This is a genomic window from Mangrovibacterium marinum (assembly GCF_003046625.1).
GTDB lineage: Bacteria > Bacteroidota > Bacteroidia > Bacteroidales > Prolixibacteraceae > Mangrovibacterium > Mangrovibacterium marinum.
Genome location: NZ_QAAD01000020.1, coordinates 1 through 57,671 on the forward strand (window position 1 = coordinate 1; position 57,671 = coordinate 57,671).

Here is a 57,671-nt window from a genome sequence, read left to right on the forward strand (position 1 = left end):
TTCCGAACAGAGAAGTTAAGCCCGCCAGCGCCGATGGTACTGCCTTATGGTGGGAGAGTAGGTCGTCGCCATCTTTACCAAACCCGTTGTTCCTGGGAGCAACGGGTTTTTTTATGCCCGGAAAGTTGCAGCGTAAGTTTTGGATTAACTTTCAAAATTGGTCGATAACGCCGTTGTCGGTTCGAATTGTTCCGGAGATGGTAAGGAAAAGAATCAAAAGCCCATTTTGATGGGCTCTGGAGTGAATTATTTTAGCGATCGGAAGATCGCCCAGCCTGCTAGCAATCCTGCAGAATTTGCGAGTAAATCGAGAATGGAGAATGACCGGCCAATAGGAAGAGCGAACTGAAGCAATTCAATCAGTAAGCTACACAACAGAAGCAAAAACAATATGAAAGCAGCATTGAATCGACGTTTGTATAAACTCAGTGTCAGTAAAACTAAAACTGACCAGCCCAGGTAAAGGGTAAAGTGCACTATTTTGTCAAGCTGCGGAATAGGGCTTGTTTTGGGAAGCTCATTCGATGGCATAAGGCATAATACCCAAATGAGAATGCCCCATACAATCGATAAGCGTTTTAGATAGCGGGGAGTTGCTATTATTTTGGTGAAGAGTTTTCGGTACATCTCAGAGCTGTTTTACCCTTCCAGATCTTTTAAAAACTCTTTGATTCGTTGTTCTTCTTGTTTTTTGCAGATCAGAAGCGTACCCTTCGATTCAACGACAATGTAGTCATCCAAACCTTGAATAATGACTTGTTTCAACGAACTTGTATGAACCAGATTGTTGGCACTTTCGTAGAACTTTGTTTTCGCAGCCGCCGAGACATTCCCGGCCTGGCTTTTGGTCGATTTTTCCCACAATGAACCCCAGGTTCCTAAGTCGGACCAACTAAAGGTTGCTTTCTGGACAAACAGATTGTCTGCTTTTTCCATAACACTGTAGTCAATCGAAATGGACTCGCATTTTGGGAACTCTTCTCGTATGAACGTATTTTCCTGAGGCGTATTCAGCTGATCAAACCCTTTTTGGAAAGTGGTTGCAAGTGTAGGGTTATATTTCTCGAAAGCGGCAATAATCGTCGAAACAGACCAAAAAAAGATGCCGGCATTCCAATAATAGCCTCCTTGCGATAAATATTCCTGAGCCGTAGCTAGATTGGGCTTTTCCTTGAATGCCGCAACTCTTGCGATGTCTGCATCTTTGTCGGTTGTCTCGATATAACCATAACCCGTTTCCGGTCGGGTTGGTGAAATACCCAAGGTTAAAATTGCCTTGTTGTTCGCGGTAAATTCAAGCCCTTTCTCTACTTCTTTCCGGAAGATATCAAGATCTTCGATTAGATGGTCAGCCGGACTAACGACGATGTTCGCCTTTGGATTCAGCTTTTTAATTTTATAAGAAGCGTAAGCGATGCAGGGCGCCGTGTTGCGCATACAGGGTTCTGCCAAAATATTCGCATCAAGTAATTCCGGGCATTGTTCTTTTACTATTTCGGTATAACTTTCGGATGTAACGACTAATATGTTTTCGGGAGGACAAATAGTTTTGAAACGGTCAACAGTATGTTGAAACAAGGTGCGTCCGGTTCCTAACATATCGAGAAATTGCTTCGGCGTTTGAGCCGTGCTTACCGGCCAAAAGCGGCTCCCGATGCCTCCGGCCATAATGACCAGATAATTGGTTTGATTCATCGTTTAATGTTGTTTGGATGTATTATGTCGAGCAAATATACACTGAATGTGCAAAACACGAAATAGTAAAGTGTTTATTGGTTGGTAATTCCCAATTTTTCCGCATCAGAAAAATAGCGTTCATCGTTTTGGTTACTCCGCTTCGTAAACGGTAGTCAAAAACAAGCTGATCATTTTCGATGCTAACCTCAAAGCAAAGCGGCAGAACCTTCTTCGGAAAATCGTTATGCAGTTCGGTTAATTTTAAATCGTGGGTCGATATAATTCCGTTCGCCTTCAGCCTGACCAGTTGTCGGGTCAGCTCTTTCGACCCTTCCAGTTTGTCTTCCGAATTGGTGCCTTTCAGCATCTCATCGATCAGGACGAAAGTCTCAACACCACTTTTTAGCTGGTTAAGTATAGCTTGAAGTCGAAGAAGCTCGGCATGAAAATACGATTCGGCTTTCATCAGGTTATCCGTCGTTCGCATATTGGTGAAAATGCGAACTGGCTTTAAGTTGAATGAATCGGCACAACAGCGGCAACCATTCACCGCTAAAATTAGATTAATCCCGATTGTTCGCAGAAAGGTGCTTTTGCCGGCCATATTGGCCCCGGTAAGAATGATTAACTGACCTTGCCGGGTCATCGAAAAGTCGTTGCCAATGCGGCCGCTCTCCCTGATTAAGGGATGAGCCAGATTTTTTCCATCCATACAAAATTCATCATCGGTAAAGGTTGGAGTGGCAAATTCGGGATGGTTAAAGTTGAAGGCTGACAAACTTAACAGGGCATCAAATGTCGCAATGGAATCGATCCATTGTTGCAGTTTCCGATGATATTGGAGGTGCCAGCGGTTGAGTTTATAAACATAGATCAGATCCCACAGAAAAAACGTGTTGGCAACGATGATAAACAGCAGATTCTTCCGGTAATCGAACTTCGACAAGTAGCCCTGAAGTTGCTGAATGATTGCAGAAGCCGGTTGATCATTCAGTTTTAGCGTGGATTTTAACGCAGTCAAATCAGCTGAACGAACTTGTTTGGCTTCGATGAGTTGGATTAAGCGCAGATATTTTTGCAGGATTTCAGCCTGATTTCCAAAATGATAGTAATATTTAGCGATGGTTTTCTTGCTGAAATAGAGAACAGTACCGTTAAAAGCGGCAAGCAGAAGAAGAATTGACCAGTTGGCGATCCCTGCCAGATACATCAGCCCGGCAATTACAGAAACGAAGGGAATGACAGAAATAAGAACCTGAATCTTTCGCGGATTTCTGAGATGATCGTTTTCCGAGAACTGCTCGAGTAATTTCAGATCTTTTTCGTTGTCCAGGTAGCCATGTGTCGCAAATTGCTGACCCCAGTCCGGATCGTCCTCTAGCTCGGCAACAGCTTGTTGTTTGCGAAGGAGTTTTTCAACTTTTGTTTCGGTTTGTTTTAAAAAGTTCGCAAGCTTTTGTTTGCCAAGGGGCGTTGTGGTCCGGTTTAGAAACTGAAAAAGGCTGCCTTGCCCAAAAACATCCAGATCGAAAGAGTACGGGTGGGCCGAGTCGATGAATTCGTGCCCATCGCTAAAGTGGGAAAAGGATCCTTTAATTGCTTTTATCTCATTTTCATTGATTGTGATTAGTCGTTTAAGCAGGAGTTCCTTCCGTTCAGCAAGAATATTTTTTCTGATGATCCATAAAAACAAGGCGAAAAAGCTAATTCCCGAAGCGGTTGCCGGATAGATTGGCAAATAAATAAGGGAGATCACAATTGCTGCAAACAGTAGAATTCGATAGCCGAAGAACTGTTGTTGTTGCTGCTTAAGCTTTTTCAGCTGAAATTCATACTTCTGTAAATTGTGCTCGTAGGTTGACAGCCGGCTATTCATAACTGAATCCAGTTAAAATGCAGTAGACGGTTTACAACGATGAATGTTGATAAAAGGAGTACAAAGAAGTAGATCAGGATGAAACGAAGATCTTTCGGGCGCAGTTTGGCATCGCTTACCATTGGAAGGCCAAGCATAAACAGCCTTTTGTCGGAAAAAAGAATCAGCTTGTACATTGCCCATCCCAGCAGCAGGCCAAAGGCAATACCGGTAACTATGTCGAAGGGGAAATGCACCCCCAGATAGAGGCGGGTATAGCTCACCACCGTTGCCCAGCAAAAAATGAGGATATTGAAATTCCGATTTTTAAAAACCAAAGATAGCAATGTAGCCACAGCAAAGGTGTTGGAGGCATGCGCCGAGAAATAGCTGTACTTGCCGCCCCGACTCAGAACATTATGCACAAGCTCCTGCATGCTCGGATCGTGTGTGGGGCGCAACCGCTGCACACTGTCTTTGATTAAGCCAGAGAACTGGTCGGCAACAAGAATGGTCAAAGCAATGACAACCAAAATCAGAACCGCTTTCAGGCGGTAGCGTTTGATGATGTAAAAAATCAGGATCGCATAAAAGAGGATCCAGTATTCGGTTCGGGTAAAAAGAGCCATGACGACATCCCAAAAGGGATTATGCATTCCGTTAAAAAAGAAAAAGATGGATTTGTCGATGTCGATAAGGCTTTGCATGGCAATTAATGTGGTTTATTTAAAATTTTCCAGATAATGTCTTTCAAATTTATGATTCCCGTATTGGTTACCGATGAAATAAAATCATGCGGAATATCGTGTAATTCACGACTAACTTCGGCCTTCAGTTCATCATCCAGAAAGTCGGATTTACTGATGACCAAAAAGCGATCTTTATCCAGCAGTTCAGGATTGTATTTTTCCAGTTCACTCAACAAGATGAAATATTCTTTTCGGTGGTCCTTACTGTCGGCCGGCACCATAAACAGCAACATGGAGTTACGCTCGATGTGGCGTAGGAAACGTAAGCCCAGCCCTTTCCCTTCGTGGGCACCCTCGATAATCCCGGGAATGTCGGCCATAATGAACGACTGGTTATCGCGATACGAAACAATGCCCAGGTTAGGCGTGAGGGTTGTAAACGGATAATCCGCAATTTTGGGTTTTGCCGCCGATACGACAGAAAGTAAGGTTGATTTTCCGGCGCTGGGAAAGCCAACAAGGCCAACGTCAGCCAGCACTTTTAGCTCAAGAATTTTCCAGCCTTCCTCGCCTTCTTCGCCTGGTTGGGCATAGCGCGGGGTTTGGTTGGTTGACGATTTGAAATGGGTATTGCCCAGACCGCCACGTCCTCCCTGAACAATGATTTGCTCTTCACCGTCGGTGGTAATTTCGAACAAAATCTCTCCCGTTTCGGCATCTTTGGCAACGGTGCCCAGCGGAACCTCAATGGTAATATCCTGGCCGTTGGCTCCGGTGCTGCATTGTTTGCTGCCCGACTCGCCATGCCCGGCAAAGATATGCCGCTGATAGCGTAAATGCAGTAAGGTCCACATTTGCGCATTCCCTTTAATGATTACGTGGCCGCCACGTCCTCCATCGCCACCATCGGGCCCTCCTTTGGGAATGTATTTTTCACGGCGCAGGTGAGCCGACCCGGGACCTCCGTTGCCCGATCGACAGAAGATTTTTACGTAATCAACAAAGTTATTTTCAGCCATTTGATCTAAATATACAGATGAAGCACAAGATATACAAAAAAAGACGAATGCAGGATTACATCCGTCTTTGTACAATAAATTTTATAATTACAGCGATTTAACAACCTCTGACAAACGAGCCGCAATCTCTTCGATTGTACCCATTCCTTTGATTTCGAATTGTTTGTTTTGTGCGCTGTAGTAATTTTTTAAGGGTAATGTTTTTTCGTTGTAAACATTAATGCGATTTTCAATAACCGATTCGTCCTGGTCGTCAGAGCGTCCCGATGTTTTACCGCGGTTCAGCAAGCGGGCAACCAACTCTGGTTTGTCAACCTCGAGGCTCAACATGCCGGAAATTGGTGTTCCGTTATTATTCAACAGCTGATCCAGCGCTTCTGCCTGAGCGACAGTACGTGGAAAACCGTCGAAGATAAACCCTTTGGCATCGTTGGTATTTTCCAGTTTATTTTTAATCATACCGATCACAACGCTGTCGGGAACCAATTCGCCATTATCCATATAGCGTTTGGCTTCGGTGCCCAGTGGCGATGAAGCAGCAATTTCGCTTCTTAACAGGTCTCCGGTTGACAAGTGTACCAAGCCGAAGGTTTCAATCAAAAATTCGGCCTGTGTTCCTTTTCCTGCTCCCGGAGGGCCGAACAAAATTAAGTTTAACATTTTATAAACGATATTAGGGGATTATTCTACTACTTTGTAAATATCAATCAGGTTGCGGCCACGGCCATCGTAATCGAGCCCGTATCCAACAATAAACTCATTGGGGATTTCCAGGCCGACATAATCCAGTTTAACATCCTTTTTCAAGGCATCTGGTTTCAGCAGCAAGGTTGCAATCTGCAAATCTGCCGGATTCATTGCCTGCAACTGGTCAATAACTTTATCAATGGTAATGCCGGTATCTACAATATCCTCCAGTACAATTACGGTACGTCCGCTTAAATCTTCGTTTAAGCCAATCAGTTCCTTCACTGTTCCGGTTGTTGAAGTACCTTCGTAAGAGGCCAGCTTTACAAACGAAATTTCAGCGTCAAGCAACGAAATACGTTTGAATACCTCAGCAGCAAACATAAACGAACCATTCAGAATACACAGGAAAAGCGGATTTTTCCCTTCCAGTGTCTGGTTCATTTTTTCGGCCATATCTTCAATGACAGCACGAATCTTTTCGTACGGAATAAATAGCTCGAAGTCTTTATCAAGTATCGAAATTTTCTTCATCTCTCCTCCGGTTTTCAACATCAAATGGTTAAAATATGAACTGAATATCACCCAAATCCATCTCTCGATGGCTTAAATTTTAAAAAGTTGCAAAGTAACGAAAAAATATCGCTCGAAAGGATGAGAAAAGTCTATTATTTTCATTTTAGAGTTGAAGGATTCGACGATTGGTCGTAGATTTGTGACCAACGCCTGCTTCGGAAGATTCGCGAATGCTTGAACTTCCGGTACAGGTACTTGTTTCACTGGTTGATTACACTGATTTTAAAATAGAAATTAATGGAACCAAAAGTAAGTATTATCATGGGGAGCACTTCCGATTTGGGAGTGATGGAAGCCGCTGCAAAGATTATGGATGAATTTGAGATTCCTTTCGAGATCAATGCCTTGTCGGCCCACCGTACGCCGGCGGAAGTCGAAAAATTTGCAAAAGGTGCAAAAGACCGTGGTATAAAAGTGATCATTGCCGGTGCCGGTATGGCTGCACACTTGCCTGGGGTAATTGCAGCAATGACTCCGCTACCGGTTATCGGAGTGCCCATTCGTGCAAGCCTCGACGGGATGGATGCTTTATTGGCAATTGCGCAAATGCCTCCGGGAATTCCTGTTGCTACAGTTGCGATCAATGGCGCACAAAATGCCGGAATTCTGGCAGCACAAATGCTGTCGTTAGGCGATGCTGAAATGGCCGAAAAAATGGTCAACTTTAAGGAAAATCTAAAGTCGAAGATTGTAAAAGCAAACCAGGATTTGTCGGAAGTGAAGTTTAAATTCAAGACAAACTAATGCCAGCTTTTTTTTATTAAACGAAAGTTTCGTACATTCATAACGTGCTAAAAGGGTGGGCCGAAAGGTTAACACCCTTTTTATATGAAAATTTATTCGATCCCGAAACTAAGTTGCCTGCTGGTATTTTCGCTTGTTTGTTGGAGCGCTACTGCTCAAAACACTTTCGTGGTACCTGCGGCGATGCAAGCGCTCGGCAATTCAGGAGTTAGTTTTGATCGTGCCGACGGCTATGTTCTAAACCCCGCAGCGGCGGCTCACAGCAGTCTTACCGCCGGCGCTACCTATTCGAATCGCTATTTGTTGAAGGACCTTTCCGCGGGCTCCGTTTTTGCCATCCTGCCAATTGCGGGAAGCCGTTTACTGGGCTCATACGGGCAGTACGGCAATGATTCGTATCAGGAAAACCTCGTGCAACTGGGCTTGTCCAAAACCTTGGGCGAAAAACTATCGGCCGGACTTTTGTTTCATTACCTTTCGTTCCGGATGGCGGAAAGCGATAGCAGACCAGCCATGTTCACGTTCTCCGCCGGTGTACAGTATCAACTCAACAACGGCGGGCTTGGAGCGAGTGTCTTCAATCTTTACTCATTTTCGGGTAGCTCAGGCGACTATCAGGCCGACTATCCCTGTTGTGTGCGTTTGGGAGGCCATCAACTATGGCAGAATAAATTGCTGTTTGCCGCACAGCTCAGCTACCACGAGGAGTATGGCCTTTGCAGCCATTGGGGGCTTGGCTACAACTTGCTAAAACAGCTGGTTCTGCGTGCCGGCCTGCAAACAGGGCAGCCGGAATGGAGCTTTGGACTGGGTTTTCTGTTCGGACGCATAAATGCTGATCTTTCCTTCTCGCACCATCAATATCTTGGATTTTCTCCTTCGTTCACCTTTTATTTTCAGCGACCATGAAGAAACTTATTCTCCTGACCACATTCCTGGTATTTGTTGGCGCTGTTCGTGGTCAACACGCAGAGCAAGCCTTACAGGATCGTTTGCAAAACCTGTTGGAGCAAGTGCTGGAAGATGACGAGAATTCGGATGTGGAACAGCTCATCAACGACTTGGTGCAGCTTGCTGATTCACCGATTCCGATAAACCGTGCCGTGGAAGCCGATTTTGAGCCTCTGTTTTTTCTGAATCCTATTCAGCTTAAGGCTTTACTGACGTACCGCGATCAGCACGGGCCGGTGCTTTCGCAATACGAGCTGGCGTCGGTTGATGGTTTCGACGAGGTTTTGGCCGAGCTTACCGGAATGTTTTTAAATTTCGAAACCGAGCCACCCGTTGCCAAGTACTTTCGCGTGCGGCAGGAGCTTTTGTTGCGGGCAACGCGCTTGCTCGAGCAGCAGGCTGCCTTTAAAACCGGCAAGTTCGAAGGATCGCAGGAGAAGTTGTATTCCCGTTATCGGTTTACCGGGAAGGATATTCAGTTTGGTGTGACGGCAGAAAAGGATGCCGGCGAAAGTTTCTTTGCCAAATCAAACTCAGCAGGGTTCGACTTTTACAGTGGCTTTGCGCGCTTGCAGTTTCAACGAGGAAGCTCGTCGGTCGTGCTGGGCGATTATGTTGTTCAGTTTGGGCAGGGGCTCGTGGCGTGGCAGGGATTTGCCATGGGCAAGTCGGCCGATGTTGACCGGATTGCCCGGTTCAACCAGGGGATAAAGCCCTACTCGTCGACTGATGAGAATAACTTTATGCGTGGTGCGGGGGCTGATATCCGGTTCGGAAGCTTCCGGCTGCAACCTTTTGTGTCGTACAAAGCCTTCGATGCCAATACCGATAGTGTTAATGGTGAGTTGTTGTTTACTTCGATGCAAACCAGTGGTTTACATCGCACCGAATCCGAAATTGAGGATAAAAATTCGGTGCATGCGCTGGTTGGTGGAGCTCATCTTGGTTTTCAAACCGGTAATTTACAGCTCGGCCTGACGGGAATGCACACCCGCTACGAATTTCCCCTGCAGCGTGCTGACGCCCTATATAATAGGTATCTGTTCGCCGGTGAGCAAATTTCGAATTTTGGGATCAACTATCGGTATGCGCTGAACAGACTGTATCTGTTTGGGGAAACTGCCCATGCCGATGGTGCCCTTGCTACCGTAAACGGGGTGATGTTTCAACCGGTAGGACAACTGGCTTTTTCGGCTTTATACCGCAATATCGCGAAGCAATACAACACGCCTATTGGAGCAGCCTTTACCGAGAATAGTCGCGTGAACGACGAGCAGGGGCTTTTTTTTGGTATTCGTGCTCTGCCGGCTGCCGGCTTGACAATTAATGCTTACGCCGATTTTTTTGAATATAAATGGATCAAGTATACCACAGCAGCGCCCGGTAAAGGGCAGGAGCTGATGTGTCGGGCTGATTATAATCTGAACCGGAGCTGGAGATTGTATGTGCGCTATTTCTACGAACGAAAGCCCTTGAAAATTAGTTCGGAGAAGCTTCGGTATAATCAGGATCAGGTGCGGCAGGGGCTGAGGGCTCAACTTGATGGTGAGTTAAACTCGCAGTTTTCGATCCGAACCCGATTGGAACACTCGTTTTATGAGCACGATCATAATTCCGACGGATTTCTCGTCAGTCAGGATCTGGCTTATCATCACGTGAATAACCGGTCGAAGATGTGGATTCGGCTGGCCTATTTCGATACCGACGATTACGATGCCCGGATCTATGCTTATGAGAACGACCTGCTCTATCAGTTCTCGATTCCTGCATTTTACGGGGAAGGTCTTCGGGCTTACGTTAATGGAAAGGTTAAAATTTGTGAAAAAGTGGAATTGTGGCTCAAATGTGCTCGTACGTGGTTTTTCGGTGTAGATACATTGGGGAGTGGCAATACAGCGATCGATGGATCAACGCGTAGCGAGCTTAAGCTTCAGCTGCGGTTTAAGATTTGAATACCATTTTGTATATTTGCCGCCCTAAATCAACGAATAAGGATATGATGTGTTTCGACGATATTCGTCCTTACGAAGATCAAGAAGTTAATCATTACCTCAATGTTTTATTGAAGGATGATTTGTTTCGTCAGGTCTTGTTTTTCATTTTTAATGACGAACAAAAGGTGAATGAGATCAGCGCAATGCTGGCAAAAGTGAAGAACAAGAGAGAGTTGCAGTTGCAGTTTATGTATCCGCTTATCGAAGATTGGATCATTAAACGAACAACCAGCGGCGTGAGCTACAGTGGGCTCGAAAACCTGGATAAATCAAAAGCTTATCTTTTTATTTCCAACCACCGGGATATTATTTTGGATTCGGCCATACTCAATTATATTGTTGTGGCCGCCGGAATGAACACCACCGAAATTGCGATTGGAAATAACTTGCTGATTTACGATTGGATACAACATATCGTAAAATTGAACGGCGCTTTTGTGGTGAAACGTAATTTGCCGGCCCGCGAGTTATTAACCGCTTCAAAAACATTGTCGGCTTATATTCGCAAAACAATTACAGAAGATAATGTTTCGGTGTGGATTGCCCAGCGCGAAGGGCGTACAAAGGACGGTTGTGACCAAACACAGCAGGCTTTGTTGAAAATGCTGAACCTGAGTAATAAGGCCGACTTTGCATCCGGATTTCGCGAGTTGCAGATTGTACCCCTTTCAATATCGTACGAGCGCGAACCTTGCGGAATTTCGAAAGTTGAAGAAATTTACAAGAAGGAACACGAAGGCTATGTGAAAACGCAGGCCGACGACCTTAAAAGTATGGCATTCGGACTAACTCGTCCCAAAGGGCGTGTGCATTTTGCTTTTGGAAAACCGATTGATGCGCAACTGGATGAGATTGCCAAGAGTGAAAATCCTCAGGAGTCGATCCAGAAGCTGGCTGACCAAATTGATGCCTGCATCTATCGCAATTATAAGTTGTGGCCTTACAATTATTTGGCTGCCGATATGTTGGACGGAAAGACTAAGCAGAATGGCGAAATTGAGGAGTCGTGTAGAGCGAAATTTTCTGAATTGCTCGACGATATGGTTGCGACCATTGGACAGGGGGATCCGGAATGCCAGAAAAGGCTCTTCATGCAAATGTATGCCAATCCGCTGCTGAATAAAGAGAAAGTAGCAAAATCAAAAATACTGTCGTAGCAGAAAGCCGGAGTTTATCTCCGGCTTTTTTATGAAAGTCTTACTCCGCAGAGGTGCTAAGGCGCAATATCAATAACTGGTTTTGATACGATGTAGACCGACAACCCGACAACTTTTGAGAACAACGACAACAGCCTCGTAGAAAAATAGTGAACTTTCATTCCTGTTGGTGATTCCCGGGAATCATGTAGGTCTTTTATGGGCTGGCATTTTCAATAGCTCGATGACTGCTGTTTTATAAATCCGAATTTCTTTTGTTGTTGTGTTGAAGATCATGTCCGAAACTGCTCGGATGGCATTCATTTTGTGCGAATTAGTCGTCTGTAAATACCAAATACGATGAAAGCATTAGGAATCATTCTGGCATTGTTGTTTTTTGCTGTTTTACCCGGGGCAGCACAACAGCAACAGAACAAAAAGGAAGCAAAAGCAGCAGAGATCGCGGAGTTGGTAAAATCAGGAGATTTTATATTCATTGCACGTTCCGCGACTCCGGTAGCAGGATCGCAAATTATTCTGACATCAATCTACACAATGAGCTTTCATGGAGATACCGTGGAGGCTTATTTGCCCTACTACGGGCGTGCTTATCAGGCACCTTACGAGGGAACCGACGGCGGTATTAAGTTTAAGGAAGTTGTTGCGGAAAAGCAGGAGTTGACGAAAAAGCGGAAGCAACTGTATGTTGTTAGTTTTGACGTTTCCACAGCGCGCGAGAATTACAAGGTTTTCTTGACCGTGGGCTCCGGTGGCTATGCCGATTTGCAGATTACACCAACGCATCGGCAGGTAATTAGCTACTATGGGCATATTGAAGCTTTGCCCTCAAAGGAATAGGCTGAGCCGAAGATTGTATCGGAAGAAGGGACGAATGCCTGCATTTGTTGGACGAAATTCAGGCTTTTATTTCTAAAAAGAGCGGAAATCAGGTCCTGGTTTCCGCTCTCTCGATTTTATTGAATCTGCTCCAATTAACCTTCAACGTGAACCTGCTTGGATTCACCCGGCAGAATCAGGTTTAGCAGGATGCCTACTACCGCAGCCAGTCCAATACCTGCCAGCGAAAATTTACCCCACGACACAACAGCACCGCCAATGCCCACCGTCAGTACAATGGATACGATCACTTGATTGCGGGTTTTACTCATGTCGGTTTTTGAGTCGATTAATGTTTTTATACCAATAGAAGCGATCAGGCCGAACAATAAAAGCATGATGCCACCCAACACGGATTGAGGGATTGTTTTCAGGAATCCGCTTACTTTCCCGATTAGGGAGAAAACAATCGCGGTAATGGCCGAGATCCGTAAAATAAACGGATTGGTGATTTTGGTCAGGCTAATGGCGCCGGTAACTTCCGAATAAGTGGTATTGGGTACCCCACCAAAGCAGCCGGCCAAACTGGAGGCAATCCCGTCGCCCAGCAAAGTGCGGTGCAAACCCGGTTTTTCAATAAAGTTCTTCTCGGCAACACCACCAATGGCGTACATGTCGCCAACGTGTTCGATGATTGGGGCAATAGCTACCGGAATCATATAAGTAATGGCTCCCCAGCTAAATTGAGGCGCCGTGAAAGCAGGAAGACCAAGCCAGCTGGCTTCTTTAATTGGTGTGAAGTCGATAACTCCCATCACCAGCCCAACAATATAGCCGACAACGATGCCCACAAAAATCGGAATCAACTTGATCATGCCCTTGGCAAAAATAACCACAACGATTGCTGCTATTAAGCTGCAACTGGCAATCACCCAGTTTGTTTTGGCCATGTCGACCGCCGAGCTGGCCAGCGACAAACCGATAATCATGATGACCGGACCAACAACGGTGGCGGGAAAAAGTCGTTCAACAAATGTTAGTCCCCGGAGTTTTACCAGAGCCGAAACAATTGTGTATACGACCCCCACAGCGATTATCCCGGAGAAGGTTCCGGGTAGGCCATATAATCGGGTTGACTCGATAATTGGTGCAATAAATGCAAAGCTACTACCCAGGAATACCGGAACCATACCTTTGGTGATCAGGTGAAAGAGCAGGGTCCCGATGCCTGCTGTAAACAAGGCTACTGCCGGATCGATGCCGACCAGCAGCGGAACAAGTACGGTTGCGCCAAAGGCAACAAACAGAAATTGTACGCCCAAAACCACATTCTTCGGACTAAGTTGGTTCTGGTTGTTTCTAATTGAATCCATAGGGTTCTATTTAGACGTTAGTAAAACAAGGTTAATAAATCTTTGCAGCGATGTCTTTTATATAGAGCTGTAAATTTGTTTTTCCTCTAAATTCGTTTTCCGAAATGTGGTAAAGAATGTCGAAGGGCAGTCCCTGGCTGATTGCTTCGTAGTGGCTGGCTTGGCTGAAGGCGATGGCCGAAAATACCGATGAGTTGCCGGTTGGTTCCACCAGATCCAGTTTCAGGTGTTCCTGATTGCGGCCCACGCAACGGCTGGTACCGCTGTCCAGCACATTTTCAGTCAGAAAAAGCGGGGTCATGTTATGCGGTCCGAAAGGCTCAAACTGCTTTAAAATTCGGTAAAACTTGGGGGTAATATCCGAAAGCTGCAACTTGGTGTCCGCTTCGTAAATTTCAGTCTTTTGCGATTCCGTAATGGAGCTGGTCACAATTTCTTCGAAGCGACGGGTAAAGGCCGGGATGTTGTCGATTTTCATCGTCAGTCCGGCAGCGTACATGTGACCTCCGTACGATTCGAGCAGGTCGGAACATTGACCGATGGCTTCATATAAATCAAAATCACGCACCGATCGCGCCGATCCGGTTGCCAAGCCATTCGATTCGGTCAGGATGATCGTTGGTCGGTAATAATGCTCGGTTAATCGGGAGGCAACAATACCCACCACTCCTTTATGCCAGTCGCGATTGTAAAGTACGGTTGAATGGCGTTCCTCGTGAAAGGGATCGTGGGTGATCATGTCCAGGGCTTCCTGGGTGATGTCGCGGTCCAGCGTTTTGCGTATTTCGTTGTACGAGTTAATCTCTTCACCCAAGGCAATCGACTGATCTTCGTCGGACATGACCAGGATCTCAACCGACTTTTTGCCATGCTCAATACGTCCCGATGCGTTTAGCCGTGGTCCGATTTTGAAAACAATATCGCTGATGGAAATACGTTGACCGACCAGGTTCGAAATCTGAATGATGGTCTTTAAGCCCAAGCTCGGGTTGCTATTCAGCTTCTTCAGTCCATAGTAGGCCAGAACCCGGTTTTCACCGGTCACCGGAACAATATCCGAAGCAATACTCACCACAACCATATCCAGCAAGTCGTAAAGCTCAACAACCGGAATGTCGTATTTGAGGGTATAAGCCTGCAGAAGCTTGAAACCTACACCGCAGCCCGAAAGTTCCTTGTAAGGATATTGGCAGTCCGGACGTTTGGGATCCAGTACCGCAACAGCATCCGGAATCTGATCGTCGGGATTGTGGTGGTCGCAGATGATAAAGTCAATTCCCAGCTCTTTGGCCTGGCGAATCTTCTCAATGGCTTTAATACCGCAGTCGAGGACAATGACGAGTGTGAATTTTTCTTTGGCAGCATATTCAATGCTTCGTGGCGAAATGCCATAACCTTCCGAGTAACGATCCGGGATGTAGAAATCGAGCTCCTTGATGCGTGTTCGCAGAAATTGGTACATCAGCGCTACCGACGTTGTTCCGTCAACATCATAGTCGCCGTAAATCAGTACTTTTTCCTGGTTGTCAATGGCTCTGGCCATCCGTTCAACAGCTTTATCCATGTCCTTCATCAGAAACGGATCATGTAAGTCGGAAAGCTTTGGGCGAAAGAACGATTTGGCTTCATTAAAAGATGTAATCCCCCGTTGAGCCAACAGGTTGGCAATAACCATGTTGACATTCAGGGCTGCAGATAAATGCTTGATTACATTTATGTCGCCTGGTTCTTTAACTTTCCAGATTTTTTCCATTGGTATTGGAGCTGTTCCTCGGAGATGCAATATTTAAAACTGTCCAAAGATAAGAAATGAAGCTTGAATTGGAAACTCTATTTTTAATACAGGCAGGTCTTTATTTTGATGATATTGGGAAAAGTGAATCTAATTTTCATCGGTTCAAATCTTTAGCCTGTAAATAAAATTATCCATATCAGCGCAGAAAAGTCAAAAGCTTGATTTTGTATGTTTTACTTTCAAATTGGGATGAAGTAGGGATTTTTTAATTCTTATCTTATCTTTGCACCGTTTTTTTAAGCAGAATTTTTAATTGATCATTCCAATGAGTACAGCAGAATTAAGCGAGCAGGAAGTTATCCGGCGAAATTCTTTAGCCAAGTTAAGAGAGTTGGGAATTGAGCCCTATCCGGCAGCAGAATTCCAGGTTAATGCGAAAGCAGCAGAAATTAAGGCTGAATTTGAACCGGAAAAGCAAAACTTTCAGGAGGTAACTCTGGCTGGCCGAATCATGAGCCGACGCATAATGGGGAAAGCTTCATTTGCTGAGTTGCAGGACGATACCGGCCGTATACAGCTCTACATTAACCGCGACGAAATTTGTGCGGGCGAGGATAAAACACTGTATAACGATGTGTTTAAAAAGCTGCTCGATATTGGCGACTTTATTGGAATTAAAGGCTTTGCCTTTACCACGCAGGTGGGCGAAAAATCGGTTCATGTAAAAGAATTGATTGTTTTGAGTAAATCCTTGCGTCCCTTGCCAATTGTAAAAGAAAAAGACGGAAAAGTGTACGATGCTTTCACCGATCCGGAAATGCGCTATCGTCAGCGTTATGTTGATCTGGTGGTGAATCCGCAGGTGAAAGATACCTTTCTAAAACGTACCAAAATCGTGAATACGATGCGTCAGATGTTTAATGAGTACGGTTACCTGGAGGTGGAAACACCCATCTTGCAATCCATCCCGGGAGGTGCTGCTGCTCGTCCGTTTGTTACGCATCACAACGCGCTGAATATCCCGCTTTACTTGCGTATTGCCAATGAGTTGTATCTGAAACGATTGATCGTTGGCGGCTTTGACGGGGTTTATGAGTTTGCAAAGGATTTCCGGAACGAAGGAATGGACCGTACGCATAACCCCGAGTTTACCGTGATGGAAATCTACGTGGCTTATAAAGACTACAAGTGGATGATGAATTTCACCGAGGAAATGATCGAACGCGTAGCTTTAGCCTTGCACGGAACGACCAAAGTGAAACTGGGCGATAAGGAGATCGACTTTAAGCGGCCGTTTAAACGCGTAACCATGCTCGACTCTATTAAAGAGCACACCGGCATCGACATCTCCGGAATGGATGAAGTGCAGTTGAGAGCGGTTTGCAAACAGCTGGATATTGACGTGGATGAGTCGATGGGCAAAGGAAAGCTGATTGATGAAATCTTTGGCGAGAAGTGCGAAGGTAATTATATCCAGCCCACTTTCATTATCGACTATCCGGTTGAAATGTCGCCGCTTTGTAAAAAGCATCGCGACAACCCCGAACTGACCGAACGTTTCGAGCTGATGGTGAACGGTAAAGAGTTAGCCAATGCCTATTCGGAGCTGAACGACCCGATTGATCAGCTGGAGCGTTTCCAGGATCAGCTGAAGTTATCCGAAAAAGGAGACGATGAGGCCATGTTTATCGATATGGACTTTGTGCGCTCACTGGAATATGGTATGCCTCCTACATCGGGCATGGGGATCGGCATCGACCGATTAACCATGTTTATGACCAATAATCAGTCGATTCAGGATGTGCTGTTCTTCCCGCAGATGAAACCGGAGAAAAAGAATGAAGCCGACGGAGACGAAAAATTTGAAGCTGCCGGTGTTCCGGGCGAGTGGATTGACGTTCTTCGGAAAATGGGCTTCAAAAAAGTTGACGCCTTAAAAGAAGTGAAAGCCGGCAAATTGTTTAACGACCTGTGCGGTTTCAACAAAAAAAATAAACTGGGATTGCAAAATCCTACCATGGAAGACGTGACTGGCTGGATCGCCTAACCGTTGGCTTATTATGCTTACAGAACCTAAAATAACAATAATTGGAAGTGGTAGCTGGGCTACGGCTTTAGCAAAAATACTTCTGAATAATGTTGATCGGATTGGTTGGTATTTCCGCAACCCGGAAAGCATCGAACTGTTCCAACGCTATAAGCACAACCCCAACTATTTGCGTGGGGTTGAGTTTGATATCGATCGGATTGAATTTTTCGATGACATTAACCAGGCCTTTGAACAGTCGGATGTTCTGGTGCTCACAATTCCTTCGGCTTTCCTGAACTCAACCATGTCAGAAGTGACGGTTGATATCAGCACGAAATATATTGTTTCGGCAATTAAGGGAATCATCCCCGAGGATAATCAGATTGTTGGGCAGTACCTGAACCAAAAGTTTAAGCTGCCCCTGGAGCGCCTCGGTGTAATTGCCGGTCCCTGCCATGCCGAAGAAGTGGCTCTGGAGCGCCTTTCTTATCTGACCATTGCTTGCCCCGACATTCGCCGTGCACGCGATTTTGCCATTAGGCTGGAGTGCCCCTACATCCGCACCCACGTGTCCGACGATATTTGGGGGACCGAATATGCCTCGGTGCTGAAAAATATTATTGCTATCGCGTCGGGAATTGTCCATGGATTGCGCTACGGCGATAATTTTCAGGCCGTGTTAATCGCCAATGCCATTCAGGAAATCAAACGATTTGTTGATAAAGTGCATCCGATAACCCGCGATATTAAAAGCTCAGCCTATTTGGGCGATTTATTGGTGACGGCGTACTCGCAGTTTTCACGAAATCGGACGTTTGGGACCATGATTGGAAAAGGCTATACCACCCGCACAGCCCAGCTGGAAATGCACATGGTTGCCGAGGGGTATTATGCGACCAAATCCATCCATGAAATTAACTTGGAATACAAGGTTAATTTGCCGATTTGCGAAGCGGTGTACAATATTTTGTACGGAGGCGAAAATCCCGCAGCCGAAATTCGGCGACTGACCGAAAGATTGCGATAACTTTTGTCGGTTCATCAATTTGTTTTCTTATAAGTTTACGATATTTCTTTATTCAAAATAGTGAAGGCTTCAATCCGCAGCGGATTGAGGCCTTTCATATTTTTGTACTTTTGAGGAACTAACCCACAAGCTGCAGCGCATGATGCCGGATCGAATAAAAGGATATGCTTTCGCGATTATAGCGACCATCGCTTTTTCGAATATTTACATATTCAGTAAGGCTGCTTTAAATGAGGTGCATCTTTTTCAGTTTGCTTTCTACTGGTTTGCCCTGGCTGCTGCGTTAAATGTGGGGTGGTTGTTCTACCGCAGGCATAATCGTTTTCTGCGGGTGCTCACCGGGGCGCAAAAGCGCGTGTTGCTATTGCTTGGTGTGCTGGAAATTATTACCACCAGCTTTTTTTTCCTGGCCATACAAATTATTCCCGATCCGGCAGTTACCGGTTTTATGGGCAACCTGTATCCGGTCATTCTCACCGGGATGGGCGTGTTTTTTCTAAAGGAAAAATTCTCGCTGATGGAAACGGTTGGTGCGGGCCTGGCCCTGGTTGGGGCATTTGTGGTGAGCTACCAGGGCGGTGCCAGGCTGAGCGAGCTCTTTATACCGGGTGCCGGTGTGGTTCTGCTGAACGCTATTTTTGCAGCAATTGCCTCGGTGGTGGTTAAGCTGAATGTACGCAATATGACGCCCGAAATTATTAATACCAACCGGTCGGTGTGGCTGCTGGGCTTCTCGGTCTTGCTGGTGTTGTTTTTCCGGCCTTCGCTTGCCATTCCGCTTTCCGCATTAAGCAATATTGCAATTGGTGCGTTCCTGGGGCCTTTTGTGGCCTTGTTGCTTATTTATTATTCGTTTCATTATATCGAAGTTTCCAAATCGTCGATTGTGCAAAGTACAAAGGTGGTGTTTGTGCTCATCGGCAGCGTCTTGTACTTTGGTAGCTTTCCGGCGCTGCATCAGTTGCTCGGGGGATTGCTGACCCTGATTGGTGTGCTGCTGATTTCGGCGGCGAAGTTGCCTTATTTTAACCGGGCCCGGCAAGCCTCCAAAAATTAGAAGAACACAGCGATGAACTTTCTGGCACATCTGTATTTATCGGGCGATTCGGACGAACTGTTGTTGGGCAACTTTATCGGCGACTATGTGAAAGGACGGAAATATCTGACGTTTTCGGCCGAGGTGCAAAAAGGTATTTTGTTGCATCGGGCTATTGATGCTTATACCGATTCGCACCCGCTGGTGAAAGAGGCCGCTGATTTTTTTCGCCCCCATTACGGGCGCTATGCGGGCATTGTCACCGATGTGATACTCGATCACTTTCTGGCCCGCTATTGGCGCGATTACTCGGTTTATAGCCTGCGCGAGTTTGCCAAACATGTGCATGCGGTCTTGCTGTCCAACTTTTTTCAGTTGCCAATTCGGGTGAAGGGCTTCCTTCCTTTTCTGATTCAACACAAGCGTTTGGAATCCTATGCGCGGGTCGAAGGCATTCAGCAATCGCTGCATATCATGGCGCATCGCACCAGTTTGCCCGATAAAACCAATCAGGCCATGGATGTGCTGGAAACAAATTTTGAGCTTTTGCATGAACTGTTTGACCGCTTTTTTGTCGAGATCATCTGCTATGTTGAACAACAACATGGGGTTCAGATGAGTCAGAAGCCAACACTGTGACCGTTGGTGTTTTAAGTCTTCAAAAAGAATAGAGGGTAGGCGAGTTGGGGGCATTGCAGCCCATAAAGTCTAAATCTGTCAAGCTATTTTAGGAAACGACACAGTCCTGTGGATCAAGGAGGCTTCCTGTGCGCATTTTGTCAGCCATGTGTCATAGGAGTAGCAAAATGTCAACAGGGCGAATTTTTTTCGCACAGGACGGGGAAAAACGACACAGGACGCCAGATGATTGCACAGGAACGCAAAAAAGGAAGCAGGAACGGTTTTTAACACCCTGTTTGGCCGAAAACAACACAGGATGCCGGGGAAAGCGTTTTTTTCGGATAAGAGGCGAACTGACCCCCGGAGAAATGGTATTGGGGTAGATGGATGCTGTCAGCGCGCAAAATTCCATTCCATACGGGACGGGGCAATCTTCTTAAACCGAAAAGATCCGAACCCAGGGGGCCGGATCTTCCGTCAATTTTTTGCAGCGTGGCGGCTTAATCCTCCAAGCCGATCAGTAGTTTGGTCTCGTAGCTTTCGCCGGCGGCCAGTTTTATCTGGAAGTCAAACGAGTTGGTTGCTTCAATACACACAAAAGTCGCAAAGCCGTCGTCCGGCATATCGCCAATCAGCTTCGAGCTGTCTTCGCCGGGGTTCCAAACGGTGGTAACTTTGCTGCCCGCTTTCTCAATCCGGATGCGCCGGCGGAAGCCTTCATCAGCCAAAACTACCGGCGTTTCCGTGTTTTGGTAATGGCGGGTTAGTGCTTCGTTAATTTGCAGCAATTCTTCTTGCTGCTTCGTGGTGTTGCCGGTAAGCTGGTCGAAGTAGTCCAGCCCCTGGAGCCCTTCAATCTGGATATGCGCAATATCCGAAATGGCAAAATAGCTGTGCAGTGCGCACCCGTAGGTGAAGGCTTCGGTACCGGTGTTTTTAACTTCGAGGCTGACTTGTAGCTTGGCACCAACTACAAAGCGCATCACGGCCTCAAAATCGTGCGGCCAGTAGGCTTTGGTTTTTTCCGACGACTTCAAAATTAATTCAAGCTTTGTTTCGCCGTTGGGCAGGCTTTCGGTTGCCAATACGTCCCAGTACATCAGCCGCCCGAATCCGTGTTGAGGGAGGCTACTGTTGGTTTTGTGCGGGCCAAACCAGGGGAAGCACACCGGTATGCCCCCACGGATCGGGGTTCCCTCGCGGTATTCCGAGGCGGGGCTCATCCACAGGATGTCCATGGTTCGTACAGGGCGAAAACTGCTGACGTGCGCACCGTACAGGCAGATATCAGCATCGGCATATTTGTTGGCAATATTTACGAAAACCAGGTCGCCCTCCATTTCCATAAATCCCAGCTCGCCTTCAATGCCGAAGGTATCGTTTAGATGTTCTGTGTCAATCATGATTTTTTTTGTATTTCGGGTTAGTAGATGGCGTTGAATTTTTGTTGCACAATTTCTTTCACTTCGGTCAGATCAACGCGATGGCCCAGTTCCTGCTCCAGCGATGTTACGCCGTACGAAATGAAACCACAGGGGTTGATGTAGTTGAAGTAGCGCATGTCGGTATTCACATTCAGCGCAAAGCCGTGCATGGTCACATAGCGGCTCACGCGCACCCCGATGGCACATATTTTCCGGGCCTTAGCCGGAATGTCGCTGTCGAGCCATACGCCGGTGGCATCTTTTTTACGTCCACCGGTAATGCCGTAGTGAGCCAGGGTGGCAATAATGGCATCTTCCATTTTCTCGATATACTCGCGAACACCGATGTGGTAATACTCGAGGTCGATAATCGGATAGCCCACTAACTGTCCGGGGCCGTGGTAAGTGATATCGCCACCTCGGTTTATTTTGTAGTAGGTGGCTTCAATCTTTTTCAGAAATTCGCCATGGACCAACAGGTTGTGTTCGTCGCCGCTTTTGCCCAAGGTGTACACATGTGGGTGCTCTACCAGCAGAAAGCGGTTCAGTGCGGTTGCTTTGCCGGTTGCCTTCTTTGCTTCCTGAATTTCTTTCAGAATGCTTTCCTGATAGTCCCAGCATTCTTTATAGTCTTTCAGACCGATATCTTCGTATGTAAAATTTGCCATATCTTGATTGAGTTTCAAGTTCCACGTTTCAAAATCCAAAATCCAAAATCCAAAATCCAAATTTCAAGTTCCAAGTTTCAAGTTCCAAGTTTCAAGCGCTGTACGTGAAGTCATTGGTTGTCATTTGTCGTACTGACCACTGCGACTGACCACTGACCACTGATCAAGCCCCGGCGTGCAGCTCAGCGCGATAGCTCGAACGCACCAGCGGACTGCTTTCGACGAAAGAAAAACCCTTTTCGAGGCCAATTGTTCGGTATTTTTCAAATTGTTCGGGTTGAATGTAGTCAACCACGGGCAAGTGTTGCGGTGTGGGCGCCAGGTATTGGCCAATAGTCATCACCTTGCAGCCTGTAGCCAGCAAGTCGTCCATGGTTTGCAGCACTTCCTCTTCGGTTTCGCCAAGTCCGAGCATAATGCCCGATTTGGCCACGCAGCCGCTTTGGGCAATTGTTCGCAGCACCTCCAGACTTTGGCGGTATTGGGCTACCGAGCGAATTTGCGGGCTCAGGCGTTCTACCGTTTCCAGGTTGTGCGAAATTACTTCCGGTTGGGCATCGATAATCTGTTGTACCAGTTCCTTGCGGCCTTGAAAATCGGGAATCAGTACCTCCAGTTTGGTGTGCGGGTTGCGGGTTTTTATTTGGTTGATGGTGCGTACCCAGGCCGACGCACCCAGGTCGGGCAAATCGTCGCGGTCGACAGAAGTCACAACAGCATGTTTTAGCTGCATCAGCCGGATGGACTCGGCCACCCGTTCCCCCTCGTGCGGATCGACAGGCAGTGGTTTGCCGCTTTTTACCCCGCAAAATTTGCAGTTGCGGGTGCAGATTTCGCCCAGGATCATAAAGGTTGCTGTTCCGCGGTTCCAACATTCACCGATGTTCGGGCAGTTACCACTCGAACAGATGGTGTGTAAGCCGTGTTTGCCGACCAGGTTTTTTACTTTCGAGTAACTTTCGCCCTTGGGCATATTCATCTTCATCCACCGCGGCAGGCGGGGCCGTGCTTGTGTCGATTCGGTCATTGCGATTGGTTATTTTGGTGTAAATGTAGTTATTTCCCGCCATTGCCCGGGCTGACATCCGACAGCTTATCCACTTTGTGGTTCGAAAAGAAGCCGGAGCTCTGACCATACAATCCGGCTTAAAAAGCGTATTTTAGCAGGAAGCGGTTCTATCGGGCCCAATCGTATCCGAAGAATGTTAGATTTGTAGTTATGAAGCAGTTCACAATCCTAGTTTTTAGTACGCTGTTGGCTTGTTTTGTTGGTGGCTGGCAGCTGTCGGCGCAGCAAAATCCGGACGTCAGTAAAGCGCAACTGGCCAATAAATACTATAACTCCCGGATATATGACAAGGCAGCCGAATTGTACGAACAACTCTACGAAACCACGAAAAGCCCGCATTACTTCGAGTTTTATTTGACTTGTTTAATTGAAAGCGATCAGCTGGAGGTGGCCGAAAAGGAAATTAAGAGAGCCCTGCGGAAAAATGATAATCCGGCCACGTTGTATGTACAATGGGCGGTGCTGCTCAAAAAACAGGGCTTGCCCGAGGAGGCGGATCAAAAACTACAGCAGGCCATTCAGTCGGTTAAGCCTTCGCGAAACGATTATACACGTCTGGCCAATATTTTTCTGAGTAAAGGCGAATATGCCTGTGCCGAACAGCTGTACCTAAAAGCTCCGCAGGTAATGCCCGACGAAAATTTCAACTACGAACTGGGACGCGTGTACCTTTATCAGCGGAACTATAGCCGCATGTTTGCCGTGTATCTGGATCTGATTCGCACCGATGAGAAAAGCTTGCCAAGGATGGAGAGTGCCGTGCAAAGTGCTTTCCGGCTCGATGTCGATCATTCCCTGCGCAAGCAGCTTCAGGCAACGGTGTTGGAACGGATGCAGCGTGAGCCGGAGGTGACGGCCTACAACAGGCTGCTGATATGGTTATTCCTCAGCGAAAAAAAATATGCTTCGGCATTACGTCAGCAAATTGCACTCGACAAGCGCGGGCTGGAGGAGGAGCCGATGATTATGCAGCTGGCGCGCATTGCCGGACAAAACCAAGGCTACAACGACGCGCTGAAAGCTTACGATTACCTGTTGGCAAAGGGCAAAACCAGTTCGTATTGGTATGCGGCAAAACAGGAACGGATGAATTTGCTGTACCAGCAGTACACGGATGGAATGCCGGAAGCTTTGTCGGCTCCCGAGCTGGCTGGCCAGTTTGAGGCTGCACTCGCTGATCTGGGCTTCGAGGCCGGAGCATCGCGACTGATTCTGAATTATTCGCAGTTGCTCACTTTCGGGCTTCAGCAGCCCGATCGGTCCATCGACCTGCTGCTGCGGGCCATGAATATGGAACAGCTGGAAGCTTTCGCAAAGGATGAGCTGAAGACCGCGCTCGCCGATGTGTATGTCTTTACAGGCGATGTTTGGGAAGCCATATTTTTGTATTCTCAGCTTATTGAAGACAATAAAATGAATGAGCTGGGCGATGAGGTTAAGCTGAAAAAGGCCCGACTGGGCTACTACATGGGCGAAATGTCGTGGGCCAAAGCGCAGTTGGATGTGCTGAAAGCCAGTACCTCGAAACTGATTGCCAACGATGCCATGGAGCTGTCGTTGTTTATCGGCAATAACATGAATCTGGATACGACCAGCATCCCGCTGCAACTGTTTGCAAAGGCCGACCTGTTGCTGTTCCGCCATCAACCTGATGCTGCCTGGGCCATGCTCGACAGCCTTCAGCAAGCTTACCCCTTTCACAGCTTGCAGGATGATATCTTGTACCGGAAAGCTTCCATTCGCGAACAGCAGGGGAACTGGAGAGATGCGGCCTTGTGGCTGGAAAAACTGGTTGCCGAATACCCCTGGGACCTGCTGGCCGACGATGCGCTGCTGGAGTTGGGTAATGTATATCGCACAAAGCTGAATGATCCGGAGAAAGCAAAAGCTTACTACCTGAAGTTGCTCGAAGACCACTCGGGAAGTGTGCATGTTGAACAGGCCCGAAAATATTTCCGGGAGTTGAGGGGCGATTTCGATCAGCCTTCGGCCGCTGAAACGACCGGCGATGAAACAAGCAACTAAATGAAAAACCAGAAAACGGCAATCCTTCTGGCGCTGTTGGCCGTGTTGTTGTGGTCGACCGTAGCAACTGCCTTTAAATTGTCATTGAAGGAATTTACTCCCTTTCAGCTGATCTTCGTCGCTTCGGTTGTTTCGCTGGTGTTTTTTATCAGCCTTGTTTTGTTGTCGGGGAAGAGCAAGGAGTTCTGTTCGGTTTCTGCAGGTCAGCTTGGAGCTTCGGCCATTCAAGGCTTTTTGAATCCGTTTTTGTACTACCTCATTTTATTTAAAGCCTATGCCTTAAACCCGGCGCAGGTCACCCAGGCCTTAAATATGGTTTGGCCGGTAACGTTGGCTCTGCTGTCGGTGCCCTTGCTGGGGCAAAAACTGAGCTGGAAAAATTTTGTTGCCATTGGGTTTAGTTTTGCCGGGGTGGTATTCATTGCCTCGCAGGGAGGATGGCACGGTTTTGTCCGCACCAACCTGGCAGGTGCCCTGCTGGCTTTGGCGAGTAGCCTGATCTGGTCGTTCTACTGGATTTTTAGTGCCCGCGATAAACGCGACCGGATGGTGGTGCTGGCCTGGAATTTCATTTTCGGACTGGTCTTCTTGCTGGGATATGCTGTTTTCGAGCCTGCAGCCTTTCATTTTCGCTTCACGGGGCAAGCGTTTTGGGCGGCCTTGTATGTGGGGTTGTTCGAGTTGGGCGTCACTTACGTGATTTGGATTTACGCCCTGCATAAAAGCGAAAACAACGCCGTTACCGGCAATTTTGTATTTCTCTTTCCATTTATTTCACTGCTCTTTATCCACTTCATTTTGCACGAAACCATTTATGCCACTACCTTTGTAGGCTTAAGTTTTATACTTTTAGGCATTCTCATTCAACAAATCCGCTTGCCTTTGTCGCGTATCGGGCAACTATTCAGGCAACGAAACAGTCATTCATGAGTTTAGAAGGAAAACGTATTTTAGGGATCGACCCGGGAACAGTGGTTATGGGCTACGGTTTAATTGAAGTAAAAGACAATAAGCCGCGGGTGTTGCATGTGGGGGTGGTAAAAACGGCCGGTTACAATAATCACTACTTGCGACTGAAGCATATTTTTAACCGGACTCAGGCATTGATTGAAGAATATATGCCCGATGAGCTGGCTGTCGAGTCGCCTTTTTACGGCAAAGATATTCAGGCTATGTTGAAGCTGGGGCGTGCACAGGGCATTATCATGGGCCTGGCGCTGAGCCGCGATATTCCGGTTTTTGAGTATGCTCCGCTGAAGGTGAAACAAGCCATTACCGGTATGGGGCGCGCGGCCAAAGAGCAGGTCGCTTATTTCCTGAAAAATACCCTGAAGGTTGAGGAACTGCCTCCCGAGCTGGATGCTACCGATGCGCTGGCCGTTGCGGTGTGCCACTACCTGCAAATGAAAAATCCGGTGGCTAAAGCAGGCTACAAAAGTTGGGGCGATTTTGTCAAAAAGAACCCCGGCCGGGTGAAGTGATCGGCTGGTTGCTGGTTGCTGGTTGCTGGTTGCTGGTTGCTGGTTACTGGTTACTGGTTGCTGGTTACTAGTTACTGGTTGCTGGTTACTAGTTACTGGTTGCTTGAGTTTTGGACTGTGCACCGATGGACAGGTTGAAGGATTGAAGGATTGAAGGATCGATAACCAATGGCATCTCTAGTCTCACTACTCACTACTCACTACTCACAACTCTTTACTCACTACTCACGACTTCTTAATGACATTGCCGGTTACTTGAGTTTCGGACTTATGCACTGATGGGCAGGTTGAAGGATAGAAGGATTGAAGGATAGAAGGATTGAAGGATTGAAGGATCGAAGGATCGACAACCAATCACATCTCAAGTCTCACTACTCTTTACTCACGACTCACTACTCACGACTTCTTAATGACATTGCTCGTCGCTTGAGATTCGGACTTATGCACCGATGGACAGGATCGAAGGATTGAAGGATTGAAGGATTGAAGGATCGATAACCAATGACATCTCAATTCTCACAACTCTTTACTCACGACTCACGACTCACGACTCATCACGCACGACTCACGGCTCATGACTCACTCAATCCTTGCCTCGTCCAAACAATTCTGCTATTTTCGGGCATCGCAAAAACAAGACAATTATCCGATGGACGTTAAAATTGAAGAAAGCTGGAAAACGATACTAGCCAGCGAATTTGAAAAGCCTTATTTCGAAAAACTGACCGAGTTTGTGCGTGGTGAATATCGCGAGCACACGGTTTTTCCGCCGGCAAATTTAATTTTCAATGCTTTCAACCAATGTCCGTTCGATCGGCTGAAGGTGGTAATTTTGGGCCAGGATCCTTATCACGGACCGGGGCAAGCTCATGGCCTGTGCTTCTCGGTGAACGATGGTGTGGCTTTCCCGCCCAGCTTACGCAATATCTTTAAAGAGCTGAACGACGATGTGGACAAGCCGGTTCCTGCATCCGGAAATCTAACAGGCTGGGCACAGCAGGGTGTGTTGCTGCTGAATGCAACCTTAACGGTGCGTGCCCATCAGGCCGGATCGCACCAGCGGAAAGGTTGGGAGGATTTTACCGATGCCGTCATTCACCGGCTTAACGAACAGAAAGAGCATCTGGTGTTTATCCTCTGGGGTAATTATGCGATCCGCAAAGGAGCGTTTATCGACCGGTCGAAACACCTGGTCCTTACCTCGGTTCATCCGTCGCCGCTGTCAGCCAGCAGGGGTTTCTTCGGCAATAAGCACTTTAGCAAAACCAACGATTTCCTGATTGCACATCAACAAGAGCCCATCAGTTGGTAGGCAGCACCCGGTTGAGGCCGGATTAGTATTCCGAGCCGAAGATTACTTATACAGCAGCGCATACCGATTATGCCGGTGAAAAAGGCTTTGGGGAGGGGTTTATGGTTGTTTGGTAACGCCTTGCGATGCAATAGCGCGGCAGTAGGGGGACTGATTTTTTCTTTAATTCCAGTTAACTATAATCTTGTTTTTATTTCAGTCTTGATTTCTAAAGCCCCTAAAAGTTAATGTAACTTTATCAATGGTATGGTTTGGGTATTCAGCTTGGTAGACCTCCGTTAAATCTTGGGTAAACAGGAAATATTTCCCATTTCCGTCTTCTTCTTCAACTAAATTGTAGTTGAATGTTATGTCGTTGTAATTGAATGACAAATCTGTCAGACCTTCTGTGTCGGTTGATGTAAAACTGCCACTAGATATCTCTTCGGAAGCGTTTTTTAACTGGTATGTGCCGCCTGTTAATGTATTGCTAGCCAGTGTTAATGGGCGGAAGCTTATTGTATACTTTGTTGCTAATTCGTTTTCTATTTCGTTATTGAGAATATCATTATCGGTAGTTATGGTATATGTAGGAGTTTCCAGCGAAATGATGGTGTAGTCTATCGTCGGAACTTTGATATTAAATCCTGCAAGATAGTAGTCGAAGTCATCTCTTCGAAAATTTACAAATACACCAATACCAAAAACACCGGATTTGTTGGTAGAAAAAATATACCGATAATCCTCTTTTTCCTCGAAATTGAATGGGTCAATCCCTGTCTCTGAGTTGTCGATGGAATAGTCCAGCGAATAGTCCAAAACTTTAGACGTGTCAGATATATCGACATACAATAGAAAAGTATCTGCTAAGTTAACAGCTATCGTGTCTTTATCCATAAGCAATTTCTTGCTTACTCCATCTGTCGAGTAGTATACTTCAACGTTGTTAGTATCGTCTTCCGGATCGTCTGGTTCATCTGAGCTTTTAGTACAACTCAATGTGAATATTGGAATTAAAATAAACGGAAAAATTTTGAAAAAAATGTTCATGGCTGCTTGTTTTAAATTTCACATGAAATTACAGATCTTGTTAATATTAGAAAAATAGGTATCTCTAAAACAGAAGCATACTGCCTTTAGGGTAGAGACAGCATGCTTTCGAAAGTTTACGAAGGTTCTATATCGAGTAGAATCTCCATTGCATATTATTTCTGTAATCAGAGTCGTAAGTAAATGTAGTCGGTATTGCAGGGATCCAATAAATAATATCATTGTTAGTAGTGTAAGCAATACCGTAGATGTAAGTCGTGAATTTGTATAGGGAATTCGAGACGATGGTCTCGTAATGATATCCTCTTTGGTCTGTATCATCGGGACTAGATCCCATTATATCTGTGTTCAAAACTTCGGGATAGACGTCATATCCGCCGGTTGAAACAGTTGCCGTTATCGCTCGGCAGGTAATATAGTAATTGCCGGCAGTGAAATTAAAGTTTGATGCCTGGGTGGCATTTATGCTTGCGTAGGCTCCGGTGTAAAGAGTAGAATATGTTGTATATCCCGTAACTACGGTATAAGCATCCTCTGTGCCAATTATTATCGATTTAGTTTGCAATTCAACTGAGGAATCGTTCTCAGAAATAGTCATATTTTCAAAGCCGGGGATTAATCTGTCAATTGGGATTGGTAAATCTGAAGAAGATGTATCAAGCATTGCAATGATACTTTTCATTTCGGACGAAATGTAAGGTTCTGAATCGATACCGGTAACCAGACTTACATGGTCTGATTCTTGTTCGGTTGGGATTACCTGATCTTCATTGTCAGAGCAGGAATACATCACCAAAATAGCCCCAAAAGCTACGGAAATAAGAGTTATTTTTTTTCATGTTTTTTATTTCAATATGTTATTGTATGTTCGATGTATTTGTGACCATGTTTAAATATTACACGATGATAATGGTTCGTCGTGTTTTATTTTCTCATGTTGATTATCATTAGTATGTTGACGTATTTTCAATATTTTGATTATACAATATCGATTATTGCTCCTCCTTTTTATTGGTTGAGATGATTGTTCTACCTGGAGGTACATCTTCCTGTTGGGATATTTTAAGAAGAATGTTGTTCTCAAAATACAAATCGCTCGTTAATATATAGCTATAAGATTCGACATCGACCACTTCTTTATAGGAAAGAATTTCTATTGCATTATTATCCTTTGTGTATGCTTCGACCTTGAATGGGGAACCATATTTAGCTATTATGTAATCCCGATCTACACCTAAATGTTGTGCAACTGATCCTAGGCTTGTCGTCCTGTAACCAGCACAACTAGCAAGAATCAGAAGTGTCAGTATGAAAAAGGTTAGTTTCATGTCTTTTATTTTTTATTTGTAATTGTTACGTCACCATCACTTTGTGATTCAATGACGACTGATGTACATGCTGCTTGTTTTCGTAATAATCGTGAAGTCTTGTAAAAGTATCGTATTTATGATATTATTGCAATGAATGGGAAGTTCTTTGTAAAAAAAATATTTTGTAATTGATATGTGTGGAATATTCCTTGGATGAGCTCCGGGATATTTTCTCGCTCGCGCGCGATTGCATCTCTGCTTTCAGGCGGCAGCGGGGGCGTATTTTGGGGGATGTGTATTATTCGATTTATTCCCTTATATTTGTGGCCTTAATTTACTAGATGACATTTAACGATCTCGGAATCTGTGATTCCATACAAAAAGCACTTCTGGAAGAAGGCTACAACAATCCAACTCCGATTCAGGAACAATCAATACCAACATTGCTAGAAGGAACGGATCTGCTGGCATCGGCGCAAACCGGAACAGGCAAAACTGCAGCTTTTGCGATTCCTATTTTGCAACAGCTTTATCTGAATCCGCCGCAACGTAAAGGCCCGCGGAAGATCAAAGCCCTGGTGATTACGCCGACCCGCGAGTTAGCTATTCAAATAGCGGAGAGTTTTGATACCTACGGAAAATATACCGGCTTGAACAATACCGTTATTTTCGGTGGTGTAAAACAAGAAGCACAAGTAAATGCCCTGCGGCGTGGTGTTGATATTTTGATTGCAACCCCCGGACGCCTGCTCGATTTAATGGATCAGGGATACATTAACCTGAAGAACCTGGCCCATTTTGTGCTCGACGAGGCCGACCGCATGCTCGATATGGGCTTTGTGCACGATATTCGCAAGTTGATCGATCGCCTGCCCCGCGAGCGACAGTCGCTTTTCTTTTCGGCAACCATGCCACCATCGGTGGTCGAGTTGTCGGGTAAGATCCTGGGCAGCCACCCCGACAAGGTGGAAATTAAGCCCGAGCAAACAACTGCCGAACGGGTGGAGCAGTCGATGTACTTTGTGAGCAAAAAGTGGAAACCCAAGTTGTTGCTGCATCTGTTGCAAACCGTCAGCTACGAGTCGGTTATTGTGTTTACACGCACCAAGCACGGAGCCGACAAAGTGGTTCGGATACTGGAAAAATCAGGCATCGTGTCTGCTGCCATTCATGGTAACAAGTCGCAAAATGCCCGGCAAAGAGCATTGAACAACTTCAAAGACGGAAAAATAAAAGTATTGCTGGCAACCGATATCGCTGCGCGCGGAATCGACATCGACCAACTATCGCTGGTGATTAACTTCGACCTGCCGAACATCCCGGAAACCTACGTTCATCGTATCGGTCGCACCGGACGTGCTGTGTCGAGTGGTGCCGCACTGTCGTTTTGCGATGTTGAGGAACGGCCTTATCTGCGCGATATTCAGCGGTTCATTAATCAGCAAATTCCGGTTGTTGCCGATCATCCTTTCCCGGACGACGAGGACGAGGCCTTCGTTGTTAAGCCTTCGGTAAAGAAAAAAATCGCTGCTCAGCCCCGTGACAATCGGGCACAGGCAGCCGGTGACAATCGAAACCGAAATCGAAATAAGCGAAAACCCAATTATCGCGGACGACGCTAAACAAAACAGGCTATCCTAAAAAGGGTAGCCTGTTTTGCTTTTGACAAACTTGCCCGTGGCCAGGCAGTGCCCTTCGCTGGCGCGGGTCTGTGACCCGTGCCTTGCTTTGAAAAAGCAAAAGGTTGCCTCAATGGCAAGGCCTCCGCTGGTAAATCGGTGCCAGCACGGTGATGTTTCCAGCACACTGAGGGCTTCGCTCGAGTGAAACCCTCAGTGTACAAACTGTAAATCGTATCGCGTATTACTTGGTCTGCGGCCGTGCTGTGGTGAGCCTCGCAAAAAACAGCTTCCTTTTGGTACTTCTGCTAAGTAGCTGAACCGGTGTAAAAAGAACACGGCCACCAAATTGGCAGCCGTGTTCTTTTATTTTAGGTGTTGAATGGGTTTTAAATTAATCCCACTTATATACAATCGAGTTGATATTCATTCCTGCACCAACAGAACAAAGAACAATATAATCGCCCTTGTTAATTTGTTGTCCTTCCATATCACCTTTGGCTACAATATCGAGCAGGGTAGGGACGGTTGCTGTCGACGAGTTGCCCAGCTTTTCGATGCTCATGGGCATAATGCCTGCCGGAATTTCTTTTTCCTTATAGAGTTTGAAAACGCCTTTCAGGATGGCTTCGTCCATTTTTTCGTTCGCCTGGTGGATCAAGACCTTCTTCACGTCCTTCAGATGCAATCCGGCTTTGTCCAGGCTGTCTTTTACAACTCCGGGAACATGGCTCAGTGCATAAACATACAAGCGGTGCCCGGCCATTTTAATGTATAAGTCTTCGCCTTCGAAATCGGGATTCAGCGACTTGCCGAAGGTTAGCAGATTGGCATAGGGGTTACAGTCCGAGCGGCTCGAGTGGGCGAGAATTCCCACCGGTTCGTCACTGGCAACAGCTTCGACGATTGTTGCTCCGGCGCCATCCGAGAAGATCATCGAGTCGCGGTCGTGCGGATCGGAGACCCGCGAAAGGGTATCGGAACCAATAACAACGCCGCGTTTAAAGGTCTCGCTGCGGATGTAGGCATCAGCCACAATCATTCCCTGTGTCCAGCCCGGACAGCCGGAGATGACATCGTGGCAGATACAGGCCGGATTTTTAATGTCCAGGTTTCTTTTCACCCGGTTAGCCAGTCCAGGCAGGGTGTCCACGCAGGTTTGGTCGGGATGCACATCGCCAAAGTTGTGACCGAAGATGATAAAATCGAGTGTTTCCGGATCAATACCGGCCGAGTCGCAGGCATCTTTTACCGCGATGGTTGCCAGGTCGGAGTTCATTTGATCGTCGCCAGCCCAACAACGTTCTACGATGTTGGTAATTTCCTGAAACTTGGTGACAATTTCCTCGTTCGATTTTTCGAAAGGTTTGCGGGTTGACGGGTCGTAGAACTCATAGTCTAAAAAATATTCGTTTTTGACCACTTTGGGCGGAATACAGCGACCTGTTCCAATAATTTTGGTGTAAATCTTTTTAGTCATAATGATCAAATTTGCTCCTGCAAATTCCTATTTAATATATCTTTTTAATTCAAAACTTTCGCCATCGAACACACCATACGAAAAGTGATTGATCCAATCGCCCAGGTTGATGTAATGGCTGTTATTTCCAATCGGCAAATTTAACAACAAATGTCGATGTCCGAAAATAAAATAGTCAATCTCTTCATTTTCAAGCACCGACTTTGCAAAAACAAACAGCCCTTCTTTTTCCGGTCCTTTAAAGTCGTCACCCATTCCTTTGTCCAGCCGGCTCTTTTTCGACCAGCCGTGGGCAATGCTGATGGCCAGATTGGGGTGCACACGGGCAAACAACCATTGAAAGAAGCGGTTTGTAAATATCTTTTTCAGAAAATGATAGCCGGTGTCGTAGGGATCCAGTCCATCGCCATGGGCCAGGAAGAACTTCTTGTTGTTGAAGCTGACACGCATTTCGTGGTAATGTACCTGAACCCCCAATTCGGTGGGCAGGTAGTCGAACACCCAAATGTCGTGGTTGCCCGTGAAAAAGTGAACCGGGATGCCCGAGTCGACCAGCTCGGCAATTTTGCCGAGGCTGCGCGTAAAGCCTCGCGGAACAACTTTCCGGTACTCGAACCAATAGTCGAAGATATCGCCCATCAGAAACAAGGCGGCGGCGTCGTGTTTTATTTCATCCAGCCATTGCACAAAGAGCCGTTCGCGTTCAGCATTGTTATTGAGCGCGGGGGCTCCGAGGTGAACATCGGAGATGAAGTATATTTTATTTCGCGGTGCTTTCAATTGTTCTTTCTTTCTTGAAGTGCCGACCAATCAGCCTTCACTTGACGGTAAATTAACAGGAAGTGCTTATTTCAGCAGGTTGCCCAGTAAATTGTTCAGGGCAGGTCCCTTCAAATCTTTAGCAATAATTTTCCCTTCGCGATCCAGCAAGTAGTTGTAGGGGATGCTGCGTACATTATACATGCTAAGTGCCTTGAGGCTTCCTTCCATATCGCCCACATTGGTCCAGCTCAACTTATCCTTTTCAATGGCATCCACCCACTCGTAACGGTTTTCGTCAACCGAGACCTGATAAATTTCGAAGCCTTTATTTTTATATTTCTTGTAAACTTCAACCAAAACGGGGTTCAAAATGCGCGATCCGCGATCCATGGCCGACCAAAACTGCAACAATACATATTTACCTTGCAGCGAGCTTAAGGCAATTTCTTTGCCATCGACGTTGGGCAGAACAATGTCGGGACTGTTAATTCCCTGTGTTTGAATGAAGTTTTTCATTCGCGCGGCCCGTTCTTCCTGCATCAGTTGCAGGGTGTTGGTGTAAAGTGCCTGTACGTGTTCCGATTTCGGGAAAAAAGAGTTTAAGGCCGAAGCAGCAAGTTTTAACGACTGCAGATCCTGAATGACATAAGTCTCGTCGTCGAATTTTTGGTACAAGGCTAAAACGTTGGCCATGGAAAAGGGGTGTTCCGACACAAATTTTTGGGAATATTCAATCTGTGCCTGGCGGATATCGTTGTACTCCTGGGTCCATTTTTCAACTTTGGCCGTCATATTGGCATCGCTGCGGAACGAAATCTGCAGGGTGCGCAGCGAATCGAGCTGGTGTTTGGTGCGGCTCAGATTCTGGTTCAGTTCTTTGACATAGGCAGAACCTTCAGATCCGGATACCGAATATTCGCGCCCAAAGTTGGCGGCATCGCCTTTTACCTTCACCTGCTCGGCCGAGTCGACCAGTAAGGTGATGAAGTTATTTTCACTTAAACGCAGCAGAAAGAACGTTGGGTAACTGACGTTTCCTTCAAAGCTGAAGTCTCCGTTTTTGCTGATTAACACCGAGTCGATCGTTTGGGTTGACGATACCTTTAACTCATCGAGATAAACGTACGAACCTTCAGCATTGCTGATCTGACCTTCGATTTTATACTTTGTAGAATCTTTACATGCAACAATTACTGTTGTCAGAGCTAAGAGTAAAAGACCAAATTTTCTCACGGGTGACATTTTTTTTATTCGAGCGGTAAAAATAATAATTTCAACCTCAATCAGGTATGAAGAAACAATCTTTTGAAACATGAATTTCAGGGGCGGTTGGTCATCTTCGATCCAAAAAATGTATTTTTGGCCAGCCCGAGACAGAAAAGTGAACATGAAGATTTACCGAGATATTAATCAGTTTGATGTAGAGAATCCAATTTTGACCATTGGCTCATTCGATGGTGTCCATCAGGGGCACCTGAAAATAATCGACCGGTTAAAAGAAATTGCCCGTGAGAAAAAGGGAGAAAGCGTCATCTTTACCTTTTATCCGCATCCGCGGCTGGTGTTATTCCCCGAGGAAGGAAATCTACGCTTGTTGACAACGCTGAACGAAAAAATCCGCTTGTTCGAACGTGCCGGCATCGACCATCTGATTATTTTCCCGTTTACAAAGGAGTTTTCGCAACTGACCTATACCGAGTTTGTGAAAAACATCCTGGTGGATACGCTGCACATCCAAACGCTGGTGGTGGGCTACGATCACAAGTTTGGTAAAAACCGGGAAGGCAGCTTCGAGATGCTTCAAGACTTATCGCAGGAGCTGAATTTTCAACTCGAGAAGCTGGATGTGTTGCTGATCGACGATATCAATATCAGCTCGACCAAGGTGCGCAACTCCTTGCAGGAAGGCAATGTGCAGCGCGCCAACCGCTATCTGGGCTATTCGTATACCTTGCACGGAACGGTGGTTGAAGGCCAAAAGCTGGGCCGGAAAATTCAGTTCCCCACGGCCAATGTGCAGGCCTCGGATCCTTATAAGCTGATACCCGGGCATGGCGTTTATGCCGTCTTTGTTCAGGTCGCGGACAGTCGCTTTCGCGGTATGCTGAATATAGGCACACGCCCAACGGTAAATCAGAATGCTGATAACCGAAGTATTGAAGTGCATATTCTGGGCTTCGACGGCAACCTCTACGGCCGCGAAATTGAACTGGAGTTTGTTGAGAAAATCCGCGACGAGCAAAAATTTGCCTCCGTTGATGATCTTCGTTTGCAGCTCGAAAAGGACAAGCAAACCGTACTGAGTCGCTTGCCGGCTTTGTAGTCCCCTCTTTGGCTTGACAACAAATCTGCCGGCAGACCGCCGCTGATTATAGCGGCTTCCTGCCGCGGAGCTTTTTAGCGATCAACTTTCCGGAAGGGCCAATCGGTTTTTTTCTGAATAATACCCGTTTGTGTCGCAGTAAACAAGGGTTTCGTGTCAGCGGATGCATTCGCCATCTTCCTGTAAAAATTACTGGAATTTTTGGCGGAAACAATTATCTTTGCACTCCAAAATTAATTGAGAATGATGACAGTTACAGAGACACAGTTGAAATACAAAGTTGCCGATATTGCCTTGGCCGACTTTGGGCGAAAAGAAATCGAGATCGCTGAAAAAGAAATGCCCGGATTAATGTCGATCCGCAAAAAATATGCTGCTGAGCAACCCTTAAAAGGTGCCCGTATCATGGGATCCCTGCACATGACCATTCAAACAGCCGTGCTGATTGAAACCCTGGTTGAACTTGGGGCTCAGGTGCGTTGGGCCAGCTGTAACATTTTCAGTACGCAGGATCACGCTGCTGCTGCAATTGCTGCTGCCGGTGTTCCTGTTTTTGCCTGGAAAGGCGAAACCCTGGCCGAATACTGGTGGTGTACCGAACGTGCTCTGGACTTTGGTGATGGCCTGGGGCCGAACCTGATTGTGGACGACGGCGGCGATGCCACTATGATGATTCACCGCGGGGTGGAAGCCGAAAAAGACGCGTCAATCCTGGATGAAGAAGTCGATGCCGAAGATGAAATTCAACTCAATAAAATACTGAAACGCATCTTAGCCGAAACACCGAATCGCTGGACCAATTCAGCAAAAGAGATTAAAGGTGTTAGCGAAGAAACAACAACCGGAGTTCACCGTTTGTACCAGATGATGGAAGAAGGGAAGTTGCTGTTCCCTGCAATCAACGTGAACGACTCGGTGACAAAATCGAAATTTGATAACCTGTATGGCTGTCGCGAATCGCTGGCCGATGGGATTAAACGCGCTACCGACGTGATGATTGCCGGTAAGGTGGTGGTTGTTGCCGGATACGGCGATGTTGGTAAAGGTTGTGCCCGCTCGATGCGTGGTTACGGCGCCCGTGTTATTGTAACCGAGATTGACCCGATTTGCGCCCTGCAGGCTGCCATGGAAGGCTTCGAGGTGAAGACTATGGAGGATGCCCTGGACGAAGGAAACATTTATGTAACCACTACCGGAAACAAAGATGTGATCACGGCCGAACAGATGGCAAATATGAAAGATCAAGCCATTGTTTGTAATATCGGTCACTTCGACAACGAAATTCAGGTTGCCCGTTTGGAACGCTGGCCGGGAGTGGTGAAAACCAACATTAAACCACAGGTCGACAAATATACCTACGAGGATGGCCACTCCATTTATATGCTGGCTGAAGGTCGTTTGGTAAACCTGGGATGTGCTACCGGTCACCCGAGCTTTGTGATGAGTAACTCGTTTACCAACCAAACGCTGGCGCAAATTGAATTGTGGAAAAACGATTATGCGTTGGATGTCTATCGCCTGCCGAAGGCTTTGGATGAAGAAGTTGCCCGTTTGCACCTGGAACAAATCGGTGTGAAACTGACCAAATTGTCCAAAGAACAAGCCGCCTATATCGGGGTGAAGCCTGAAGGTCCGTTTAAACCGGAACATTACCGCTATTAAGCATTGATCTTAATCGGATTCACATACAAAAGCAGCTCTCGGGCTGCTTTTTTTTTAAAGTCCCTTCGGGTGATGCGGTTTCCAACCGCATCGGGGATGCCTTAAATGGTGATTCGGTTCCAATCAAAAGCTTGGACTCATTTCGTAGCAAACTTGAGTTAATGGGCGTTGTTCCAAACCCGACTGCTTTTTTTCACTCCTACTTTTGATTAATTCGGAACATTTTGTCCTACCGGACGGGTTTTCATCTTTCAGCAATGACTTTAGCCATTCAATTTGGGTAGCACTAAAGGCAGCACGAAGATTCTCCCGTCCCGTACGGGACGGAATTTCACCCACGGAAATGCCAAAGCTACCCAAATTGCATCCCTCTGGGATTGCAGGAAGCTTTTCGTTTGATTGCCGTCTTGATAAAAATAGGCCAACCGGTTCCCAACTTTTTCTCATTGATCGAAACGCCTTCTTTCTTGTTGATGGTGTTTTAGAACGACAACCCGACAACTTTTGAAAACAACGACAACGCCATCTTCGAAAAATAGTGGACAGTGCATCCCTGTTGATGATTACCCGGGAATCATGAAGGTTTTTTTTATACCTTCAAGGCATGGATAAGCAAAACGAACGAAGAATTGTGGAGCAGTTTATGGTGCTGTTGACCGATTTGCCCAAGGGGAAGTTGCTTGCCGGCGAGTCGCCCGATTTCCTGCTACGGATTAACCGGAAGAAAGCAATCGGTATTGAACTAACCGAGTTGAAGGGACAAAACTTTCTGCAACAATCGGGGCAGTTGCGCAATCCCGAAGAGCTTATTCAGAACCTGACGAAGACCATCGATTCCAAAGAGGAAAAACTGATCATCTACCGGAAAAAGAAACTGCATCGGCTCTGGCTGCTCATTCATCTGGAACAGTTGGAAGACGTTAGCTTTAACTTTCAAAATAAGTTGGATAAGCTCCTTTTCGATTCCGGTTTCGATCGGCTTTTTTTGCTCATCTCGTCCAAAGCCCGGCTGTTTGAACTAAATGCTGCTGCTAGTTTGTAATGTAAAGGTAGTTGCCCGAAGCCGTTGCTCCGTAAAGTCGTAACGACTCACGACTTGAACCGGACATTAACGAGCCCCCATCGAGTAAATTATATTGCGAGCCACACTTGGGGCAGGTTCCTATTCCTCCTTCATCTTCAACAATAACCGAGGCGTCAGCTTCGTAGGGGCAGGCGGCATCGCAAACGCTGTAATCCAGTCCGTTGTAAATAATGAAAATACCACCATAGCCATATTGCTTAAAATAAGTAATTCCCGGAACCTTTAAGCCATTGTAGGTTGTGAAGCTCAGCCGTGCGTCGATGCGAACATAGGGGATTGAAGTCTCCATTTCGTCGGAACATGAAGTCGTTGCACCTGTAATCAAGGCCAGGGCTAAAGTTAATCTCCGGAAATAGGGTTTGAAGCCATTCATTTTTTATACCTTTATAAGCAAAACATATTTCAGCGCAATTTATTTTATTGTTGACAGAAATTACGGTATGGAAGATTATATTTTTATCATTATAGCCTTGGTGTTGTCGGTTATCGGTGCAATGAACAGCTCCAAGAAGAAACGGCAGCAAACCATGGAACAGATGGGCGAGGAGGAAGGCCATGCTCCGCGGTCGGTATTTGAAGAGCTTTTCGACGACGATTTGTTTATGAGCCGTCAGGAGCCAAACACGGTTCCCCCGCCGGTTGAAAGACCTGTTGCGCCGAAAACGAAACCAGCTTCGGAACGCCAGGGCATGCAGGCACCTCCCAAAATGGAATACAAACCCATGGAGCGCGAAGGCCTGGCCAGATCGCACCGCTTGGATCAAAGCCCCTCGGCTGCACCCCAGCTTGAAAAGCTATCGTTGGATGAAGAAGCCAAACTCAGCCCCAAAAAACTCATTCTAAAAGATTTTTCGTTGCGAAAAGCCGTTTTGTACTCCGAAATTTTGAACCGAAAGTACTAGAACATTTTAAGTGACAGTTGTTTAAAGCTGTTTCTAAAACATAGCATTCGCAAATACCAAATATTTTATTTAGCTTTGTGTAAGCAAAGAGTTCCGCAATGCGGAATTCTTTTTTGTTTATAATGAAGTCACACTAAATCAAATAAATTAAAAGAAATGGGAAAGGTGACCTATATCACTCAAGAAGGTTTAAATAAACTGAAAGCAGAGCTTGATCAGTTGATGAACGTTGAACGCCCGGCTATTTCAAAGCAAATTGGTGAAGCCATTGAAAAAGGTGATATTTCGGAAAATGCCGAATATGATGCAGCCAAGGATGCGCAGGGAATGCTGGAAGCGAAAATTGCTGTTTTGCGCGGTAAAATCGCAAACGCACGGATTATCGATGAATCGAAAATCGATACCAGTAGTGTCCAAATTTTGAACAAAGTAACCATCAAGAACCGCAAAAATAACGCAACGATGGTGTATACGATTGTTTCGGAACACGAAGCAGACCTGAAATCAGGTAAGATCTCTATTGAAACTCCGATTGCCAAAGGCTTAATGGGAAAGAAAGTCGGCGATGTGGTCGATATTACCGTTCCCTCGGGAGTGATGCAGTTTGAAATTATCGACATTGCACTTTAAAACAACCAAGTTATGGCTAGTCTGTTTACTCGAATCGTTCAAGGAGAAATCCCGGCCTATAAAGTGGCTGAGGATGACAACTATTTAGCCTTCCTGGATATTTTTCCGGTTGCCAAAGGCCATCTGTTGTGTATCCCGAAGAAAGAAGTTGATTATCTGTTTGATCTGGATGACGAGAGCTATACCGGCCTTCAGTTATTCGCCAAAAAAGTAGCCGTGGGTTTGAAAAAAGCAATCCCCTGCGCAAAAGTTGGCGTTATGGTACTCGGTCTGGAAGTACCCCATGCACACATTCATCTGGTGCCCATGCAAAATGAAGCCGATTTGCTCAACTTCGCGGATAAAAAGAAATTTACCCCCGATCAGTTTGAAGCAATAGCAGCTTTAATTGCTGAAAATATTGAATTATAATTTGTTGAAACCATCAGTGTAAACTGGTGGTTTTTTTGTCTCAACCATTTCTTGCAAATTCCAAATTCCCGACAACGGAGTTTGGAATTTGTTTTTGTAAGCGCCATTCGTTGTCGGGGCTTTTCGCTTGCAGCAGTTCTTTATACCTTTATCCTAAAATTGAAGCGATGGAAATTGTCTTTTTACTGGCCGGCGCGGCCATTGGTTATGTGCTTTGTTTTTTTAGAACGAAGGCCGGGCAGGCCTCTGCGGAATCGCTCCGTTTGGCAGCACAAACCGAGTACGAAAAAGTGAAAGCTCAGCTCGATGAACGGGTCTCGAACCTGAGCGCCGAAAGAGAACGACTCAGCCAACGCCTGGAGGTTGCACTACTGGATAACCACCAGAAAGGCGAACAGCTGGCCAAAGCCGGGGTGGAGCTGGCCAACCTGCGCGAGAAACTCATCCTTCAGATGCAGGAAATGGAAGAACTTCAGAAGAAATTCACAACCCAGTTCGAGAATATTGCACACAAAATATTGAAGCAGAACTCGCAGGAGTTTACGCAGGTGAATCAGAAAAATATCAGCGAAATCTTAAATCCCTTGCGCGAGAAGATTCAGCTTTTCGAAAAGAAGGTGGAGGATACGTACGAAAAGGGCTTAAAAGACCAGACCGACCTGAGGGCCGAACTGAAGAAACTGCACGAGCTGAATATACGCATCAGCGACGAGGCCAATAACCTGACCAAGGCGCTGAAAGGCGATGTGAAAAAACAGGGCAACTGGGGTGAAGTGATTCTGGAAAAAGTCCTCGAACGCTCGGGCCTGAAAGAAGGGCAGGAGTACAGCAAGCAGTTTAGCACAGTCAACGATAATGGTCAGCGCATTCAACCCGATGTGGTGATTAACCTGCCCGACCAAAAGCATATTATTGTCGACTCGAAAGTGTCGCTGGTGGCCTACGAACGTTGGGTGAATGCCAGCAACGACGACGATCGCGCTCGCTATATGAAAGACCACCTGCTGAGCCTGAAAACCCATGTCAAAGGATTGAGCGAGAAACACTATCAGGCGGCAAAGGACATCAACAGCCCCGATTTTGTGCTCTTGTTTGTTCCCATCGAATCGTCGTTCAGCGTGGCCATCGAGGCCGATCAGGAGTTGTTCTCCTATGCCTGGGATAATAAGGTGGTCATTGTTACGCCTTCAACCTTGCTGGCCACTTTGCGCACCATTGCTTCCATTTGGCAGCAGGAAAACCAAACGCGCAATGCCATCGAGATTGCCCGGCAGGGAGGAGCCCTGTACGACAAGTTTGTCAACTTTGTTGGCGACCTCGAAAAAGTAGGCAACAACCTGGAGCAAACCCGCAAAAACTACGATGCCGCGATGAATAAACTGAACGACGGACGCGGCAACCTGGTTCGCTCAGCCGAAAAGCTGCGCGAACTGGGCGCCAAAACCACCAAGGAATTACCGGTAAAATATCTGGATGAGTAAGAATAATTCAGTAAAAATGTGTGATTTAATCTATTGATATTGTTTTTTGTTAGCTTTGGTAACTATCATTAATTATTGTAAGATCGAATAGTTGTTATTTATGAAGATCCGGAAACTAGCATTTGAAAACTTCAGAGGAAAGGAAGAATTGACCTTGTCCTTAGGGGCGAGGTTGAGTTTATTTATCGGCGAAAACGGAGCCGGGAAAACGACTGTGCTTGATGGATTGGCTATTGGTTTAGGTGCAGCCTTAACCCATTTGCCCGAAGTATCTGGGATAACTTTTAGTAAGACAGATCTTCGTCAGAGGCATAACCAACTGGCGCCCTATGTTCGGGTACGAATCGATGCTTTTGAGGGCATTTCCTGGGATCGAACACTAAAAAGAGATAAAAGCAAAGCAACTGCTGCACAGGTGCCAGCCGGTGTTGGCTTAAAACAATTGACACAATATTTAGATTCGAAAGTCATAAACCCCTACAATGACCAACAAGATTTTGTCTTGCCGGTTTTCGCCTACTATGGGGTTAGTCGGGCATTGTTGGAGGTGCCCTTGCGTAGAAGAGGATTTCCTAAAGCTCACTTCCGGTTTGAAGCATTAAATAATTCGCTGAATGCGGTTTCTCGATTTAAATCCGCATTTATATGGTTCTATAATAAGGAAAACGAAGAGCAACGGAAGCAGAAAGAATTACGTTCCTTCGATTTTACATTACCCGAGTTGAATGCAGTACGTCATGCAATTACAACGATGTTTCCCGGAGTAACGGAGCCTCACATCATGTTAAATCCGTTGCGTTTTGCGGTTCGACTGAATGGCGAACTCTTGGATATTAATCAGCTTAGTGATGGTTATAAAACGCTGTTGTCTTTAGTGATTGATTTGGCATCCCGGATGGCTTTGGCCAATCCAACTTTGGAAAATCCATTAAGTTCTCCGGCTGTGGTATTAATTGACGAGGTTGATCTTCACCTTCATCCGGAATGGCAACGCCGCGTTATAGGGGATTTACTAAGGGTTTTCTCCAATACGCAGTTTATTTTAACAACACATAGCCCCTATATTGTAGAGTCGATAAATAATCACCTTCAAAAATCACATATCGAAGGGATGGCTTATGAAAATCCGTTGATAGATGAAATAATCCCGGTTTCCCCTACCGATGTTGTTGCGTATTTTATGGCAGAGGATAAGCTTGAAGCGATAATGGATCCGGAGGTTCAGCTGATCGATGATAAGTTGATATATCCATTTAATACGCTGTCGGAGGTGTACGATTTGATGAGGGATGTGCAATGGGAGAATAAGACCAATGATTGAGACAGGCCGTTTTAAACCGTGCGAATGTGTTAGGCGCCATGAACCAAACAAACTCTGCGACGGGGCGTTGACCCTCCAAGAGAAAGGGAAAAAAGTGACCTTATCGTTAAAACAAGGTGAACAAGGGAAGGCTCTTGTTATTGACGGTTGTATTTGTGCCGATAAAAGTAAAAAATGTGATGGCGTTTTTCTTTACAAGCGCGGTCCTAAAAAATGGATTGCCTTGGTTGAATTAAAAGGGAGCCATTTAGATGATGCTTTTGGCCAGTTAGATCAGATGCGAAATCGGGACGAATATAACGAGTTAATCGACCTGTTTAGGAATGGAGAGAATTACCCGATTAAAAGGGCATTCTTTGTCATTTCAAACCATATCTTTTCCAAACCAGAGATTCAAAAACTGGAAAATGCCTTCCAGTTCCGGTTAACGAAGGTTCTTCACAGTGAAGCCACACGAAGAATCCCCGATCTAAGAGATTATTTGAGGTAAATTTGTCTCACCACTCGCTGGTTTTCGACTTCGAGTAATCTGCCATTCTCAGGGCCCGCTTCATTTTGGTGCTGGGCCTGAAACTGATTTCTGTTCCTTTGATCAGGCGGTAGCCATCGGTGCGGGGCTCCGGCGCTCCTTCACTCTTCAGGTTCAGGCTCAAAATGCCCAGCTCGCCCAGCTCAATGCTGTTGTTATGAAGCAACAAGTCCGGAATTAGATCGACCAGGCCCACCAGGGTCGCCACAATGTCGCCCCGGCTCAGCGACGACTGTTTCTCCAGCTTGTCGGCCAGACCGTCGAGGTCTATTTTGCGGCGTTCGCACGCTCGTGCGTAGTACTTATACTGTCCGCCACCTTTTACTCCCGGACGTGATTGCTTTACAATGCGGTATTTGACACTCATTTCTTCAGCAGGTTTTAAACGATTAATAACCATGAAATATAGTTTTAATACGTATGAAAATAAATTTTGATACGTATGAAAAAATATTCTAATAGCTATCAAAATTCTTTTTAATAGGTATTAAAATAGTAATACCTGCTGAAAGAACCGTCGTCTGCTGCTTACAGATGATGTCGCAGCTGCTGTTGTTAAGGCATACTTATGCGGGGAGATCTCGGTTTGATCTCCATTGTTTTTCAACATAAACCTTCAGCGCAAGGTTGAAATTACCATGGTCAATGTCGATCGAAGGTAGAAGGGGCTTCAAGCTTATAACGCGTTTCCGGCTCAATTCATTTGCGAATGGGGCTTAGTGCTCAAACAGACTATGGTCGAACTGGTCGTGTTGGTCGAAGCAGCGGCGGATGGCAAACAACAATTGCAGCAGGATGCTGGCCAGGCCGGTGAAGAAGATAATCAGCATCACCATAATTTGGTATTTCACCGCCAGCGACGGGTCGGAACCACCCAGAATTTGTCCGGTCATCACACCGGGGAGCGATACCAGGCCGACTGTAGCCATGGTTGCCATATTGGGTGCCATGGCTGTGCGCACCGCTTCTTTAAAAAACGGTTGAAGGGCCTCGCGCCGGCTCGCACCGGCAGCCAATAGGTATTGGTACACCTTTTCCTGTGTTTTTACCTGGTTGAAAAAGCTTTTTAAAGCAACAATGTTCGATTTCAGAATATTGCCCAGCATCATGCCGGCGATGGGAATGAAAATATTGGCCTGGAAGATATTGCTGAGCCGGGTGACAAACAGGTTGAAATAAATCAGGGTAAACAGCGTTGGCAACAACATGGCCACAAAGGTCGACCACAGGAAGCGACGCAGCCGCATAGCCGAATTTTTGATGCCCGACAGTGCGGCGAAGAACACCATCATAAATACATAAGCGATGTTGACCAGGGGATTGTCGAGCTTGAAGATGTAAATAAGGTAGACGGCAACAAAGCCCAGTTGCAGCAGCATTCGGCCAACAGCCAGCAGCAGCTTTTTGTTGAAGCCCAGCTTGAGCTGCCACACCACAAGCATGACCGGAGCAAGCAGTAGCAAGCCTGCAATTATTCCGCCGATGCTGATGTCGGGCGTATTCATCGGTTCAGGTTTTTGATTAAACGGATGGGCTCGGTCTGCCACTCCGGATCGTGGCTGCAGCAGATCACCGTTTTGTCGCATTGGGCAATGTAATCGACAAAATAGCGCTTCATTGGCTCGTCCAGTGCCGATGTGGGCTCGTCGAGCAAAAGCACTGGCCGATCCAGCAACATGAGCAGTGCCCAGCCCAGGCGCTGCCGTTCGCCGCCCGAGATGTTGGCTGTGTTCTTTTGAAGAATGTCGTCGCCAAGCTTCAGTTCGCGGGCCTTCTGCAGTAATAGATCTCTGGAATAGGGAAGCTGTTTGTTGGCGGTGTATTGAAAAATTTCGTGGAAAACAGCTTCAACCTTGCCGTTCGGAAAGTCGATTCCCTGACTCAGATAGGCCAGCTGACTGCGTATTTCACGCATATTTTCGGGTTTTACCGGCAGTCGGTTAAAGTTGATTTGTCCGGTATCGGGCTCCAGGAAGCCAAGCAGTAATTTGAGCAAGGACGATTTGCCACTTCCCGAGGGAGCGGCTATCACCACCTTTTCGCCTTGGGCGATGGTCAGGTTGAACTGGCGGAGCAATTGCTTATTCCCCAATCTCAGGGATACGTTTTTGAAGCGGATCATGAAGAATAAGTTAGGTTGAACAGAAATGCCGGACAGGAGTCCGGCATTTGATTTTATTTTAGCTTGCTTTTAAGCGGTGATGATCGGCCGAATCGAACTTCGATGCCGCATATTCCCGGGTGACGGTTAACTGTTTTACGCCATCGGTTGGGCTGTCGTACATCGCGTCAATCATGATATTCTCGCAGATCGAACGCAAGCCACGGGCTCCCAGGTTAAACTCAACAGCCTTGTCCACGATAAACTCCAGTGCATCTTCATCGAAGTGCAGCTCAATACCATCCAGATCAAACAGCTTGACGTATTGTTTGATCAGCGAGTTCTTCGGCTCGGTCAGGATGTTGCGCAAGGCTTCCCGGTCCAGTGGTTTCAGGTAGGTTAATACCGGTAAACGACCGATGATCTCCGGAATGAGGCCGAAGCTTTTCAAATCCTGCGGTGCTACGTATTGCAGCAGGTTTTCCTTGTCTACTTTGTCCAGTTTTTTCTGGGCGCCGTAGCCCACCACCTTGGTGTTCATCCGGTTGGCAATTTTCTTTTCGATGCCGTCGAAAGCACCCCCGCAGATGAACAGGATGTTTTTCGTATTCACCGGAATCATTTTTTGCTCCGGATGCTTGCGTCCTCCCTGTGGCGGAACATTTACCGTTGAACCTTCCAGCAGTTTCAGCAAGCCTTGCTGAACTCCTTCGCCCGACACGTCGCGGGTGATTGAGGGATTGTCGCCTTTACGGGCAATTTTATCAATCTCGTCGATAAAAACAATACCGCGTTCGGCCGCCTCCACGTTGTAGTCGGCCGCCTGCAACAGGCGAGTCAGCAAACTTTCAACATCTTCACCTACGTAGCCTGCCTCGGTTAGTACGGTGGCGTCAACAATGGTGAAGGGCACATGCAACATTTTAGCAATGGTACGCGCCAGCAAGGTTTTACCCGTACCGGTTTGGCCGACCAAAATGATGTTTGACTTTTCAATCTCGGTTTCGTCGGTTTGTACCTTTTGTTTCAATCGCTTGTAGTGATTGTAAACAGCTACCGAAAGAATTTTCTTTGCCTGATCCTGACCAATGACATATTGATCCAGAAATTCTTTAATTTCTTTTGGTTTCAGGAGTTGTACGCCTGTCAGATCAAACTCGGTATCGGCTTTGAATTCTTCCTCTACAATCGCATAGGCTTGTTCAATGCAACGGTCACAAATGTGACCTTCCATCCCGGCAATCAGCAGGTTGACATCTTTTTTCTCCCGTCCACAAAAAGAACATTTATCCATCTTAATTTTCTCCTTTGTCAAAATGCATTAGCTCCGCACCAAAATTTCGTCAATCATGCCGTATTCTTTAGCTTCTTCCGAAGTCATCCAGTAGTCGCGATCGGCGTCGTGTTCAACTTCTTCGAACGATTTGTGGGCATGTCTGGCGATAATATCGTAGAGCTCTTTTTTCAATTTTAAAATCTCACGAGCTGTAATCTCAATGTCAGAAGCCTGACCTTGAGCACCACCCATGGGCTGGTGAATCATGACTCGCGAGTGTTTCAGCGCCGAACGTTTTCCTTCAGCACCGGCAGTCAGCAGCACAGCTCCCATCGACGCAGCCATTCCGGTACAGATGGTGGCAATGTCGGGTGAGATGTATTGCATGGTATCGTAAATTCCCAATCCGGCGTGAACCGACCCTCCCGGAGTGTTGAAATAGATCTGAATGTCTTTTGACGGATCTGTCGACTCCATGAAAAGCAGCTGTGCCTGAATAATGTTGGCAACATAGTCGTCGATGGGCGTTCCCAGGAAGATGATGCGATCCATCATCAAGCGGGAAAAAACGTCCATTGATGCAACATTTAGTTGGCGTTCTTCGATGATGTAGGGTGTCAGGCTGTTGGTGAAAATTGAATCGTAACGATGCATGGTCAAGCTGCTGATACCCTTGTGCTTGGTCGCATATTTGTGGAATTCTTTTGCGTCATTCATTTGGTTGTCCTCCGTTAAAAAAAAAACTTTGTAAAAATCGGTTTTTAAATTTCCCGAGGCTTTAAAGGTAGGCCTGAGAACCGATTTTTACAAAGTTAAAAAAATATGCTTTCCCCTATCCGTAGGGACTAGTTTTCGAGCAATTTGTTAAATTCATCGAAACTGATTGCTTTTTCTTCCAAAGCCACTTTCGATTTAATAGTCTCCAGAACTTTATCGTCCAGCGCTTTTTGAGTTACGCGTCTGCGTTCTTCTTCGTTTCCTAAGATGTGACCGGCGTAGTTTTCCAGGTGCTCGTCGGGTACGTTGTGCATACCGTATTGGCTAAACTGGTAAGCAGCCATTTGTTTGGCAACTTCTTTCACGTCAGCTTCGTCAATTTTGATTTCGTTGTCGCGAACAATGCGGTCTTTAATCAATTGCCAGCGCAAATCTTTCATGAAGCCATCAAATTCGGTATCAATTTGCTCGTCTGTCAACTCGTTATTGGTTGCTTTTAACCAGCGCTTCAGGAATTCTTCAGGAAGCTCCATGCCGATTTTTTCGACCAAAGCGTCGCGCGAATCCAGGGCAAATTTATAGTCGCTTGATTGAACGAACTGGCCAGCCAGTTCTTCTTTCAGTTTGGCACGGAATTCTTCTTCTGTTTTCACTTCGGTATCGTCGCCAAATGCTTTCTTGAACAAGTCTTCGTTCAATTCAGCAGCTTTGAAAGTCAATACTTCAGCAATGGTGAATTTGAAGTTTCCTTCGATTTTCTCCGCTTCTTCGTGCGAGATGTTCAGCATGTGGCCCACCTCGTGTTTGCTTTCGTAAGCTTTAACCGGGTCGAAAACCAATACGTCGCCGGCTTTTTTGCCAATTGCTTCGTTGCGAATGGCTTCGTCCTTCATCAGGTCGATGGCGATAATTACTTTCTCGGCAGTGATACCGTCGGCCAATTCGTTGCCTTCAGCGTCCAGTTGCACGAAATCACCACGAAGGGTGTCTTTTTCGCCGGCAACTTCAGAAACGACATTTTCGCCAAAGCGGCTGGTGTATGATTCAACTTGTTTGTTTACCATTTCATCGTCAACTTCGATGTTGTAGTAAGCAAACTTTTTGCGTTTGTCTAATTTTACTTCGATTTCGGGTGCCATGGCAACGTCGAAAATGAATTCGAAGTCTTCGTCTTTATCCCAGTCAATGGTTGCTTGTTTTTCTTCGTTTGGAAGAGGCTCTCCCAAGATGTTCAGTTTTTCGTCAACCAGGTATTTCGACAGGTTATTGGATAACATCTTGTTTACCTCGTCAGCCAGAATTGCCTTTCCGTACATCTTTTTAACCAGACCGGCAGGAACTTTTCCAGGACGGAAGCCCGGCATATTGACTTTTTTACGGTAGTCTTTTAAGGTTTCATTTACCGTTGCTTCGTAATCGTTCTTTTCGATTTTAACGGTAATTGTGGCGTTTAGCTCGTTGATGTTTTCTTTTGTAATATTCATAAAAGTTCCACTTAATTTTTGGAAAAAGATCGGATAACCAATGAGTTACCGTTTTAATTTGACTGAAAAGCCAATGCTATAAATCAATAAAAACCGCTTGCTTGATTAAAAATCAAGCATAGCGGTTGAGCTTTCTCTTAGTGCGGACGAAGGGACTCGAACCCCCACGCCGTAAGACACTAGATCCTAAGTCTAGCGCGTCTACCAATTCCGCCACGTCCGCTAATCGAGGCGCAAATATAAAGCAAAAAATTTGATCTGCAAACAAAGCATTGCATTTGAGTGCGATTTTTTTGCTTGTTTTTAGCGCAGCGTAAAGTTCTGTCCCAGGTACACCCGGCGAACATCCTCATCGTTAGCCAGATCCTCGGCTGTTCCGGCTTTTAGGATCGATCCTTCAAAAAGCAAGTACGACCGGTTGGTAATCGACAGTGTTTCGTGAACGTTGTGGTCGGTGATTAAAACGCCAATGTTTTTTTCGACCAGCGTGCGCACGATTTCCTGGATATCTTCCACCGCGATGGGGTCCACACCGGCAAAGGGCTCGTCGAGCAAAACAAATTTCGGGTCGATGGCCAAAGCTCGGGCAATCTCGCAACGGCGACGCTCGCCCCCCGACAGTTGGTAGCCTTTACTTTTGCGGATATGCGTCAGCCGAAATTCTTCCAGCAACGACTCCACTTTTTCTTTCTGATCGGTCTTGCTGAGATTGGTCATCTCCAGCACCGATTTCAGGTTGTCTTCGATGCTCAGCTTGCGAAATACCGAGGCTTCCTGTGCTAAATAGCCAATGCCTTTCTGGGCGCGCTTGTATACAGGCATATTCGTAATATCCTGTTCGTCCAGATAAACATGGCCACTTAGTGGCTGCACCAAACCAACAATCATGTAGAATGAAGTTGTCTTTCCGGCTCCGTTTGGTCCCAGTAGCCCGACAATTTCACCTTGATTGACTTCGAATGATACACCTTTTACAACCGTTCGTTTTTTGTATTTCTTAACAATGTTGTCTGCTCTTAGCTTCATAGTCTAATTGTGCTTTGCAGGGTTAAATATTATTGATGGCTTCCTCGGCTTGTTTGTTGACCCGTTTTGAAATGACGATGCCAATTTCGTACAGAAAAACCAGCGGGAAACAAACCATAATCTGGCTGAATACGTCGGGTGGCGTAATGATGGCGGATAAAACCAACAGAGCCACGTAGGAGTGACGTCGGTATTTTTTCATCAGTTTTGGACTGAGTAGGCCAATCTTGCTTAAAAAATAGACGAATACCGGCAGCTCGAAAATTACACCGCTGGCCAGGGTTATTGAAGTTACCGTGCCGATGTAGGACAGAACGTTGATTTGGTTGGCTACCTGGCCGCTGATTGAATAGGAGCCCAGAAAATGGACTGATAGCGGTACTATTAAATAATAGCCAAACAGCACTCCGCAAATAAAAAGCAGGCTCATATACAAAACCGCACCGATGGAGTGTTTGCGCTCTGAGTCGTAGAGGGCCGGCTTAATAAAACGCCAGAACTCCCAGATCACATAAGGGGCAGCGACTACCAGCCCGGCTACCAGCGAGGTCCAGATGTGGGTCATAAATTGTCCCGACATGGCAATGCTGATTAATTGCAGATCGCCGGTATTGATGCGTAGCGAGTCGGCACCGGTTAGGGTGGCCAGTTTATCAAACATCCGGTTAGTCCAAAAATCGGGCATCTTAGGATGCATAATAATCTTATCGAAAATAAGCTCCTTGTTGATAAATGCCAGAATAGAAAAAATGAAAATTGCGCCAAAAGCCCGGATCAGGTGCCAGCGAAGGACCTCCAGATGCTCCAGGAAGGACATCTCTTCTTCCTCAATAGCTTGCTTTTTACGCTTCTTAGTACTGTGCTCTTCGGCCATAGTTGGATACAACGTTACTGAAAATAAAAGGCTGAAATTTTTCAGACTAGTGGCAGCAAATATAGGCTTATATTCATAATTGTACTAAAAAGCAATTCCTTAAAATTATTTAATGCATGTGAAAAACAGTCTAAAATGAAAAAAACCTTACCAGATGATAATGTTTTTAGCTATCTTAGATTTCGCGTTAGAAACAGGAGTATAAGGAGATTAAAAATTATTTGGCTTTATGGGGAATAATCTCACATTGACTGATCAATTACAGAAGTATTTCGGTTTTGATCGATTTAAAGGTCAGCAGGAGGAGGTGATTAAAAGTGTTCTGGAAGGAAATGACACTTTTGTTTTGATGCCAACAGGGGGTGGCAAGTCGTTGTGTTATCAGCTTCCGGCTTTAATGATGGAGGGAACAGCGATTATTATTTCTCCCTTGATCGCTTTGATGAAAAATCAGGTCGATTCAATCCGTAGTTTTGGAACGGACGATGGAATTGCCCATTTCTTAAATTCGTCTTTGTCCAAACATGCGGTGCAGCAAGTAAAGGAAGATGTGTCCAGTGGGTTAACCAAGCTGCTTTATGTGGCTCCCGAGTCGTTAACCAAACAGGAGAATGTCGATTTCTTAAAGTCGGTAAAGATTTCGTTTTATGCGATCGACGAGGCGCACTGTATTTCGGAGTGGGGGCACGACTTTCGCCCGGAGTATCGGCGTATCCGCCCGATTATTCAGGATATTGGACAGGCTCCATTGATTGCTTTAACCGCAACGGCTACGGCAAAGGTGCAGCACGATATCCAGAAAAACCTGGGCATGTTGGAGGCGAATGTGTTTAAGGCCTCTTTTAACCGGCCGAATTTGTATTATTCAATTCGCCCAAAGGCGAAGCCCGAGCAGCAGATCATTCGCTTTATCAAGGAAAATGAAGGAAAGAGCGGCATCATTTATTGCTTAAGCCGCAAAAAGGTTGAAGAACTGGCAGAACTGCTAAACGTTAATGGTATAAACGCTTTGCCTTATCATGCCGGGATGGACTCGGCTACCCGCAGTGGTAATCAGGATAAGTTTTTGATGGAAAAAGTCGATGTGATTGTGGCGACCATTGCCTTTGGAATGGGGATCGACAAGCCGGATGTTCGCTTCGTTATTCACTACGATATCCCGAAAAGTTTGGAAGGCTACTATCAGGAAACCGGACGTGCCGGTCGCGATGGGGGCGAAGGGCAATGTATTGCTTTTTATTCGTACAAGGATATTCAGAAGTTGGAGAAATTTATGCAGGGTAAACCGGTTGCCGAGCAGGAAATCGGACGTCAGTTACTGCTGGACACCGCTTCGTATGCCGAATCGGCGATTTGCCGGCGTATCATTTTGCTGAATTATTTTGGCGAAACCATGGAAGAGCCCTGTGGAAATTGTGATAATTGTCTGAATCCCAAAGAACAGATTGAAGCTTCAGATGAAGTGCAGCGGGCCCTGGTAGCCATACAGGAGGTGAAGGAAAAGTACAAAGCTGAGCATATTTCGGATATTCTGACCGGGCGGGTGACTGCGGCTATTAAGTCGTTTCATCACGACGAGCTGAAAACGTTCAAAACCGGTGATGATCATAGTCATCATTTTTGGAATGCCGTTTTCCGGCAGAGTATGATTGCCGGCTTGATTAGCAAGGATATCGAAAACTATGGTTTGCTAAAGTTGATGCCCAAAGGTTTGGCTTTTATCGAAAAGCCTGAGCCTTTTATGTTGGTGCGGAACCATAATTACGCGGAGCTCGAAGAAGAATATAATAATGTGTCCGGTCCGACCTCGGGCTCGGCTGGCGATCCGGAGCTTTTTGGGCAGTTGAAGGATTTGCGCAAAAAAGTGTCGAAGAAACTCAATTTGCCACCCTTTGTAATTTTTCAGGATCCCTCGTTGACTGATATGTCGATTCAGTACCCGATTACGATCGAAGAGCTGAAGCATATTCAAGGGGTTGGCGACGGAAAGGCGCGCCGCTACGGAAAAGAGTTCGTCGCGTTGATTAAAAACTATGTGGACGACAATGATATTGAGCGGGCTCAGGATATGGTTGTCAAAACGGTGGCGAACAAGTCGAAATCCAAGGTTGAAATTATTCAGGCAATCGACCGTAAGATGTCGCTGGAGGATATCGCCGATTCCAAAAGTATCGCGATGTCCGATTTGATCTCGGAAATTGAGGCAATCGTCAATTCGGGTACACGAATCAATATCGACTACTATATCAACGAAGTGCTGGACGAAGATCATCAGGATGAAGTTTTTGATTATTTCCGCGAAGCTGAAGAGGATTCCGTTCAGGCTGCACTGGATGAGCTGGGCGAAGATGAGTACTCGGAGGAGGAAATTCGGTTGATGCGGATTAAGTTCATGTCCGAGATGGGCAATTAATGCTCGTTCTGTTGGAGTGGACGGCTGAAACCAGCTGACCGATCTGGGAAAAAATAAGAAAGGGGCTGTTTGGATCAGATTCAAACAGCCCCTTTCTTTTGAAAGCAAGCGGCATTGCCGGGCGGCATTGCCTTCGCGTTTAACAATTTCCAACGCAAAAAAAAACATAATTCCCGGTGAATCAACAACAGGGATGAAAGTGTCCTATTTCGATGATGCTGTTGACGTTGTTTTCAACAGTTGTCGGGTTGTCATCCCATATCTAATTAATTAAAACCAGTTATTGACATTGCACCTTAGTGTGGTAGACTTTCAAAAAAACACAGATGATTCCGGGGAATCACCAACAGGGAGGAACGTCTGGGGTTTTCGGTTATCTGGTTGTCTTGGTTGTCGGGTTGTCATTCCACATAGCATCAATGCCGCTTGATAATCCGGCCGCCCTTTATCGAAGGTGAGAAGTAAAACGCAAGCTCAAAGCAATCCCGGAGGGATGACATTTGGGTAGCTTTAGCATGTCAGTGGGCAAAATTCCGTCCCTATGGGACGGTACAGTCTACCTCAGATCTTTAGTGCTACCCAAATATAATGGCTAAAGCCATTGCTGAGAAGAAATGAAACCCGTCCGGTAGGACAAAATATCCTCTTTTATACAAATTAGAATTGACGGAACACTCGCTTAAGCGTCGAAAAAGTGTCTTTCATAAAAAAAACTTGATCGACATTCAGGCTTAGCTCTTTTGGGTGGTAAGACTTTCAAAAAAAAGGCCTCACCGAAGTGAAGCCTTGAAAAATAGATGTATTGGTTCTTTTTACAACACCACGTTGATAATCTTTTTGGGAACAATGATGACTTTCTTCGGTGTTTTTCCGTCGAGCCATTTTTGTGCCTGATCGTGGGCTAAGACTGTTTTTTCAATTTCGTCTTTTGGAGCGTCCAATGGCATGGCCAGTTTGAAGCGCACCTTTCCGTTGAATGAAACCGGGTACTCAAACGAATCTTCAACCAGCAGGCTCGTGTCGGCTTCGGGCCAGGCAGCGTAGGCCAACGTATTGTTGTTGCCGTACAGTTGCCATAACTCTTCGGCCAGGTGAGGCGCATAAGGAGCCAGGATTTTGGCGAACGTTTCGGCAGTGGCTTTGGTTACCTTGCCTTTTTTCATGGCCAGGTTGTTGAAAACCATCAGCGCCGAGATACCGGTATTGAACTTCAGGTTTTCGATATCTTCGCCAACCTTGATAATGGTTTGTTGCAACAGTTTCAGTACTTCCGTGTCTTCTTCGCCGTCAACAATGTTATCCATATTTCCGAAGAAGCGGCAGGCACGGCCCAGAAATCCGAACACACCTTTTACGCCATTCTCGGCCCATGGTTTTGTGTCGTCCAGCGGCCCCATAAACATTTCGTACAGGCGCAGCGAGTCGGCTCCGTATTTTTGAACAACATCGTCGGGGTTGATCACATTTTTCAGTGATTTCGACATTTTGGCTACGATCTGTCTCAGTTCCTCACCCGTCTGGGTGTGGAAATATTTGCCGTCTTTTTCTTCAACCAAATCCGAGGCTACTTTTGCTCCGGCTTGCGTCTCGTAGGCAAATGCCAGGATCATTCCCTGGTTGAACAGCTTTTTAAACGGCTCGTTTGTCGAAACGATGCCCAGATCGTATAAAACCTTGTGCCAGAAACGGGAATACAGCAAGTGAAGCACGGCGTGCTCGGCACCACCAATATAGAGGTCAACCGGCATCCAGTAATTTTCTACTTTCGGGTCGAAGATCGATTCGTCGTTTTTCGGGTCGATGTAGCGCAGGTAGTACCAGCACGATCCGGCCCACTGGGGCATGGTGTTGGTCTCGCGACGGCCTTTGCGCCCGTTTTTGTCTACCACTGTCAGCCAGTCCGTAGCATTGGCCAGTGGTGATTCGCCACCTTCGCCGGGTTCAAATTTTTCCAGGTCAGGCAAGCTAACCGGCAGATCTTCTTCAACCAGTTCAATCTCTCCGTCTTCCCAGTGAATAACCGGAAATGGCTCGCCCCAGTAGCGCTGGCGGCTGAACAACCAGTCGCGCAGTTTGAAGTTTACGGTTGCTTTACCGATCTCTTTTTCTTCGAGCCAGCTGATGACTTTGGCGATGCCCTCTTTTTTATTCAGTCCGTTAATGTCGATTCCGCTAGCGTCGCTTGCCGAGTTGATATACGCGCCGTCTTCGGTCCAGCAAGCTTTGCCAGCCAGCACTTTTTCGCGGGTTTCGTCGTCGGCATCTTTCGGATCGAGGATGCAGGTTATTGGAATTTCAAATTTTTCGGCAAACTCGAAGTCGCGGGTGTCATGCGCCGGCACCGCCATGATGGCGCCGGTTCCGTAGCCCATCAATACATAGTCGGCAACCCAAACCGGGATTTTTGCGCCATTAATCGGGTTGATGGCATAGCGGCCGGTGAAAACACCGGTTTTATCTTTGTTCAGTTCCGTACGATCCAGGTCCGACTTCAGCGAAGCCGCCTTGATGTACTGCTCAACTTCGGTCTTTTTGTCATCAGCAACAAGCTCGCTCATCATCGGATGTTCCGGTGAGATAACCATGTAGGTAGCACCGAATAGGGTGTCGGGGCGGGTGGTGTACACGCGTAGCTTTTGCTCGGTACCTTCCAGGGTAAAGTCCACCTCGGCACCGGTCGATTTGCCGATCCAGTTTTTTTGCATGTCTTTTACACCTTCCGGCCAGTCCAGCTCGTCCAGACCTTCAAGCAGCCGTTGGGCATAATGAGGAATGCGAAGCAACCATTGTTTCAGGTTTTTACGATTCACTTGGTGGCCGCATTTTTCGTGCGATCCGTCCGTCAGAACTTCCTCGTTGGCACAAACAGTTTTACAGTTCGGGCACCACCATACCTGGGCATTGTCGTAATAGGCCAGACGTTTTTTGCTGATGTATTCGTTGACCGCAGCATCGCCTTCGGCTTTTACCTCAGCCGGAATAGGGAGCTCGCTGATTGGACGGCCTTTGCCTTGTTCGGCATCGAACCAGGTATTGTATAGTTTGGTGAAGATCCACTGTGTCCACTTGAAATATTTCGGATCGGTGGTGTTGATCTCGCGATCCCAGTCGTAGCTCAATCCCAGGGTTTTGATCTGACGACGGAAGTTGTCGCAGTTTTTCTGGGTTGTGATAGCCGGGTGCGTGCCGGTTTGAATGGCATATTGCTCAGCCGGCAGTCCAAAAGCGTCCCATCCCATCGGGTGAAGGACATTGAAACCCTTCATCCGTTT

52 protein-coding genes, 1 tRNA gene and 1 rRNA gene (1 of these 54 running past the window's edge) are annotated in these 57,671 nt (G+C 46.4%); 25 read left to right on the forward strand and 29 right to left on the reverse strand.

Going from position 1 to position 57,671, the window contains the following annotated elements:
* Positions 1 to 74, forward strand: a 5S ribosomal RNA gene (gene rrf, locus C8N47_RS19125); the annotation flags it as partial.
* Between the two features lie 172 nt (positions 75 to 246).
* Here rrf and C8N47_RS19130 read toward each other — a convergent pair.
* The 7 genes from C8N47_RS19130 to hpt all read right to left on the reverse strand — a co-directional run bounded on the left by C8N47_RS19130 (position 247) and on the right by hpt (position 6,461).
* Positions 247 to 627 (reverse strand): VanZ family protein, encoded by a 381-nt coding sequence (locus C8N47_RS19130; protein ID WP_107823414.1) that lies wholly within the window; start codon positions 625 to 627, stop codon positions 247 to 249.
* 12 nt (positions 628 to 639) lie between these two features.
* Entirely contained in the window at positions 640 to 1,695 is a 1,056-nt protein-coding gene (locus C8N47_RS15145; RefSeq protein ID WP_107823415.1) for a mannose-1-phosphate guanylyltransferase, read from the reverse strand.
* 22 nt (positions 1,696 to 1,717) lie between these two features.
* Positions 1,718 to 3,553: a MutS-related protein gene (locus tag C8N47_RS15150; RefSeq protein WP_107823416.1), complete on the reverse strand. Its 1,836-nt coding sequence runs from the start codon at positions 3,551 to 3,553 to the stop codon at positions 1,718 to 1,720.
* Positions 3,550 to 4,239 (reverse strand): phosphatase PAP2 family protein, encoded by a 690-nt coding sequence (locus tag C8N47_RS15155; RefSeq protein ID WP_107823417.1) that lies wholly within the window; start codon positions 4,237 to 4,239, stop codon positions 3,550 to 3,552. Before C8N47_RS15155 ends, C8N47_RS15150 begins: the two co-directional genes overlap by 4 nt.
* A 5-nt stretch (positions 4,240 to 4,244) precedes the next feature.
* On the reverse strand, positions 4,245 to 5,240 hold the full coding sequence (gene obgE / locus C8N47_RS15160; RefSeq protein WP_107823418.1) for a GTPase ObgE: 996 nt from the start codon (positions 5,238 to 5,240) through the stop codon (positions 4,245 to 4,247).
* 87 nt (positions 5,241 to 5,327) lie between these two features.
* On the reverse strand, positions 5,328 to 5,900 hold the full coding sequence (locus C8N47_RS15165) for an adenylate kinase (protein WP_107823419.1): 573 nt from the start codon (positions 5,898 to 5,900) through the stop codon (positions 5,328 to 5,330).
* Positions 5,901 to 5,921: 21 nt separating this feature from the next.
* The gene (gene hpt / locus C8N47_RS15170; RefSeq protein ID WP_107823473.1) at positions 5,922 to 6,461 is read right to left on the reverse strand and encodes a hypoxanthine phosphoribosyltransferase; all 540 of its coding nucleotides are present in this window, start codon (positions 6,459 to 6,461) and stop codon (positions 5,922 to 5,924) included.
* A 279-nt stretch (positions 6,462 to 6,740) separates the two neighbouring features.
* Between hpt and purE the strand changes: the two genes are divergently transcribed.
* The 5 genes from purE to C8N47_RS15195 all read left to right on the forward strand — a co-directional run bounded on the left by purE (position 6,741) and on the right by C8N47_RS15195 (position 12,186).
* Entirely contained in the window at positions 6,741 to 7,247 is a 507-nt protein-coding gene (gene purE / locus C8N47_RS15175) for a 5-(carboxyamino)imidazole ribonucleotide mutase (RefSeq protein WP_107823420.1), read from the forward strand.
* 84 nt (positions 7,248 to 7,331) lie between these two features.
* A complete protein-coding gene (locus tag C8N47_RS15180) occupies positions 7,332 to 8,156 on the forward strand; it encodes a PorV/PorQ family protein (RefSeq protein WP_107823421.1) in 825 nt (274 codons plus the stop codon).
* Positions 8,153 to 10,150 carry a ComEA family DNA-binding protein gene (locus tag C8N47_RS15185; protein WP_107823422.1) on the forward strand — a complete coding sequence of 666 codons (1,998 nt, stop codon included), beginning with the start codon at positions 8,153 to 8,155 and terminating at the stop codon, positions 10,148 to 10,150. Before C8N47_RS15180 ends, C8N47_RS15185 begins: the two co-directional genes overlap by 4 nt.
* A 44-nt stretch (positions 10,151 to 10,194) precedes the next feature.
* Positions 10,195 to 11,349 (forward strand): 1-acyl-sn-glycerol-3-phosphate acyltransferase, encoded by a 1,155-nt coding sequence (locus C8N47_RS15190; RefSeq protein ID WP_107823423.1) that lies wholly within the window; start codon positions 10,195 to 10,197, stop codon positions 11,347 to 11,349.
* A gap of 339 nt (positions 11,350 to 11,688) precedes the next feature.
* A complete protein-coding gene (locus C8N47_RS15195) occupies positions 11,689 to 12,186 on the forward strand; it encodes a DUF4251 domain-containing protein (RefSeq protein WP_107823424.1) in 498 nt (165 codons plus the stop codon).
* Between the two features lie 134 nt (positions 12,187 to 12,320).
* Here C8N47_RS15195 and C8N47_RS15200 read toward each other — a convergent pair whose 3' ends face one another.
* Both C8N47_RS15200 and recJ read right to left on the reverse strand, forming a co-directional pair.
* Entirely contained in the window at positions 12,321 to 13,538 is a 1,218-nt protein-coding gene (locus tag C8N47_RS15200) for a uracil-xanthine permease family protein (protein ID WP_107823425.1), read from the reverse strand.
* 31 nt (positions 13,539 to 13,569) lie between these two features.
* Entirely contained in the window at positions 13,570 to 15,291 is a 1,722-nt protein-coding gene (gene recJ / locus C8N47_RS15205; RefSeq protein ID WP_107823426.1) for a single-stranded-DNA-specific exonuclease RecJ, read from the reverse strand.
* A 307-nt stretch (positions 15,292 to 15,598) separates the two neighbouring features.
* Here recJ and lysS point away from each other — a divergent pair, with 307 nt between their 5' ends.
* The 4 genes from lysS (at position 15,599) to C8N47_RS15225 (ending at position 20,004) form a co-directional block, all read left to right on the forward strand.
* The gene (lysS, locus tag C8N47_RS15210; RefSeq protein WP_107823427.1) at positions 15,599 to 17,320 is read left to right on the forward strand and encodes a lysine--tRNA ligase; all 1,722 of its coding nucleotides are present in this window, start codon (positions 15,599 to 15,601) and stop codon (positions 17,318 to 17,320) included.
* A 13-nt stretch (positions 17,321 to 17,333) separates the two neighbouring features.
* A complete protein-coding gene (locus C8N47_RS15215; protein ID WP_107823428.1) occupies positions 17,334 to 18,329 on the forward strand; it encodes an NAD(P)H-dependent glycerol-3-phosphate dehydrogenase in 996 nt (331 codons plus the stop codon).
* Positions 18,330 to 18,468: 139 nt separating this feature from the next.
* Positions 18,469 to 19,386: a DMT family transporter gene (locus C8N47_RS15220; protein ID WP_107823429.1), complete on the forward strand. Its 918-nt coding sequence runs from the start codon at positions 18,469 to 18,471 to the stop codon at positions 19,384 to 19,386.
* Between the two features lie 12 nt (positions 19,387 to 19,398).
* Complete coding sequence (locus C8N47_RS15225; RefSeq protein ID WP_107823430.1) at positions 19,399 to 20,004, forward strand: acyl carrier protein phosphodiesterase; 606 nt, start codon at positions 19,399 to 19,401, stop codon at positions 20,002 to 20,004.
* Between the two features lie 482 nt (positions 20,005 to 20,486).
* Here C8N47_RS15225 and C8N47_RS15230 read toward each other — a convergent pair whose 3' ends face one another.
* From C8N47_RS15230 to lipA, 3 genes are all read right to left on the reverse strand, one after another.
* Positions 20,487 to 21,389 carry a D-hexose-6-phosphate mutarotase gene (locus C8N47_RS15230; RefSeq protein ID WP_107823431.1) on the reverse strand — a complete coding sequence of 301 codons (903 nt, stop codon included), beginning with the start codon at positions 21,387 to 21,389 and terminating at the stop codon, positions 20,487 to 20,489.
* Positions 21,390 to 21,409: 20 nt separating this feature from the next.
* Positions 21,410 to 22,078 carry a lipoyl(octanoyl) transferase LipB gene (gene lipB, locus C8N47_RS15235; RefSeq protein WP_107823474.1) on the reverse strand — a complete coding sequence of 223 codons (669 nt, stop codon included), beginning with the start codon at positions 22,076 to 22,078 and terminating at the stop codon, positions 21,410 to 21,412.
* Positions 22,079 to 22,241: 163 nt separating this feature from the next.
* On the reverse strand, positions 22,242 to 23,105 hold the full coding sequence (gene lipA / locus C8N47_RS15240) for a lipoyl synthase (RefSeq protein ID WP_107823432.1): 864 nt from the start codon (positions 23,103 to 23,105) through the stop codon (positions 22,242 to 22,244).
* 192 nt (positions 23,106 to 23,297) lie between these two features.
* Here lipA and C8N47_RS15245 point away from each other — a divergent pair, with 192 nt between their 5' ends.
* The 4 genes from C8N47_RS15245 to ung all read left to right on the forward strand — a co-directional run bounded on the left by C8N47_RS15245 (position 23,298) and on the right by ung (position 27,965).
* Positions 23,298 to 25,172, forward strand: coding sequence for a tetratricopeptide repeat protein (locus C8N47_RS15245; protein WP_107823433.1), 1,875 nt, complete (start codon positions 23,298 to 23,300; stop codon positions 25,170 to 25,172).
* On the forward strand, positions 25,173 to 26,102 hold the full coding sequence (locus tag C8N47_RS15250; protein WP_107823434.1) for a DMT family transporter: 930 nt from the start codon (positions 25,173 to 25,175) through the stop codon (positions 26,100 to 26,102).
* Positions 26,099 to 26,653, forward strand: a complete 555-nt coding sequence (gene ruvC / locus C8N47_RS15255; protein ID WP_107823435.1) for a crossover junction endodeoxyribonuclease RuvC — start codon at positions 26,099 to 26,101, stop codon at positions 26,651 to 26,653. The genes C8N47_RS15250 and ruvC overlap by 4 nt, the downstream gene beginning before the upstream one ends.
* Before the next feature lie 649 nt (positions 26,654 to 27,302).
* Positions 27,303 to 27,965: a uracil-DNA glycosylase gene (ung, locus tag C8N47_RS15260; protein WP_107823436.1), complete on the forward strand. Its 663-nt coding sequence runs from the start codon at positions 27,303 to 27,305 to the stop codon at positions 27,963 to 27,965.
* A gap of 195 nt (positions 27,966 to 28,160) precedes the next feature.
* Here ung and C8N47_RS15265 read toward each other — a convergent pair whose 3' ends face one another.
* The 3 genes from C8N47_RS15265 to C8N47_RS15275 form a co-directional block, all read right to left on the reverse strand.
* The gene (locus C8N47_RS15265) at positions 28,161 to 28,994 is read right to left on the reverse strand and encodes a hypothetical protein (RefSeq protein WP_107823437.1); all 834 of its coding nucleotides are present in this window, start codon (positions 28,992 to 28,994) and stop codon (positions 28,161 to 28,163) included.
* A 127-nt stretch (positions 28,995 to 29,121) separates the two neighbouring features.
* Positions 29,122 to 29,676 (reverse strand): hypothetical protein, encoded by a 555-nt coding sequence (locus C8N47_RS15270; RefSeq protein WP_146161547.1) that lies wholly within the window; start codon positions 29,674 to 29,676, stop codon positions 29,122 to 29,124.
* 310 nt (positions 29,677 to 29,986) lie between these two features.
* Positions 29,987 to 30,322: a hypothetical protein gene (locus tag C8N47_RS15275; RefSeq protein ID WP_107823439.1), complete on the reverse strand. Its 336-nt coding sequence runs from the start codon at positions 30,320 to 30,322 to the stop codon at positions 29,987 to 29,989.
* A gap of 323 nt (positions 30,323 to 30,645) precedes the next feature.
* Here C8N47_RS15275 and C8N47_RS15280 point away from each other — a divergent pair, with 323 nt between their 5' ends.
* Positions 30,646 to 31,926 (forward strand): DEAD/DEAH box helicase, encoded by a 1,281-nt coding sequence (locus tag C8N47_RS15280; RefSeq protein ID WP_107823440.1) that lies wholly within the window; start codon positions 30,646 to 30,648, stop codon positions 31,924 to 31,926.
* A gap of 391 nt (positions 31,927 to 32,317) precedes the next feature.
* Here C8N47_RS15280 and C8N47_RS15285 read toward each other — a convergent pair whose 3' ends face one another.
* The 3 genes from C8N47_RS15285 to C8N47_RS15295 form a co-directional block, all read right to left on the reverse strand.
* Positions 32,318 to 33,403 (reverse strand): 3-oxoacyl-ACP synthase III family protein, encoded by a 1,086-nt coding sequence (locus C8N47_RS15285; RefSeq protein WP_107823441.1) that lies wholly within the window; start codon positions 33,401 to 33,403, stop codon positions 32,318 to 32,320.
* 27 nt (positions 33,404 to 33,430) lie between these two features.
* Positions 33,431 to 34,183: a UDP-2,3-diacylglucosamine diphosphatase gene (locus tag C8N47_RS15290; protein WP_107823442.1), complete on the reverse strand. Its 753-nt coding sequence runs from the start codon at positions 34,181 to 34,183 to the stop codon at positions 33,431 to 33,433.
* Between the two features lie 66 nt (positions 34,184 to 34,249).
* A complete protein-coding gene (locus C8N47_RS15295) occupies positions 34,250 to 35,398 on the reverse strand; it encodes a TlpA disulfide reductase family protein (protein WP_170111418.1) in 1,149 nt (382 codons plus the stop codon).
* Positions 35,399 to 35,552: 154 nt separating this feature from the next.
* Between C8N47_RS15295 and C8N47_RS15300 the strand changes: the two genes are divergently transcribed.
* The 3 genes from C8N47_RS15300 (at position 35,553) to C8N47_RS15310 (ending at position 39,192) form a co-directional block, all read left to right on the forward strand.
* Positions 35,553 to 36,488, forward strand: a complete 936-nt coding sequence (locus C8N47_RS15300; RefSeq protein ID WP_107823444.1) for a bifunctional riboflavin kinase/FAD synthetase — start codon at positions 35,553 to 35,555, stop codon at positions 36,486 to 36,488.
* A gap of 243 nt (positions 36,489 to 36,731) precedes the next feature.
* Positions 36,732 to 38,150 (forward strand): adenosylhomocysteinase, encoded by a 1,419-nt coding sequence (ahcY, locus tag C8N47_RS15305; RefSeq protein ID WP_211316170.1) that lies wholly within the window; start codon positions 36,732 to 36,734, stop codon positions 38,148 to 38,150.
* A 604-nt stretch (positions 38,151 to 38,754) separates the two neighbouring features.
* Positions 38,755 to 39,192: a hypothetical protein gene (locus tag C8N47_RS15310; RefSeq protein WP_107823445.1), complete on the forward strand. Its 438-nt coding sequence runs from the start codon at positions 38,755 to 38,757 to the stop codon at positions 39,190 to 39,192.
* Here C8N47_RS15310 and C8N47_RS15315 read toward each other — a convergent pair.
* The gene (locus C8N47_RS15315) at positions 39,182 to 39,607 is read right to left on the reverse strand and encodes a Rieske (2Fe-2S) protein (protein WP_107823446.1); all 426 of its coding nucleotides are present in this window, start codon (positions 39,605 to 39,607) and stop codon (positions 39,182 to 39,184) included. The two genes, C8N47_RS15310 and C8N47_RS15315, sit on opposite strands and share 11 nt — an antisense overlap.
* A gap of 67 nt (positions 39,608 to 39,674) precedes the next feature.
* Between C8N47_RS15315 and C8N47_RS15320 the strand changes: the two genes are divergently transcribed.
* The 6 genes from C8N47_RS15320 (at position 39,675) to C8N47_RS15345 (ending at position 44,469) form a co-directional block, all read left to right on the forward strand.
* The gene (locus tag C8N47_RS15320; RefSeq protein WP_107823447.1) at positions 39,675 to 40,136 is read left to right on the forward strand and encodes a hypothetical protein; all 462 of its coding nucleotides are present in this window, start codon (positions 39,675 to 39,677) and stop codon (positions 40,134 to 40,136) included.
* A 156-nt stretch (positions 40,137 to 40,292) separates the two neighbouring features.
* Positions 40,293 to 40,766 carry a transcription elongation factor GreA gene (greA, locus tag C8N47_RS15325; protein ID WP_107823448.1) on the forward strand — a complete coding sequence of 158 codons (474 nt, stop codon included), beginning with the start codon at positions 40,293 to 40,295 and terminating at the stop codon, positions 40,764 to 40,766.
* Between the two features lie 12 nt (positions 40,767 to 40,778).
* Positions 40,779 to 41,177: an HIT family protein gene (locus tag C8N47_RS15330; RefSeq protein WP_107823449.1), complete on the forward strand. Its 399-nt coding sequence runs from the start codon at positions 40,779 to 40,781 to the stop codon at positions 41,175 to 41,177.
* Between the two features lie 167 nt (positions 41,178 to 41,344).
* The gene (locus C8N47_RS15335; protein WP_107823450.1) at positions 41,345 to 42,658 is read left to right on the forward strand and encodes a DNA recombination protein RmuC; all 1,314 of its coding nucleotides are present in this window, start codon (positions 41,345 to 41,347) and stop codon (positions 42,656 to 42,658) included.
* Between the two features lie 100 nt (positions 42,659 to 42,758).
* Positions 42,759 to 43,979, forward strand: coding sequence for an AAA family ATPase (locus C8N47_RS15340; protein WP_107823451.1), 1,221 nt, complete (start codon positions 42,759 to 42,761; stop codon positions 43,977 to 43,979).
* Complete coding sequence (locus C8N47_RS15345) at positions 43,972 to 44,469, forward strand: hypothetical protein (RefSeq protein ID WP_107823452.1); 498 nt, start codon at positions 43,972 to 43,974, stop codon at positions 44,467 to 44,469. Before C8N47_RS15340 ends, C8N47_RS15345 begins: the two co-directional genes overlap by 8 nt.
* A 7-nt stretch (positions 44,470 to 44,476) precedes the next feature.
* On the opposite strand, the gene C8N47_RS15350 is transcribed toward C8N47_RS15345, so the two are convergent.
* From C8N47_RS15350 to tatC, 9 genes are all read right to left on the reverse strand, one after another.
* Complete coding sequence (locus tag C8N47_RS15350) at positions 44,477 to 44,908, reverse strand: HU family DNA-binding protein (RefSeq protein ID WP_107823453.1); 432 nt, start codon at positions 44,906 to 44,908, stop codon at positions 44,477 to 44,479.
* A gap of 316 nt (positions 44,909 to 45,224) precedes the next feature.
* Positions 45,225 to 46,013, reverse strand: coding sequence for an ABC transporter permease (locus C8N47_RS15355; protein ID WP_170111419.1), 789 nt, complete (start codon positions 46,011 to 46,013; stop codon positions 45,225 to 45,227).
* Entirely contained in the window at positions 46,010 to 46,630 is a 621-nt protein-coding gene (locus C8N47_RS15360; RefSeq protein WP_107823455.1) for an ATP-binding cassette domain-containing protein, read from the reverse strand. The genes C8N47_RS15355 and C8N47_RS15360 overlap by 4 nt, the downstream gene beginning before the upstream one ends.
* A gap of 58 nt (positions 46,631 to 46,688) precedes the next feature.
* Positions 46,689 to 47,903 carry an ATP-dependent Clp protease ATP-binding subunit ClpX gene (clpX, locus tag C8N47_RS15365; protein WP_107823456.1) on the reverse strand — a complete coding sequence of 405 codons (1,215 nt, stop codon included), beginning with the start codon at positions 47,901 to 47,903 and terminating at the stop codon, positions 46,689 to 46,691.
* A gap of 27 nt (positions 47,904 to 47,930) precedes the next feature.
* Positions 47,931 to 48,602 carry an ATP-dependent Clp endopeptidase proteolytic subunit ClpP gene (clpP, locus tag C8N47_RS15370; RefSeq protein WP_107823457.1) on the reverse strand — a complete coding sequence of 224 codons (672 nt, stop codon included), beginning with the start codon at positions 48,600 to 48,602 and terminating at the stop codon, positions 47,931 to 47,933.
* 128 nt (positions 48,603 to 48,730) lie between these two features.
* Entirely contained in the window at positions 48,731 to 50,086 is a 1,356-nt protein-coding gene (gene tig / locus C8N47_RS15375; RefSeq protein WP_107823458.1) for a trigger factor, read from the reverse strand.
* Positions 50,087 to 50,227: 141 nt separating this feature from the next.
* Positions 50,228 to 50,309 (reverse strand) — tRNA-Leu (locus C8N47_RS15380).
* Between the two features lie 80 nt (positions 50,310 to 50,389).
* Entirely contained in the window at positions 50,390 to 51,112 is a 723-nt protein-coding gene (lptB, locus tag C8N47_RS15385; protein ID WP_107823459.1) for an LPS export ABC transporter ATP-binding protein, read from the reverse strand.
* A gap of 22 nt (positions 51,113 to 51,134) precedes the next feature.
* Positions 51,135 to 51,986 carry a twin-arginine translocase subunit TatC gene (tatC, locus tag C8N47_RS15390; RefSeq protein WP_107823460.1) on the reverse strand — a complete coding sequence of 284 codons (852 nt, stop codon included), beginning with the start codon at positions 51,984 to 51,986 and terminating at the stop codon, positions 51,135 to 51,137.
* Between the two features lie 229 nt (positions 51,987 to 52,215).
* Between tatC and recQ the strand changes: the two genes are divergently transcribed.
* Entirely contained in the window at positions 52,216 to 54,399 is a 2,184-nt protein-coding gene (recQ, locus tag C8N47_RS15395) for a DNA helicase RecQ (protein ID WP_107823461.1), read from the forward strand.
* Positions 54,400 to 55,211: 812 nt separating this feature from the next.
* Here the strand turns inward: recQ and leuS are convergent.
* Positions 55,212 to 57,671, reverse strand: partial view of a leucine--tRNA ligase gene (gene leuS, locus C8N47_RS15400; RefSeq protein WP_107823462.1) — the 3' portion only. 192 nt of this gene lie beyond the right edge of the window; the window shows 2,460 of its 2,652 coding nt (coding positions 193-2,652); its start codon lies off the right edge, out of view — the gene reads right to left on this strand; its stop codon occupies positions 55,212 to 55,214.

Bases quoted from the DNA above. Each gene is read 5' to 3' on its own strand.
- C8N47_RS15355 (WP_170111419.1), bottom strand. From the start codon at position 46,013: ATGAATACGCCCGACATCAGCATCGGCGGAATAATTGCAGGCTTGCTA.
- clpX (WP_107823456.1), bottom strand. From the start codon at position 47,903: ATGGATAAATGTTCTTTTTGTGGACGGGAGAAAAAAGATGTCAACCTG.
- C8N47_RS15340 (WP_107823451.1), top strand. From the start codon at position 42,759: ATGAAGATCCGGAAACTAGCATTTGAAAACTTCAGAGGAAAGGAAGAA.
- C8N47_RS15275 (WP_107823439.1), bottom strand. From the start codon at position 30,322: ATGAAACTAACCTTTTTCATACTGACACTTCTGATTCTTGCTAGTTGT.
- lipB (WP_107823474.1), bottom strand. From the start codon at position 22,078: ATGGCAAATTTTACATACGAAGATATCGGTCTGAAAGACTATAAAGAA.
- lysS (WP_107823427.1), top strand. From the start codon at position 15,599: ATGAGTACAGCAGAATTAAGCGAGCAGGAAGTTATCCGGCGAAATTCT.
- ung (WP_107823436.1), top strand. From the start codon at position 27,303: ATGGACGTTAAAATTGAAGAAAGCTGGAAAACGATACTAGCCAGCGAA.
- C8N47_RS19130 (WP_107823414.1), bottom strand. From the start codon at position 627: ATGTACCGAAAACTCTTCACCAAAATAATAGCAACTCCCCGCTATCTA.
- C8N47_RS15330 (WP_107823449.1), top strand. From the start codon at position 40,779: ATGGCTAGTCTGTTTACTCGAATCGTTCAAGGAGAAATCCCGGCCTAT.
- ahcY (WP_211316170.1), top strand. From the start codon at position 36,732: ATGATGACAGTTACAGAGACACAGTTGAAATACAAAGTTGCCGATATT.
- C8N47_RS15245 (WP_107823433.1), top strand. From the start codon at position 23,298: ATGAAGCAGTTCACAATCCTAGTTTTTAGTACGCTGTTGGCTTGTTTT.
- ruvC (WP_107823435.1), top strand. From the start codon at position 26,099: ATGAGTTTAGAAGGAAAACGTATTTTAGGGATCGACCCGGGAACAGTG.
- C8N47_RS15300 (WP_107823444.1), top strand. From the start codon at position 35,553: ATGAAGATTTACCGAGATATTAATCAGTTTGATGTAGAGAATCCAATT.
- lptB (WP_107823459.1), bottom strand. From the start codon at position 51,112: ATGAAGCTAAGAGCAGACAACATTGTTAAGAAATACAAAAAACGAACG.
- C8N47_RS15145 (WP_107823415.1), bottom strand. From the start codon at position 1,695: ATGAATCAAACCAATTATCTGGTCATTATGGCCGGAGGCATCGGGAGC.
- C8N47_RS15350 (WP_107823453.1), bottom strand. From the start codon at position 44,908: ATGGTTATTAATCGTTTAAAACCTGCTGAAGAAATGAGTGTCAAATAC.
- C8N47_RS15185 (WP_107823422.1), top strand. From the start codon at position 8,153: ATGAAGAAACTTATTCTCCTGACCACATTCCTGGTATTTGTTGGCGCT.
- C8N47_RS15180 (WP_107823421.1), top strand. From the start codon at position 7,332: ATGAAAATTTATTCGATCCCGAAACTAAGTTGCCTGCTGGTATTTTCG.
- obgE (WP_107823418.1), bottom strand. From the start codon at position 5,240: ATGGCTGAAAATAACTTTGTTGATTACGTAAAAATCTTCTGTCGATCG.
- C8N47_RS15155 (WP_107823417.1), bottom strand. From the start codon at position 4,239: ATGCAAAGCCTTATCGACATCGACAAATCCATCTTTTTCTTTTTTAAC.
- C8N47_RS15280 (WP_107823440.1), top strand. From the start codon at position 30,646: ATGACATTTAACGATCTCGGAATCTGTGATTCCATACAAAAAGCACTT.
- tig (WP_107823458.1), bottom strand. From the start codon at position 50,086: ATGAATATTACAAAAGAAAACATCAACGAGCTAAACGCCACAATTACC.
- C8N47_RS15250 (WP_107823434.1), top strand. From the start codon at position 25,173: ATGAAAAACCAGAAAACGGCAATCCTTCTGGCGCTGTTGGCCGTGTTG.
- recQ (WP_107823461.1), top strand. From the start codon at position 52,216: ATGGGGAATAATCTCACATTGACTGATCAATTACAGAAGTATTTCGGT.
- C8N47_RS15215 (WP_107823428.1), top strand. From the start codon at position 17,334: ATGCTTACAGAACCTAAAATAACAATAATTGGAAGTGGTAGCTGGGCT.
- C8N47_RS15165 (WP_107823419.1), bottom strand. From the start codon at position 5,900: ATGTTAAACTTAATTTTGTTCGGCCCTCCGGGAGCAGGAAAAGGAACA.
- C8N47_RS15320 (WP_107823447.1), top strand. From the start codon at position 39,675: ATGGAAGATTATATTTTTATCATTATAGCCTTGGTGTTGTCGGTTATC.
- C8N47_RS15265 (WP_107823437.1), bottom strand. From the start codon at position 28,994: ATGAACATTTTTTTCAAAATTTTTCCGTTTATTTTAATTCCAATATTC.
- C8N47_RS15345 (WP_107823452.1), top strand. From the start codon at position 43,972: ATGATTGAGACAGGCCGTTTTAAACCGTGCGAATGTGTTAGGCGCCAT.
- C8N47_RS15285 (WP_107823441.1), bottom strand. From the start codon at position 33,403: ATGACTAAAAAGATTTACACCAAAATTATTGGAACAGGTCGCTGTATT.
- C8N47_RS15200 (WP_107823425.1), bottom strand. From the start codon at position 13,538: ATGGATTCAATTAGAAACAACCAGAACCAACTTAGTCCGAAGAATGTG.
- greA (WP_107823448.1), top strand. From the start codon at position 40,293: ATGGGAAAGGTGACCTATATCACTCAAGAAGGTTTAAATAAACTGAAA.
- C8N47_RS15190 (WP_107823423.1), top strand. From the start codon at position 10,195: ATGATGTGTTTCGACGATATTCGTCCTTACGAAGATCAAGAAGTTAAT.
- C8N47_RS15195 (WP_107823424.1), top strand. From the start codon at position 11,689: ATGAAAGCATTAGGAATCATTCTGGCATTGTTGTTTTTTGCTGTTTTA.
- C8N47_RS15225 (WP_107823430.1), top strand. From the start codon at position 19,399: ATGAACTTTCTGGCACATCTGTATTTATCGGGCGATTCGGACGAACTG.
- C8N47_RS15270 (WP_146161547.1), bottom strand. From the start codon at position 29,676: ATGAAAAGTATCATTGCAATGCTTGATACATCTTCTTCAGATTTACCA.
- C8N47_RS15230 (WP_107823431.1), bottom strand. From the start codon at position 21,389: ATGATTGACACAGAACATCTAAACGATACCTTCGGCATTGAAGGCGAG.
- C8N47_RS15150 (WP_107823416.1), bottom strand. From the start codon at position 3,553: ATGAATAGCCGGCTGTCAACCTACGAGCACAATTTACAGAAGTATGAA.
- C8N47_RS15360 (WP_107823455.1), bottom strand. From the start codon at position 46,630: ATGATCCGCTTCAAAAACGTATCCCTGAGATTGGGGAATAAGCAATTG.
- purE (WP_107823420.1), top strand. From the start codon at position 6,741: ATGGAACCAAAAGTAAGTATTATCATGGGGAGCACTTCCGATTTGGGA.
- C8N47_RS15315 (WP_107823446.1), bottom strand. From the start codon at position 39,607: ATGAATGGCTTCAAACCCTATTTCCGGAGATTAACTTTAGCCCTGGCC.
- recJ (WP_107823426.1), bottom strand. From the start codon at position 15,291: ATGGAAAAAATCTGGAAAGTTAAAGAACCAGGCGACATAAATGTAATC.
- lipA (WP_107823432.1), bottom strand. From the start codon at position 23,105: ATGACCGAATCGACACAAGCACGGCCCCGCCTGCCGCGGTGGATGAAG.
- C8N47_RS15310 (WP_107823445.1), top strand. From the start codon at position 38,755: ATGGATAAGCAAAACGAACGAAGAATTGTGGAGCAGTTTATGGTGCTG.
- C8N47_RS15220 (WP_107823429.1), top strand. From the start codon at position 18,469: ATGATGCCGGATCGAATAAAAGGATATGCTTTCGCGATTATAGCGACC.
- hpt (WP_107823473.1), bottom strand. From the start codon at position 6,461: ATGAAGAAAATTTCGATACTTGATAAAGACTTCGAGCTATTTATTCCG.
- C8N47_RS15335 (WP_107823450.1), top strand. From the start codon at position 41,345: ATGGAAATTGTCTTTTTACTGGCCGGCGCGGCCATTGGTTATGTGCTT.
- clpP (WP_107823457.1), bottom strand. From the start codon at position 48,602: ATGAATGACGCAAAAGAATTCCACAAATATGCGACCAAGCACAAGGGT.
- tatC (WP_107823460.1), bottom strand. From the start codon at position 51,986: ATGGCCGAAGAGCACAGTACTAAGAAGCGTAAAAAGCAAGCTATTGAG.